Annotated in this window: 56 protein-coding genes; 25 read left to right on the top strand and 31 right to left on the bottom strand. The window is 67.0% G+C overall.

Going from position 1 to position 52,997, the window contains the following annotated elements; translation table 11 throughout:
• Window positions 1-27: 27 nt before the first annotated feature.
• From AAIL68_RS12710 to AAIL68_RS12700, 3 genes are all read right to left on the bottom strand, one after another.
• Window positions 28-942 carry a LysR family transcriptional regulator gene (locus AAIL68_RS12710; RefSeq protein ID WP_347140153.1) on the bottom strand — a complete coding sequence of 305 codons (915 nt, stop codon included), beginning with the start codon at window positions 940-942 and terminating at the stop codon, window positions 28-30.
• Between the two features lie 66 nt (window positions 943-1,008).
• Window positions 1,009-1,260: a hypothetical protein gene (locus tag AAIL68_RS12705; protein WP_347140152.1), complete on the bottom strand. Its 252-nt coding sequence runs from the start codon at window positions 1,258-1,260 to the stop codon at window positions 1,009-1,011.
• Between the two features lie 156 nt (window positions 1,261-1,416).
• A complete protein-coding gene (locus AAIL68_RS12700; RefSeq protein ID WP_347140151.1) occupies window positions 1,417-2,382 on the bottom strand; it encodes a threonine-phosphate decarboxylase in 966 nt (321 codons plus the stop codon).
• A 199-nt stretch (window positions 2,383-2,581) separates the two neighbouring features.
• Here AAIL68_RS12700 and AAIL68_RS12695 point away from each other — a divergent pair, with 199 nt between their 5' ends.
• The 7 genes from AAIL68_RS12695 to AAIL68_RS12665 all read left to right on the top strand — a co-directional run bounded on the left by AAIL68_RS12695 (window position 2,582) and on the right by AAIL68_RS12665 (window position 7,696).
• Entirely contained in the window at window positions 2,582-3,085 is a 504-nt protein-coding gene (locus AAIL68_RS12695; RefSeq protein WP_347140150.1) for a YbjN domain-containing protein, read from the top strand.
• Between the two features lie 31 nt (window positions 3,086-3,116).
• On the top strand, window positions 3,117-3,929 hold the full coding sequence (gene proC, locus AAIL68_RS12690; protein WP_347140149.1) for a pyrroline-5-carboxylate reductase: 813 nt from the start codon (window positions 3,117-3,119) through the stop codon (window positions 3,927-3,929).
• Window positions 3,926-4,258: a tRNA-binding protein gene (locus tag AAIL68_RS12685; RefSeq protein WP_347140148.1), complete on the top strand. Its 333-nt coding sequence runs from the start codon at window positions 3,926-3,928 to the stop codon at window positions 4,256-4,258. The genes proC and AAIL68_RS12685 overlap by 4 nt, the downstream gene beginning before the upstream one ends.
• On the top strand, window positions 4,258-5,202 hold the full coding sequence (locus tag AAIL68_RS12680) for a D-glycerate dehydrogenase (RefSeq protein ID WP_347140147.1): 945 nt from the start codon (window positions 4,258-4,260) through the stop codon (window positions 5,200-5,202). The genes AAIL68_RS12685 and AAIL68_RS12680 overlap by 1 nt, the downstream gene beginning before the upstream one ends.
• 72 nt (window positions 5,203-5,274) lie before the next feature.
• Complete coding sequence (locus tag AAIL68_RS12675) at window positions 5,275-5,478, top strand: CsbD family protein (RefSeq protein ID WP_347140146.1); 204 nt, start codon at window positions 5,275-5,277, stop codon at window positions 5,476-5,478.
• 105 nt (window positions 5,479-5,583) lie between these two features.
• Complete coding sequence (locus AAIL68_RS12670) at window positions 5,584-6,546, top strand: magnesium transporter CorA family protein (protein ID WP_347140145.1); 963 nt, start codon at window positions 5,584-5,586, stop codon at window positions 6,544-6,546.
• Between the two features lie 91 nt (window positions 6,547-6,637).
• Window positions 6,638-7,696 carry a DUF475 domain-containing protein gene (locus tag AAIL68_RS12665; protein ID WP_347140144.1) on the top strand — a complete coding sequence of 353 codons (1,059 nt, stop codon included), beginning with the start codon at window positions 6,638-6,640 and terminating at the stop codon, window positions 7,694-7,696.
• 118 nt (window positions 7,697-7,814) lie between these two features.
• Here the strand turns inward: AAIL68_RS12665 and AAIL68_RS12660 are convergent, their stop codons facing one another.
• From AAIL68_RS12660 to AAIL68_RS12615, 10 genes are all read right to left on the bottom strand, one after another.
• Entirely contained in the window at window positions 7,815-8,096 is a 282-nt protein-coding gene (locus AAIL68_RS12660) for a protealysin inhibitor emfourin (protein WP_347140143.1), read from the bottom strand.
• Window positions 8,097-8,134: 38 nt separating this feature from the next.
• Window positions 8,135-9,235, bottom strand: coding sequence for a M4 family metallopeptidase (locus tag AAIL68_RS12655; RefSeq protein WP_347140142.1), 1,101 nt, complete (start codon window positions 9,233-9,235; stop codon window positions 8,135-8,137).
• 67 nt (window positions 9,236-9,302) lie between these two features.
• A complete protein-coding gene (locus tag AAIL68_RS12650) occupies window positions 9,303-10,292 on the bottom strand; it encodes a DUF808 domain-containing protein (protein WP_347140141.1) in 990 nt (329 codons plus the stop codon).
• A gap of 100 nt (window positions 10,293-10,392) precedes the next feature.
• Window positions 10,393-11,355: a tripartite tricarboxylate transporter substrate binding protein gene (locus tag AAIL68_RS12645; protein WP_347140140.1), complete on the bottom strand. Its 963-nt coding sequence runs from the start codon at window positions 11,353-11,355 to the stop codon at window positions 10,393-10,395.
• 15 nt (window positions 11,356-11,370) lie between these two features.
• Window positions 11,371-12,879, bottom strand: coding sequence for a tripartite tricarboxylate transporter permease (locus tag AAIL68_RS12640; protein WP_347140139.1), 1,509 nt, complete (start codon window positions 12,877-12,879; stop codon window positions 11,371-11,373).
• 9 nt (window positions 12,880-12,888) lie between these two features.
• A complete protein-coding gene (locus tag AAIL68_RS12635; protein WP_347140138.1) occupies window positions 12,889-13,353 on the bottom strand; it encodes a tripartite tricarboxylate transporter TctB family protein in 465 nt (154 codons plus the stop codon).
• Between the two features lie 54 nt (window positions 13,354-13,407).
• Window positions 13,408-14,382, bottom strand: coding sequence for a tripartite tricarboxylate transporter substrate-binding protein (locus tag AAIL68_RS12630; RefSeq protein WP_347140137.1), 975 nt, complete (start codon window positions 14,380-14,382; stop codon window positions 13,408-13,410).
• Between the two features lie 116 nt (window positions 14,383-14,498).
• Window positions 14,499-16,442, bottom strand: a complete 1,944-nt coding sequence (locus tag AAIL68_RS12625) for a MacB family efflux pump subunit (RefSeq protein ID WP_347140136.1) — start codon at window positions 16,440-16,442, stop codon at window positions 14,499-14,501.
• Between the two features lie 3 nt (window positions 16,443-16,445).
• Window positions 16,446-17,660: an efflux RND transporter periplasmic adaptor subunit gene (locus AAIL68_RS12620; RefSeq protein WP_347140135.1), complete on the bottom strand. Its 1,215-nt coding sequence runs from the start codon at window positions 17,658-17,660 to the stop codon at window positions 16,446-16,448.
• Between the two features lie 24 nt (window positions 17,661-17,684).
• The gene (locus tag AAIL68_RS12615; RefSeq protein ID WP_347140134.1) at window positions 17,685-18,095 is read right to left on the bottom strand and encodes an RcnB family protein; all 411 of its coding nucleotides are present in this window, start codon (window positions 18,093-18,095) and stop codon (window positions 17,685-17,687) included.
• A gap of 212 nt (window positions 18,096-18,307) precedes the next feature.
• On the opposite strand from AAIL68_RS12615, the gene AAIL68_RS12610 reads away from it, so the two are divergent.
• Together AAIL68_RS12610 and AAIL68_RS12605 are read left to right on the top strand one after the other, a co-directional pair.
• Window positions 18,308-19,033 (top strand): response regulator transcription factor, encoded by a 726-nt coding sequence (locus AAIL68_RS12610; protein WP_347140154.1) that lies wholly within the window; start codon window positions 18,308-18,310, stop codon window positions 19,031-19,033.
• Window positions 19,030-20,280: an ATP-binding protein gene (locus tag AAIL68_RS12605; protein ID WP_347140133.1), complete on the top strand. Its 1,251-nt coding sequence runs from the start codon at window positions 19,030-19,032 to the stop codon at window positions 20,278-20,280. The genes AAIL68_RS12610 and AAIL68_RS12605 overlap by 4 nt, the downstream gene beginning before the upstream one ends.
• Before the next feature lie 298 nt (window positions 20,281-20,578).
• On the opposite strand, the gene xylB is transcribed toward AAIL68_RS12605, so the two are convergent.
• Together xylB and AAIL68_RS12595 are read right to left on the bottom strand one after the other, a co-directional pair.
• Window positions 20,579-22,030, bottom strand: a complete 1,452-nt coding sequence (gene xylB / locus AAIL68_RS12600; protein WP_347140132.1) for a xylulokinase — start codon at window positions 22,028-22,030, stop codon at window positions 20,579-20,581.
• A gap of 52 nt (window positions 22,031-22,082) precedes the next feature.
• Window positions 22,083-22,778, bottom strand: coding sequence for an HAD family phosphatase (locus AAIL68_RS12595; RefSeq protein ID WP_347140131.1), 696 nt, complete (start codon window positions 22,776-22,778; stop codon window positions 22,083-22,085).
• Between the two features lie 89 nt (window positions 22,779-22,867).
• Here AAIL68_RS12595 and AAIL68_RS12590 point away from each other — a divergent pair, with 89 nt between their 5' ends.
• On the top strand, window positions 22,868-23,632 hold the full coding sequence (locus AAIL68_RS12590) for a transcription antiterminator BlgG (protein ID WP_347140130.1): 765 nt from the start codon (window positions 22,868-22,870) through the stop codon (window positions 23,630-23,632).
• Window positions 23,633-23,672: 40 nt separating this feature from the next.
• On the top strand, window positions 23,673-25,130 hold the full coding sequence (locus AAIL68_RS12585; RefSeq protein WP_347140129.1) for an MFS transporter: 1,458 nt from the start codon (window positions 23,673-23,675) through the stop codon (window positions 25,128-25,130).
• On the opposite strand, the gene AAIL68_RS12580 is transcribed toward AAIL68_RS12585, so the two are convergent.
• Window positions 25,117-25,344: a DUF1150 family protein gene (locus AAIL68_RS12580; protein ID WP_347140128.1), complete on the bottom strand. Its 228-nt coding sequence runs from the start codon at window positions 25,342-25,344 to the stop codon at window positions 25,117-25,119. The two genes, AAIL68_RS12585 and AAIL68_RS12580, sit on opposite strands and share 14 nt — an antisense overlap.
• Window positions 25,345-25,354: 10 nt before the next feature.
• Window positions 25,355-25,765, bottom strand: coding sequence for an Hsp20 family protein (locus tag AAIL68_RS12575; protein ID WP_347140127.1), 411 nt, complete (start codon window positions 25,763-25,765; stop codon window positions 25,355-25,357).
• A gap of 205 nt (window positions 25,766-25,970) precedes the next feature.
• On the opposite strand from AAIL68_RS12575, the gene AAIL68_RS12570 reads away from it, so the two are divergent.
• The 4 genes from AAIL68_RS12570 to AAIL68_RS12555 all read left to right on the top strand — a co-directional run bounded on the left by AAIL68_RS12570 (window position 25,971) and on the right by AAIL68_RS12555 (window position 28,204).
• Window positions 25,971-26,189: a DUF465 domain-containing protein gene (locus tag AAIL68_RS12570; RefSeq protein WP_347140126.1), complete on the top strand. Its 219-nt coding sequence runs from the start codon at window positions 25,971-25,973 to the stop codon at window positions 26,187-26,189.
• 62 nt (window positions 26,190-26,251) lie between these two features.
• On the top strand, window positions 26,252-26,740 hold the full coding sequence (purE, locus tag AAIL68_RS12565) for a 5-(carboxyamino)imidazole ribonucleotide mutase (protein ID WP_347140125.1): 489 nt from the start codon (window positions 26,252-26,254) through the stop codon (window positions 26,738-26,740).
• Window positions 26,733-27,767: a 5-(carboxyamino)imidazole ribonucleotide synthase gene (locus tag AAIL68_RS12560; protein ID WP_347140124.1), complete on the top strand. Its 1,035-nt coding sequence runs from the start codon at window positions 26,733-26,735 to the stop codon at window positions 27,765-27,767. The genes purE and AAIL68_RS12560 overlap by 8 nt, the downstream gene beginning before the upstream one ends.
• Window positions 27,764-28,204, top strand: a complete 441-nt coding sequence (locus tag AAIL68_RS12555) for an NUDIX hydrolase (protein ID WP_347140123.1) — start codon at window positions 27,764-27,766, stop codon at window positions 28,202-28,204. Before AAIL68_RS12560 ends, AAIL68_RS12555 begins: the two co-directional genes overlap by 4 nt.
• 115 nt (window positions 28,205-28,319) lie before the next feature.
• On the opposite strand, the gene purF is transcribed toward AAIL68_RS12555, so the two are convergent.
• From purF to radA, 3 genes are all read right to left on the bottom strand, one after another.
• On the bottom strand, window positions 28,320-29,810 hold the full coding sequence (gene purF, locus AAIL68_RS12550; RefSeq protein WP_347140122.1) for an amidophosphoribosyltransferase: 1,491 nt from the start codon (window positions 29,808-29,810) through the stop codon (window positions 28,320-28,322).
• A gap of 136 nt (window positions 29,811-29,946) precedes the next feature.
• A complete protein-coding gene (locus tag AAIL68_RS12545; RefSeq protein WP_234853526.1) occupies window positions 29,947-30,543 on the bottom strand; it encodes a CvpA family protein in 597 nt (198 codons plus the stop codon).
• 42 nt (window positions 30,544-30,585) lie between these two features.
• Window positions 30,586-31,950 (bottom strand): DNA repair protein RadA, encoded by a 1,365-nt coding sequence (radA, locus tag AAIL68_RS12540; RefSeq protein WP_347140121.1) that lies wholly within the window; start codon window positions 31,948-31,950, stop codon window positions 30,586-30,588.
• 125 nt (window positions 31,951-32,075) lie between these two features.
• Here radA and AAIL68_RS12535 point away from each other — a divergent pair, with 125 nt between their 5' ends.
• The 3 genes from AAIL68_RS12535 to AAIL68_RS12525 are packed head-to-tail and all read left to right on the top strand — an operon-like array spanning window position 32,076 to window position 34,516.
• Window positions 32,076-33,377 carry a lipoprotein-releasing ABC transporter permease subunit gene (locus AAIL68_RS12535; RefSeq protein WP_347140120.1) on the top strand — a complete coding sequence of 434 codons (1,302 nt, stop codon included), beginning with the start codon at window positions 32,076-32,078 and terminating at the stop codon, window positions 33,375-33,377.
• Entirely contained in the window at window positions 33,370-34,029 is a 660-nt protein-coding gene (locus AAIL68_RS12530; RefSeq protein ID WP_347140119.1) for an ABC transporter ATP-binding protein, read from the top strand. Before AAIL68_RS12535 ends, AAIL68_RS12530 begins: the two co-directional genes overlap by 8 nt.
• Window positions 34,022-34,516 carry a phosphatase PAP2 family protein gene (locus AAIL68_RS12525; RefSeq protein WP_347140118.1) on the top strand — a complete coding sequence of 165 codons (495 nt, stop codon included), beginning with the start codon at window positions 34,022-34,024 and terminating at the stop codon, window positions 34,514-34,516. The genes AAIL68_RS12530 and AAIL68_RS12525 overlap by 8 nt, the downstream gene beginning before the upstream one ends.
• On the opposite strand, the gene AAIL68_RS12520 is transcribed toward AAIL68_RS12525, so the two are convergent.
• The 4 genes from AAIL68_RS12520 to fabA form a co-directional block, all read right to left on the bottom strand.
• Window positions 34,513-35,340 (bottom strand): alpha/beta hydrolase, encoded by an 828-nt coding sequence (locus AAIL68_RS12520; RefSeq protein WP_347140117.1) that lies wholly within the window; start codon window positions 35,338-35,340, stop codon window positions 34,513-34,515. The genes AAIL68_RS12525 and AAIL68_RS12520 overlap by 4 nt on opposite strands.
• 62 nt (window positions 35,341-35,402) lie before the next feature.
• Complete coding sequence (locus tag AAIL68_RS12515; protein ID WP_347140116.1) at window positions 35,403-36,191, bottom strand: SDR family oxidoreductase; 789 nt, start codon at window positions 36,189-36,191, stop codon at window positions 35,403-35,405.
• Window positions 36,192-36,204: 13 nt separating this feature from the next.
• Window positions 36,205-37,434, bottom strand: a complete 1,230-nt coding sequence (gene fabB, locus AAIL68_RS12510) for a beta-ketoacyl-ACP synthase I (RefSeq protein WP_347140115.1) — start codon at window positions 37,432-37,434, stop codon at window positions 36,205-36,207.
• 32 nt (window positions 37,435-37,466) lie between these two features.
• On the bottom strand, window positions 37,467-37,976 hold the full coding sequence (gene fabA / locus AAIL68_RS12505) for a bifunctional 3-hydroxydecanoyl-ACP dehydratase/trans-2-decenoyl-ACP isomerase (protein WP_347140114.1): 510 nt from the start codon (window positions 37,974-37,976) through the stop codon (window positions 37,467-37,469).
• A gap of 168 nt (window positions 37,977-38,144) precedes the next feature.
• Between fabA and gshB the strand changes: the two genes are divergently transcribed.
• On the top strand, window positions 38,145-39,092 hold the full coding sequence (gene gshB / locus AAIL68_RS12500; protein ID WP_347140113.1) for a glutathione synthase: 948 nt from the start codon (window positions 38,145-38,147) through the stop codon (window positions 39,090-39,092).
• Window positions 39,093-39,439: 347 nt separating this feature from the next.
• Here the strand turns inward: gshB and AAIL68_RS12495 are convergent, their stop codons facing one another.
• Entirely contained in the window at window positions 39,440-39,940 is a 501-nt protein-coding gene (locus AAIL68_RS12495) for an Lrp/AsnC family transcriptional regulator (RefSeq protein ID WP_347140112.1), read from the bottom strand.
• A 118-nt stretch (window positions 39,941-40,058) separates the two neighbouring features.
• Between AAIL68_RS12495 and trxB the strand changes: the two genes are divergently transcribed.
• Window positions 40,059-41,081: a thioredoxin-disulfide reductase gene (gene trxB, locus AAIL68_RS12490; RefSeq protein ID WP_347140111.1), complete on the top strand. Its 1,023-nt coding sequence runs from the start codon at window positions 40,059-40,061 to the stop codon at window positions 41,079-41,081.
• A gap of 267 nt (window positions 41,082-41,348) precedes the next feature.
• On the opposite strand, the gene AAIL68_RS12485 is transcribed toward trxB, so the two are convergent.
• The 5 genes from AAIL68_RS12485 to AAIL68_RS12465 form a co-directional block, all read right to left on the bottom strand.
• Window positions 41,349-41,732: a heavy metal-binding domain-containing protein gene (locus AAIL68_RS12485; protein WP_347140110.1), complete on the bottom strand. Its 384-nt coding sequence runs from the start codon at window positions 41,730-41,732 to the stop codon at window positions 41,349-41,351.
• A gap of 205 nt (window positions 41,733-41,937) precedes the next feature.
• Window positions 41,938-42,885, bottom strand: a complete 948-nt coding sequence (locus AAIL68_RS12480) for a D-ribose ABC transporter substrate-binding protein (RefSeq protein ID WP_347140109.1) — start codon at window positions 42,883-42,885, stop codon at window positions 41,938-41,940.
• A gap of 90 nt (window positions 42,886-42,975) precedes the next feature.
• Window positions 42,976-44,007 (bottom strand): ABC transporter permease, encoded by a 1,032-nt coding sequence (locus tag AAIL68_RS12475; protein ID WP_347140108.1) that lies wholly within the window; start codon window positions 44,005-44,007, stop codon window positions 42,976-42,978.
• Window positions 44,008-44,031: 24 nt separating this feature from the next.
• The gene (locus AAIL68_RS12470; RefSeq protein WP_347140107.1) at window positions 44,032-45,564 is read right to left on the bottom strand and encodes a sugar ABC transporter ATP-binding protein; all 1,533 of its coding nucleotides are present in this window, start codon (window positions 45,562-45,564) and stop codon (window positions 44,032-44,034) included.
• A gap of 8 nt (window positions 45,565-45,572) precedes the next feature.
• Window positions 45,573-46,238, bottom strand: coding sequence for a DUF2291 domain-containing protein (locus AAIL68_RS12465; protein WP_347140106.1), 666 nt, complete (start codon window positions 46,236-46,238; stop codon window positions 45,573-45,575).
• Window positions 46,239-46,605: 367 nt separating this feature from the next.
• On the opposite strand from AAIL68_RS12465, the gene AAIL68_RS12460 reads away from it, so the two are divergent.
• The 5 genes from AAIL68_RS12460 to AAIL68_RS12440 are packed head-to-tail and all read left to right on the top strand — an operon-like array spanning window position 46,606 to window position 52,755.
• Complete coding sequence (locus tag AAIL68_RS12460) at window positions 46,606-48,168, top strand: FGGY-family carbohydrate kinase (protein ID WP_347140105.1); 1,563 nt, start codon at window positions 46,606-46,608, stop codon at window positions 48,166-48,168.
• A 1-nt stretch (window position 48,169) separates the two neighbouring features.
• Window positions 48,170-49,690 (top strand): glycerol-3-phosphate dehydrogenase, encoded by a 1,521-nt coding sequence (locus tag AAIL68_RS12455; RefSeq protein ID WP_347140104.1) that lies wholly within the window; start codon window positions 48,170-48,172, stop codon window positions 49,688-49,690.
• A gap of 5 nt (window positions 49,691-49,695) precedes the next feature.
• Window positions 49,696-50,628, top strand: a complete 933-nt coding sequence (locus AAIL68_RS12450) for a TIM barrel protein (protein WP_347140103.1) — start codon at window positions 49,696-49,698, stop codon at window positions 50,626-50,628.
• A 1-nt stretch (window position 50,629) separates the two neighbouring features.
• Entirely contained in the window at window positions 50,630-51,805 is a 1,176-nt protein-coding gene (locus tag AAIL68_RS12445) for an iron-containing alcohol dehydrogenase (RefSeq protein ID WP_347140102.1), read from the top strand.
• Complete coding sequence (locus AAIL68_RS12440; RefSeq protein ID WP_347140101.1) at window positions 51,805-52,755, top strand: sugar-binding transcriptional regulator; 951 nt, start codon at window positions 51,805-51,807, stop codon at window positions 52,753-52,755. Before AAIL68_RS12445 ends, AAIL68_RS12440 begins: the two co-directional genes overlap by 1 nt.
• Before the next feature lie 43 nt (window positions 52,756-52,798).
• Here AAIL68_RS12440 and AAIL68_RS12435 read toward each other — a convergent pair.
• The coding region (locus tag AAIL68_RS12435) for a hypothetical protein (RefSeq protein ID WP_347140100.1) at window positions 52,799-52,997 on the bottom strand (199 nt) is incomplete at its 5' end.

Genomic DNA, 52,997 nt, shown 5'->3' with positions numbered 1-52,997 from the left:
GTAAAAAGGCGTTTTGACGAGGCCGCTTTACTGCGGCAGCCGCAGGGCGGCGGCGAAGTCCAGAAAGCTGCGCATCGCCCCCGTCAGCAGCTTGCCCGAGGGATAGACCAGGTTCACGGGCAGGTCGGGCAGGGTGTATTCCGTCATCAGCACCTCCAGCCTGCCCGTCGCGACATCGTCGCGCACGATGAATTCCGGCAGCAGCGCCAGCCCCCGGCCGTTCACCGCCATCGAATGCAGCAGTTCGGTGTTGTTCGACGAAAAGCTGGGCCGGACCGGCTGGCGGATCGTGCGGCTGCCCCGGCGCAGGGGCCAGGTCAGGTTGCCGGGCAGGTTGGTGTAATGCAGGCAGTCGTGGCGCAAGAGGTCGGCGGGGCGTTCCGGGCGGCCGCTCCGCGCCAGATAATCGGGCGAGGCGACCAGCAGGATTCGCGCGGAATGGATCCGGCGGGCGTGCAGCGAGGAATCGGACAGGTTGCCGATGCGGATCACGGCGTCGAAGCCTTCGCCCACGATGTCGCTGGTGCCGTCGTCCAGCAGCACCTGCAACCGGATGTCGCGGTATCGCTCCATGAAATCCAGCAGGTGCGGTTGCAGCACCTTCAGCGTGTAGAAGATCGGGCTGCCGATCTTCAGCGCGCCCGCCGGGCTGGTGGTGGCCTTGGCCGTCTCGGTCGCGGCGTCCAGGCGGGCCAGGATGTCGCGCAGATCCCGGCTGTAGGAAAGGCCCGTGGGCGTCGGCGTCACCTTGCGCGTGGTGCGCACCAGCAGCCTGACGCCCAGGTCAGCCTCCAGATCCGCGACATGCTTGCTGCACAGGCTGCGGGAAATACCCATGCGCCCGGCGGCGGCGGCAAAGCTGCCCTCGTCCACGACGGCGACAAAGGTGCGAAGGACGCTGATATCCATGAAGCCCCGGTATTCGGTCAAGGGCGCCACCATGCACCGGCGCGCGGAAAAGGAAAACCGCCCCGGAAGGGGGCGGCGTCCGGGGGCCGGTTGGCGCGATCAGCGGGTATAGGTCGAACGCGGGCCGGGGGCGGTGAAGTCGCTGACGGTCAGTTCCGCGTCGGCGGAAAGGCCGCGGCGGGCAAGTTCGCTGGTGGACAGCACAGCGCCCGCCTTCACCTGAACCGGATTCTGCGCGGTCACGGGGGCGGTCGGCATGTCGTTGTGCCGGTTCGTTACGTTCAGGCCCGAGGCTTGCGCGGCCCCGGCTGCCAGAACCACTGCGCCAACAAGGGTTGCAAGGGTTTTCATCGGTCCGTTCCTTCTGTGTCGTTTCGGTGACAGAGAGATAAGCCGATGAATTGCCAGGGATTAGTCTGTCGATGCTGGCTTCAGTGTTCAATGATGCTGCACAATGGGCCACTGGTCCTGGGAAGCGGAACCCGGCTGCGAGGGCACGGGCTTCGCCTAGATCTTGCGCAGGGTATCCGCCAGCCGGTCCCATTCGACGTGATTGCGCGGGATGCCCAGGCGCAGCCATGTCGCGGACCATGGAAAGCGCCGCGACCGGACATGCGCCCGCGCCAGCCGGTCCTGCGCGGCCACCGCGTCGCCCGTGTCATACAGCCGGAACAGATGCGTGCCCCCCGCCGGGCGCCAGCCTGCGGCTGTGGCAAGCAGGTCCAGGCGCAAGGCGGCCTCGGCGTGATAGATCACCGTGGCGTCGGCCCAGGCGCGGTCCGCCATTGCCTGCGCGCCGATCTGCAGCGCGGGGCCGCCGACCGCCCTCGGATCGGCCTCCGACAGCCGAGGCAGCAGCGCAGGATCCGCCAGCACGAAGCCAAGCCGCAGCCCCGCCAGTCCCCAGAACGGACTGACGCTGCGCAGGACCAGGGCGTTCAGGGGCAGGGCCGGGGCCAGCGACAGGTCGGGGCGGGCGTCGGCAAGGCTTTCGTCCACCACCAGATGCCCCACGCGGCGGGCCAGACGGGCCAGCACCTCGGGGCGCCATTCGCGGCCATCGGGGTTGTTGGGGTTCATCACCACGGCCAGGTCGGCGTCCGCCATCTGCTCGACCGATGCGACCGGCGTCACCTGCCAACCCGCCGCCCGCAGGCTGGCCGCGTGTTCATGACAACTGGGCGAGATCACCGCCGCGCGGCCGGGTGGTAGCAGGCGCGGGATCAACCGGATCGCGGCGGATGTGTCCGCCACGGGCAGGATCTGCGCGGGCTTGCAGCCGAACCAGTCGGCGGCGGTCTGGACCAGGCGCTCCGTTGCAGTCGCCGTGGGCAGGGCGTGCCAAACGTCAGACGGCAGGTCGCCCATGGGCCAGGGGCGGCGGTTGATCGCCACGGACAGGTCGATCCAGTCGCCCGCGCCGAACCGCGCCGCCGCGCTGTCGATGTCGTCCCCCTGGTCGCGCGTCACCATCCGCCTGCACCTGCCGCATCCTGCGTGGCTTCGCATATCATCAGGAGGGTTTTCCACAATCTTTTCGGGGATTTCCCTTTACAGAAAGGCGTTTCGCCCCCACGATGCCGCCGGAACATTCGGGCGACAGTGCCGGGCTGCTCCGCAAACAAGGGCAAGCGGCGACAGAATCGCTGCCCGTTCGAGGCAGGATGCAACGATGGCACTGACGGAAGCGGTGATTCCGACCGATGAGATTCATCCCATCGACATTGTCGAGGCGGTGGCAGCCCATCACGACTGGGACTTCGACCGCCTGACCGATGACCAGATCGCCATGGTGGTGGACGGGCAGTGGCGCAGCTATTCCCTGACGCTGGCCTGGGCGCCGCGCGAATCCGTGCTGCGGCTGATCTGCAGCTTCGACCTGGATCCGCCCGCCGACCGGCTGCCCGCCCTTTACGAAACGCTGAACCTTGCCAACGACCAGGTCTGGGACGGCGGTTTCACCTTCTGGTCCCGGCAGCGGCTGATGGTCTGGCGCTATGGGCTGGTGCTGGCGGGCGAAGCGATGGCTTCGGCCGAACAGGTGGACCGGATGATCGGCAACGCGCTGATCGCATCCGAACGGTTCTATCCGTCGTTCCAGCTTGTCGCCTGGGGCAACAGCAGCCCCGCCGCCGCGCTGGACATCGCCTTGGGCGAGGCCTACGGACGGGCATAGGGGCGCAGGTTCTGTCACGGAGGGGGGCCGGATGGGCGATTTCAACGACATCAATGCACGCGGGCTGGTTCTGGTCGGCTGCGGCCGGATGGGCGGCGCGATGCTGCGGGGCTGGCTGGCGCGGGGGCTGGAACCCGGCGCGGTCACGGTGATCGACCCGCATCTGGCGCCCGAATGGCAGGACAAGGGGCTGTGGGTGAACGCCGCCTTGCCCGACGATCCCGCCGTGCTGGTGTTGGCCGTCAAGCCGCAGATGATGGCCGAGGCGCTTGGCGGCGTGCCGCGCCTCTCCGACACGCTGGTGCTGTCGGTCGCGGCGGGCACCACTATCGCCACATTCGAAGCCGCCTTCCCCGGCGCGCCCGTCGTCCGCGTCATGCCGAACACGCCCGCCGCCATCGGGCAGGGCATCAGCGCCATGATCGGCAACAGCCGTGCGACGGCGGCGCATCTGGATCTGGCTGAAACGCTGATGGCCGCCGTGGGACGCGTGGTGCGGCTGGAGTCCGAGGACCAGATGGACGCCGTCACCGGCCTGTCGGGCAGCGGTCCAGCCTATGTCTTCCACCTGATCGAGGCGATGGCCAAGGCGGGCGAGGCGCAGGGCCTGCCCGCTGCGCTGTCGCTGGAACTGGCGCGCATGACCGTGGCCGGGGCAGGGGCGCTGGCCATCGATGCGGATCAGGATCCGGCGATCTTGCGCGAAAACGTCACCTCGCCCGGCGGGACGACCGCTGCGGGGCTCAAGGTGCTGATGGACCCGGACACCGGCCTGCCGCCGCTGATGGCGCGCACGGTCGCCGCCGCCACCGAACGCGGGCGCGAACTGGGACGGGCGCAATGACCATCGGCTTCGACGATTTCCTGAAGGTGGACATTCGCGTGGCCACCATCACCCGCGCCGAACCTTTCCCCGAGGCGCGAAAGCCCGCGATCAAGCTGTGGCTGGACCTGGGTGATCTGGGGGAACGCAAGTCCTCGGCCCAGATCACGCGGCATTACGATCCCGCAGCCCTCGTTGGCAAGCAGGTGCTGTGCGTCGTGAACTTTCCGCCCCGCCAGATCGGCCCCGTCCGGTCCGAGGTTCTGGTCCTGGGCGTTCCCGACCCGGACGGAGAGGTCGTGCTGATCCGCCCCGACAAGGACGTGCCGAACGGAGGAAGGCTTTACTGATGAAGCTGCTTGTCACCCGCCTGATGACGGACCGCGCCACCCAGGCGATCCGCGACCGTTTCGATGCGACCTTCGACGACACCCCGCTTGAGCCCGAAAAGGCCGCGCAGGCCCTGGCCGATTACGACGCGATCATGCCGACCCTGGGCGACGCCTTTCCCGCCGCTGCCTTTGTCGGCAAGCCGCGCTGCCGCATCATCGCCAATTTCGGCGCGGGCTATAACCATATCGACGTGAAGGCGGCGGCGGGGGCGGGTGTGGTCGTCACCAACACCCCCGATGTCGTGACCGACGCCACCGCCGACATCGCCCTGACCCTGATCCTGATGACGATGCGCCGCGCCAGCGAAGGCGAACGGATCCTGCGGCGTGGGGAATGGACCGGCTGGAAGCCCACGCAGTTCCTGGGCGCGCAGGTCACGGGCCACAGGGTCGGGATCGTCGGCATGGGCCGCATCGGCCGCGCCATTGCCCGGCGCTGCCATTTCGGCTTCGGCATGGAGGTCGTGTTCTTCAACCGATCCGCCGTCAACGACCTGGACTTTCCGGCCCGCCAGATCCCCGACCTGAACGGGATGCTGGAACAGGCGGATGTGGCGGTCGTGGCCGTTCCGGGCGGTGCCGCCACGCGCCACCTGATCGGGGCGGACCAGATGGCGGCGCTTGGACCCCAAGGCTATCTGGTCAATATCGCGCGCGGCGACGTGGTGGACGAGGCCGCGCTGATCGAGGCGCTGACCAGCCGCCGCATCGCGGGGGCCGGACTGGATGTCTATGAACGCGAACCGCATGTGCCCCAGGCCCTGCTGGATGCGCCGAACGCCACCCTGCTGCCGCATCTGGGCACCGCAACCGACGATGTGCGCACCGACATGGGGCTCCGCGCGCTGGACAACCTGATCGCCTTTGCGGAAGGGCGCGAGCCTCACGATCGGGTGAATTGATAGGGACGGCCGGAACCCTGCAAGCTGCCAAATGTTAACTCTCCACAAGGCAGTTTCGAAAGGAGACAGCACATGAACTGGGATATTATCCAGGGTAAGTGGAAGCAAGTTCAAGGCTCTGTCAAGGAAAAATGGGGCGACCTGACCGATGACGAACTGACCCAGATCGACGGCAACAAGGACCGTCTGGCGGGCAAGCTGCAGGAAAAATACGGCTGGACCAAGAACGACGCCGAACGCGAAATCGACGACTATTTCCGCGACCGCACGTTCTGACGCGGCCTGCCGACTGAAGGGAATGGGGTGCCATCAGGGCACCCTTTTTCTTTGCCCCCCGGCACGCTACCAAAGGCCCAGGGTCAAGGGCCGGGGATTGCTTCCATGATGTATTCCTATGTCATCCGCCAAGGGCGCATCACCCGCCAGGAAAAGGGCGCGCCGCTGGCGGACGCGATCTGGATCGACCTGATCGCCCCCGACCGGGACGAGACCGCCCGGCTGCGCGACCTGGGCGTGGACGTTCCCACCCTGGCCGACATGGAAGAGATCGAGATCTCGAACCGCCTGTATCGAGAGGTGGGCGTGGACTACATGACCGCCGTGCTGCCGGGCGAACGCGGCGACGGCAACCGCGTGGCGATGCCCGTCAGCTTCATCCTGTCGCCGCAGCGGCTGGTGACGGTGCGCCACCATTCGCCCCGGCCCTTCCTGACCTATCCCGAACGGGGCGAACGATCCACGCTGGGCTGCTCCACCCCGCACCGCCTGTTCATCGGCCTGGTCGAGGAAATCGTCGCCCGCATGGCCGACATCCTGGAAGGATCGGGGCGGCTTCTGGACGACACCACGCTGATGATCTTCGAAACGCAAAGCAGGCGCGGCCAGAGCGAACGCCTGCAGGCCGCGCTGCGCCAGGTCGGCCACGAGGCCGAGGCCATGGCCCGCATCCGCTTGTGCCTGCTGACGGTGGAACGGATGCTGGCCTTCTATATCGCCACCATCGACGAACAGCCCGAATCCCCGCGCCTGCGCCCGGTCATCAAGGGCCAATTGCGCGACGTGCAGGCGCTGGAGGTCCATGCCGATTTCCTGGCATCGCGCGTCAGCCTGGCCGTGGACACGACGCTGGGCATGATCAACCTGGAACAGAACAACACCGTGCGCATCCTGTCTGTGGTGGCGGCCCTGTTCCTGCCGCCCACGCTGATCGCCAGCATCTATGGCATGAACTTCGACGTGATGCCCGAACTGCACAAGGCATGGGGCTATCCGATGGCGCTGGCGTTGATGGCCGCGACCGCCGCGGGGACATGGCTGGTGCTGCGCTGGAAACGCTGGCTTTAGCACGTTCCGTGGCGGGCCATGGCGGCGCGAACGCACTTGTCGGCCAAGGGCCATCCGCCTATTGGAACCGCACCGGAACAGGAGAAACCTTATGCGCTCGTCCTTGTCCTATCTGCGATGGCCGCTGATCGTCACGGTCCTGGGGGTCGTTCTGGCGGCGTGGCTGGGCTATTACTTTACCGGGACCACGGCAGGGGCGCTGTCCTTCCTGATGATCGCGGGCGTGCTGGCGGTCCTTGAAATCTCGCTGTCCTTCGACAACGCCATCGTCAACGCCAACAAGCTCAAGGACATGACGCCGAAATGGCAGCGGCGCTTCCTGACCTGGGGCATCGTGATCGCGGTCTTCGGGATGCGGGTGATCTTTCCCCTGCTGATCGTGGTGATCGCCGCGCAGATCGGCCCCGTTGCGGCGATCCGGCTGGCCGCGCAGAATCCCGATGAATATTCCCGCCTGATCGGCGCGGCGCATCTGCCCATCGCGGCCTTTGGCGGATCCTTCCTGATGCTGGTCGCGCTGACCTTCTTCTTCGACCAGTCGAAAGAGGTGGACTGGATCGCCAAGGTCGAACGCGCGCTGCGTGCCTTTGGATCGGTCCGCGGGATGGAGGTCGGCTTCGTGCTGATCATCATCCTGGTCTTCGTCTGGCTGCTGCCCGTCCGGGACGAGCGCCTGTTCATGTTCAGCGCCATGTGGGGGATCGTGACCTTTCTGGCGGTCGATGCGCTTGGCCATGTGCTGGACCGCTGGGGGCAGGCACAGGACGCCGCGCGCGGCACCGCGCAGGTCGGGCTTGGCGGCTTCCTGTACCTTGAGGTTCTGGACGCCTCCTTCAGCTTTGACGGCGTGATCGGCGCCTTCGCCCTGACCCAGAACCTGTTCCTGATCGCCATCGGCCTGGGGATCGGCGCCATGTATGTGCGGTCGATGACCGTGATGCTGGTCGAACGCGGCACCCTGGCCGAGTTCCGCTATCTGGAACACGGCGCCTTCTGGTCGATCCTGATCCTGTCGATCATCATGTTCGGCCAGACCATGTGGCACCTGCCCGAGGTCGTGACCGGCCTTCTGGGCGCGGTCTTCATCGCCACGGCCTTCGTCAATTCGATCATGTGGAACCGCCGCCACAAGGACGAGGCGCAGGACTGACGGCAGCCGCCGAGGGCGCTTCGCCCCCCGGTTCGGGCTTGCCGGCCCCTTTTCCGGGCGCTTCGAAGCCCCCGAGGATATTCAGGCAAAGGTGAAGGGCGGCTTCGGTCGCGCCTTTCTACATCTGGTCGATCAGGTCCAGCATGTCGGGCGGGATCTGCTGTTCCTGCAGGGTGAAGCTGCGGGTCTGGCGATCCTCGGTCACGGTGATGCGATAGGTCAGCCGGTCGGCATGGTCCCCGCAGGGCCTGCGGGACAGGCGCGCAAGCTCGTCCGGCTCGAAGGCCTCGCACAGTTCCTGCCGCATCTGTTCCGGCTGGTCGGACACGTCGATGGTCTTGCGCAGATGTGCGGCGGCAATGCCGCCAAAGCCGCCCTGCGCCGCGATTTCGATGATCATGGCGTTCGATCCCCCTGCTTGTTGGGGGGAATCTAGGCCTAGATCGCGATTCCGACAAGTTTCCAGGCGCGGCGCAGCATCACCGTTTCGATGCTGCCGCGGCTGGTCAGTTCGATGGCCGCGTCCATGGTCTGGTCCGCCCAGTCCGAAAAGCTGGCCATCGGGTTGTTCAGCGTCTGCAGCGCCCGATACCAGACCCGGCCCGGAAGCTCCCAGGCCCGCCCGCCCAGATAGGCGCAGAACAGGTAGAAGGCGTGGTTGGGGATCCCCGAATTGATATGCACCCCGCCATTGTCGTCGCTGGTCGCCACGAACTGGTCCATGTGCCAGGGCTGCGGATCCTGGCCCAGCAGGTCGTCGGAATAGGCGGTGCCCGGCGCCTTCATACTGCGCAGGGCCACGCCATTGATGCCGGGCCCAAGGATGCCCTTGCCCAGCAGCCAGTCGGCCTGATGCACCTCTTGTCCCAGGGCCCGTTGCAGCGCCAGGCTGCCGAAGACATCGGCGATGCTTTCGTTCAGCGCGCCCGACTGGTTTTCATAGATCAGCCCGCCGGAATGCTGGATAACGCCATGGGCCATTTCATGCCCGATCACCGACAGTTCCAGGAAGGTGCGGAAGATCCTGCCGTCGCCGGTGCCATAGGCCATCTGCGTGCCGTTCCAGAAGGCGTTGTTGTAATCCTTGCGGTGGTGGACGGTCGCGACCAGCGGCATCCCCTGGCCGTCCAGGGAATTGCGGCCATATTCCTCGGCGAACAGGGAAAACACCTGGCCCGCCGCGTCATAGGCGGTGTCGGCGTCGGGGATGCCGGTCGGCTCCCCGCCTTCGGACCGGATCAGCCTGCCGGGCAGGGCGGCTTTGTGGCCCCCGTCATGGATGCGCCGGTCGGGGCAGCACAGCCCCTGGACCGGGGCGACGGCGGCGGTCGCATAGGCGCCGCTGAAGGGCTCGGACGGGGGCAGGCCCGCGCGGTTCAGTTCGGCGCGTTCGTCGCGCAGTTTTTCGGTCTGCTTCAGAAGGGTCCGCGCCATCTCGGCCGTCTGGGGATCGCCGCGCAGGGCCAGCACCCGCAACATATAGGGCGGCACGATGCAGGCAGTGGGGTGATGGCGAGAGCAGGAGAGCGAAAAGCACATGAGGCGAATCCCGGTCTGGAAACTCGCCCCATGTTAGCATGTGTCGATCAAGAACGAAACGGGAACATCAGCTTTCGGCACCGCGCAGCCGCGCCATCAGCGGCACGATCGTCGCCTGCATCAGCGGGTTGATGATGTAATGGGCGATGGGGATCAGGATCAGGCCCAGCACCAGCCCGAAGATGCCGTCGAAGAAGGCGGTCACCATCCAGGCGACAAGGCCCGGCGCCTGCGGAACGGCATGGGCTGCGGCCTCGGCCCGGTGGTGGACCCAGTCATAGGGAGCGTGCCAGCCCAGTTCGGCAATGCCGTGCAGCACGATCTGGCCGCCGACCCAGATCATCGCGGCGGTGCCCACGATCATCAGCAGCTTCATGAAGCCCGGCATGACCTTGACGATGCCGCGCCCCAGTCCGGCGACCGCCCCGCGCCGCTGCGTCGCCAGATGCACGCCCACGTCGTCGGCCTTCACGATCAGCGCGACGAAGCCATAGACGGCGACGGTGATGCCCACGCCCACCACGGCCAGGATCAGCGCCTTCATCCAGAGCGTGTCGTCGCCGGGAATCGTGGACAGGGCGATGGTCATGATCTCGGCCGACAGGATGAAGTCGGTCTTGATCGCGCCCGCCACGCGCTGTTCCTCCAGCGCGGGGCCGTCGGATCGGGGATGGGTATGTTCCTCGCTGTCGTGGGTGTTGCCGTAGCCCAGGGCGTGAACGACCTTTTCGGCGCCCTCATAGCACAGATAGGCCCCGCCCAGCATCAGCAGCGGAGAGATCGCCCAGGGCGCAAAGGCCGATAGCAGCAGCGCCACGGGCAGCAGGATCACCAGCTTGTTGAACAGCGACCCGCGCGCGATCTTCCAGACGATGGGGATTTCGCGGCTGGCATCGAACCCATGGACGTATTTCGGCGTCACCGCCGCGTCGTCGATCACCGCGCCCGCCGCCTTGGCCCCGGCCTTGGCGGCCTGTCCCGCCACGTCGTCGATGGACGCCGCAGCGACCTTTGAAATGGAGGCCACATCGTCCAGAAGTGCCAGAAGTCCGCTCATCCGATCCTCGTTCCTGCGGCGGGCCTGCCGGGCACCCGCTGTCTGGCGCGATCTTTCGCAAAGACCGCGCCGGATTGAAACCCCTGCGGGTCCGGTTGGTTCAATCCATGCTGACGTTGGCGTCGCGGACCACCGGCTCCCATTTCGCCATCTCGGCCTTCACATGTTCGGCCAGTTCCGAAGGCGTGGAGGCGACGATGGTTGCCGAGAACTCGCCCATCCGTTCGGCGACCGCCGGGTCGGCCATGGTGGCCTGGGCAGCTTTGGCAAGCGCCTCGATGGCCTCGGGCGGGGTGCCTGCGGGGGCGAAAAGGGCGTTCCAGCTGTAGGTTTCGTATCCCGGCAGGGTTTCCGCGATGGTCGGGATGTCGGGGAAGCTGGGCGCGCGTTCCGCCGTGGTCACGCCAAGCGCGCGCAGCTTGCCGCTGCTGATATGCCCGGATGCGGATGGCAGGTTGTCGAAGATGATCGGCACCTGGTTGCCCAGCACGTCGGTCAGCGCGGGGCCGGATCCCTTGTAGGGGATATGGTCGATCTCGATCCCCGCCATGGACTTGAACAACTCGCCCGACAGGTGCAGCGGCGTGCCGTTGCCGGAGGACGCATAGGCCAGCGGTTCCTTTTTCGCGAGGTCGATCAGTTCCTGCACCGTGTTGACCGGCAGTTCCGGGTTCACCGCCAGCACGTTCGGCACCAGCACCAGCAGCGACACGGGCGCAAAATCCGCCACCGGATCATAGGGCTTCTGCTTCAGGATCAGGGGGTTCAGCGCATGGGTGGCGACCGTGCCCATCAGGATCGTGTAGCCGTCCGGGTCAGCCTCGGCCACCTGGCCCGCGCCCAGCGAACCGCCCGCGCCGCCGACGTTCTGGACGACGACCTGCTGGCCCAGTTCCTGGCCCATCCGTTCGGCGACGATGCGGCCCACGACATCGGTGGACCCCCCGGCGGCGAAGGGGATCACCAGGGTGATGGGGCGGTCGGGAAATTCGGCTGCGGCAGCCCCGGCAAGGCCGATGGCAAGGGTCGAGGCCAGCAGGATGCGGCGGGTTATGGACGGCATGGTTCCTCCTTGGGTTCAGGCATCGCTTTCGGTGAAGACCTCGTCGCGGCGCTTGCGGATCTGGGGCAGGAAGACCAGCACCAGGATCGCCAGCGACAGGACCAGCAGGCCCGCGCTGATGGGCCGTGTCACGAAGGTGGTGGGATCGCCGCGCGACAGGATCATGGCCCGGCGCAGGTTCTCCTCCAGCAGCGGACCCAGGACGAAGCCCAGCAGCAATGGCGCGGGCTCGCAGCGCAGCTTGGACATGACATAGCCCAGCAGCCCGAAGCCCGCGACGGCAAACAGGTCATAGGTGTTCGAGTTGACCGAATAGACCCCGATCGAGCACATCGCCATGATGATCGGGAACAGCACGTAATAGGGCACGGTCAGCAGCCTGACCCACAGCCCGATCAAGGGCAGGTTCAGCACCACCAGCATCAGGTTGCCGATCCACATGCTGGCGATGATGCCCCAGAACAGCGCGGGCTGTTCGGTCACGACGTTCGGCCCTGGCACGATGCCCTGGATGATCATCGCCCCGATCATCAGCGCCATCACCGGATTGGCCGGGATGCCCAGCGTCAGCAGCGGGATGAAGCTGGTCTGCGCGCCCGCGTTGTTGGCGCTTTCCGGTCCGGCGACACCGGCAAGCGCGCCCTTGCCGAACTCCTCGGGGTGTTTCGACAGCTTCTTTTCGACCGTGTAGCTGGCGAAGGCCGCCAGGATCGCGCCGCCGCCGGGCAGGATGCCCAGGACGGATCCGACGCCCGTGCCGCGCAGGACGGGGCCGATCATCTGGCGGAACTCGTCCGCCGTGGGGAACAGGCGGGTGATGTTGCGGGTCATCACCTCGCGGTCGTGTTCGTCCTCCAGGTTGCGCAGGATCTCGGCGATGCCGAAGACACCCACGGCCACGGCCACGAAGTTCAGCCCGTCCGCGAATTGCGTGATGCCCAGCGTGAAGCGCGGCGCGCCGGTATAGACATCGGTGCCGACCATGCCCAGCAGCAGGCCCAGCACCACCATGGCAAGCGCCTTCAGGACCGATCCATGGGCCAGCGCCACCGACATCACGAGGCCTATGACCATCAGGCTGAAATACTCGGCCGCGCCGAATTTCAGGGCGATGGTCGTCAGCGGCGGGGCGAAGATCGCCACCAGGAAGGTCGCGACCGTGCCCGCGAAGAACGACCCCAGGGCCGCGACAGCCAGCGCCGTGCCCGCCCGCCCCTTGCGCGCCATCTGGTAGCCGTCGATGGCGGTGACGGCGGACGAGCTTTCGCCCGGCATGTTGATCAGGATCGCCGTGGTCGAGCCGCCATATTGCGCGCCGTAGTAGATCCCGGCCAGCATGATCAGCGAGGACACGGGTTCCAACTGGAAGGTGATGGGCAGCAGCATGGCGATGGTGGCGGTCGCGCCGATGCCGGGCAGCACGCCGATCAGCGTGCCCAGCAGCACCCCGATCAGGCAGAAGGCCAGGTTCGCCAGCGAGGAAGCAACGCTGAAGCCAAGCGCGAGGTTGGAAAGCAGGTCCATGCGCGCCCCTTACAGTGGCAGCCAGGGGCCGAAGCGCCGGAAGGGCAGCCCCAGGCCATAGGAGAAGATCAGCGTGGACAGGATCGTCACCGCCACCGCAAGGATCAGCGCCGCCAGGGGCCGCATCCGCACCGAGGCCTGCGCGGCGATCAGCGTGGTGATGAACAGGGCGGGCACGAAGCCCAGGCCGCGCACGGTCAGGCCGAAGAAGATCGGCGCGGGCAGGATGAACAGGATGCCCCGCCAGGCGACGGTTCCGAAGGGCTCGTCATCCGCGCGCCCGAAGGCCTTGAACAGGATCACCGCGCCCAGCAGGAACAGGATGCCCGACAGGACCATCGGGAAATAGCCCGGCCCCATCCGGGTCGAGGTGCCCATCTCCAGCCCCAGGGCCTGCCAGCCGAAGAAGGCCGCTGCCGCCATCAGCAGCAGCCCGGCGACGATGTCGGTTTCGTCCTTGGGTTTCGTGGACATGATTCCCCCTTTGTGTCGTATGCCCGCCGCCATGGCAGGCGGCGGGCGCATGGATCAGTCGGCGTAGACGCCTGCGGCCTCGATCACCGGCTTCCAGCGGGCGATTTCCGACTCCAGCTTGGCCTTCAGCGCCTCGGGCGTGGCTTCCTCGGCACTGGAGGGCGCGGTGCCCAGGTCTGCCATGGCCTTGACGACCCCTTCGTCGGCAAGCGCCTTTTGCAGCGATTCCGACAGGCGCTGGTTCACGTCGGCGGGCGTGCCCTTGGGGGTATAGATGCCGTGCCAGATGCCGAACTGCATGGATTCAAGCCCGGATTCGGCGGCGGTCGGCAGGTCGGGGAACAGGTCCAGCCGCTCGGGCGTGGTCACGGCATAGGCCTTGATCGTGCCGCCCTTGATCTGCTGGGTGGTGTTGGTGGTCTGGTCGCACATGATGTCCACCTGGCCGCCCAGAAGGTCGGTCATCGCCGGGCCGGTGCCCTTGTACGGCACCGTGACCAGTGGCGCCTCCAACGCCTGCATCAGCAGCATCCCGCACAGATGGCTGGCGGCCCCGATCCCGGCATTGGCCAGCGTCAGCGAATCGGCGTTCGCCTTGACGTAGTCGATGAAGGCCGGGAAATCCGCAGGTTCGAAATCCTGCCGGGCGGTCACGACCATCGGCACCTCGGTGACAAGGCCCACATATTCGAAGGCGTTCAGCGTGTCATAGGCCAGGTTGCGATAGAGCGTCGCGGATGTCGCCATGCCGATATGGTGCAGCAGCACCGTGTATCCGTCGGGCTCGGCCTTGGCGACCTGGCCCGCGCCCAGCGTGCCGCCCGCGCCACCCACGTTCTCCACGACGATCTGCTGGCCCAGATCCTCGGACATGCGCTCGGCGACAAGGCGGGCTACGGTGTCGGTCGGGCCGCCGGCCGAGAAGGGCACAACCATGGTGATCTGGCGTTCGGGATAGTCCTGGGCCAAGGCAGGCGCGGTCAGGGTGGCGGCCGCGAAAAGCCCGGCCATCAACTTGGATAGGGTCATGTGTCCTCCCAGACTGGTTATGCGGCGCCTCCCTTGCGCCGTCATGCTGGGACCAAATTGCGTCAGTGAAAGGACATCAGACAAATCCTTTTTTGCCTAAGCGGTTATCTTTTTCATCATCCCTTCGACAATGCCGCGACAGGGTCCATCCGGGCGGCGTTGCGCGCGGGCAGGAAGCCGAAGGTGATGCCGATCAGGGTGGAACTGACCAGGGCCGCGATCATGGCAGCCGGCGACTGGATCATGGTGAAGCTGGTGCTGAAGTGGTCGAACAGCACACCAAAGCCAAGCGCCGCCCCGATCCCCAGGATGCCGCCGATCAGGCAGACCAGCACGGCCTCGATCAGGAACTGTTGCAGGATGTCGCCGCGCCGGGCGCCCACCGCGATGCGCAGCCCGATCTCGCCCACGCGTTCGGTGACGGAAACCAGCATGATGTTCATCACCCCGATACCCCCCACAACCAGCGAGATCACCGCGATGGCCGAGATCAGCAGTGTCAGCGTGCCGGTGGTGCTGGTGATGGTCTGGCGGATCTCGTCGGTGTTGACGATGAAGAAGTCCTGCGTGCCGTGGCGCTGCGTCAGGAACTCCGTCACCGCCGACTGCGCGGCACCCATGTCGGCGTCGTCCGCGATGCGCAGCGTCAGGCTGGACAGCGTGCCGGTGCCCAGGAACCGCGCCTGCACCGTGGTATAGGGCGCGTAAAGCCGCAGGTTCTGGCTGCCTCCCGGCCCGCGCGAGGCGACTTGGGCCACGCCCACGACGCGCAGCATGGCGTTTCCGGCATAGATCACCTGGCCCACGCCACTATCCGCGCGGCCCGCGAACAGGCTGTCGCGCATGTTGGTGTCGATCACCACGTCCTGCGCCATGGTCTGGATCGCCGCCCCGTCAAAACTGCGTCCCGCGATGATCGTGGATCCGGTGACGGTGAAGTAATCCGCGCCCACGCCGCTGATCTGGGCATTGGCCTCGGTCCCGCCGAAGCGGATCGTGGCAGAGGCCGACGTGCTGGGTGTCGCCGCCGCGACAAAGGGCAGGCGGGCCAGCGCCTCGGCGTCGGAGGCCACCAGCGTCTTGATCCGGCCCGACCGCATATCGCCGAAATCGCGGCCTGGAAAGACCTCCAGCGTGTTGGTCCCGAGCGACGAAATGTTGGCCAGCACCTGCTGGCGCGAGCCTTCGCCAAGCGCCACCACTGACACGACCGAGGCGATGCCGATGATGATGCCCAGCATGGTGAGAAAACTGCGCAGCTTGTGCGCGCGCATCGACACGACCGCCATGCGCAGCGCCTCGAAGAAGGCCGAGCCGGGCAGGGCGGATGCTTCCTTCCCCGCCTTGTCGCGCCGCACGGGGGTGGTGGCGGGCTGGTTCTGGCGGTCGGCGATGATGCGGCCGTCGCTGATCTCGATGATGCGGCGGGCGCGGGCGGCGACCTTGGGGTCGTGGGTGACGATGATGATCGTGCGCCCGTCCGCGTTCAGTTCGGACAGGATCGACAGCACCTCCTCGCCGCTGTGGCTGTCCAGAGCGCCGGTGGGTTCGTCGGCCAGGATCACGCTTGCGTCGTTGATCAGCGCGCGGGCGATCGACACGCGCTGCTGCTGGCCCCCGGACAGGGCCGAGGGGCGATGGTCCAGCCGCGTGCCAAGGCCCAGCCGGTCCAGAAGCCGCGCCGCCCGCGCGCGGCGCGCGGACACCGCCTCGCCGCGATAGACTGCCGGGATTTCCACATTGCCAAGCGCGGTCAGTTCCGGCAGCAGATGATACCGCTGGAAGATGAAGCCGAAGCGTTCGCGCCGCAGCGCCGCCAGATCGGCGTTGCCCAGCCCGCCGATGTCCTGGCCCGCAAAACGGTATGTGCCGGTGCTTGGCCGGTCCAGGCAGCCCAGGATGTTCATCAGCGTGGTCTTGCCCGACCCCGACGCGCCGATGATCGCCACGAATTCGCCCTGGTTGATGGTCAGGTCCACGTCGCGCAGGACGGTCAGGCTGCCTTCGCCCGACGGATAGCTGCGCCCGATGCCGGAAAGCTGGATGATCGGCTGGTCCATGGATCAGCCCCGCATCCCGCGCATCCCCGTCAGCGGGTTGCGGGCCGCGGGGCCCGACCCGCCGGCATTGCCGCTGCCGGTCACGATCTTCTCGCCCTCGGCCAGACCCTCGGTGATCTCGGCCATGACCTTGTCGTTCAGGCCCACGCTGACCCTGCGGTCCTCCAGCGTGCCGTCGCGGCCCTGCACCTGCAGGCGATAGCGCCCCTGGTCATCGGGCGTGCCAAGCGCCATGGACGGCACCGTCAGCACGTCCTGGGCGGATCCCATGACGATATGGACCTCGGCCGTCATGTAGGTGCGAAGGCGGCCATCGGGGTTCGGCACCGTGAAGCGGCCGTTGTAATAGATCGCTTCCGACGTGGCGCTGTTCGTCGAACTGCTGCCGCTGATGCTGCTGTCGTTGACGATGCTTTCGGGGGCGGGGGCCACGGCCTCCAGCACCGCGTCATAGCGGCGGTCAGGTGCGCCAAGGGTGGTGAACCAGACCTTCTGGCCGGGCTCGACCCGCCCGATATCGGCTTCCGAGATTTCGGCGAAGACCTCCATCTGCGTAAGATCCCCCAGAACCACGATGGTGGGCGCCGATTGCGTGGCGTTCACCGTCTGTCCCTGCTGGGCGGTGATCGCCAGCACGGTGCCGTCGCCGGGCGCGGTGATGCGGGTATAGGACAGGTTCGCCTGCGCGGTCTCGATGGCAACCTCGGCCTGGGCGATCTGGGCGTCAAGCGCCTCGATCTGGGCCTTGGCGACGGCCACGTCCGACACCGCCGTGTCGTATTCGGCCTGCAGGGACAGGTTGCTGCGCTGCAGCTTCGCCAGCCGGTCCAGCGTGCGTTCGGCCAGATCCAGCGTGGCTTCCCGTTCCACCCGCTGCGCGCGCGCGACGGCCAGATCCGATTGCGCGGATTTCAGCGCGTTCTGCTGGTTGACCGAGTCGATCTCGGCGATCAGGTCGCCCTTCTTCACCGCCTGACCCAGTTCCACCGCGATGTTGGTGATCCGGCCCGAGGCCTGCGCGCCCACCGCCACCAGGTTCTTCGGCTTGAGCGTGCCCTGCGCCAGCACCGTCACCTCGATATCGCCGCGGGTGACGGGGGTGGTGATCACCTGCGCGGCGCTGTCCGTTGGCTGGCCCACGCCCAACGCCGCAGCCCCGACCGCCAGCGCGCCGCAAAGCGCAAGCCCGATCAACCCGTGACGAAATCCGATCCGCATCCGACTGTCCCTGCCTTCCTGTTCTCAGCGCAGCGCGTGCCGCATGACCGACCGGATGATCCCGCCGCCGTCCGTCACCAGAAGATAGCGATCGCCTTCCCGGATCCAATGCTGGCCGCGCGCGGGCGCGGGCGGATCGGCGCGGCGGTGGTCGATACGCTGGCCCTTGCCGCGATAGGTGTCGCCCGGCCGCCAGTCCCGGCGGGGTTGGGCGCGGCGTTCTTCCTGCGGGGCCTGATGCGCGGCGGCGCGGCGGCTGTCGTGCCGGCCGCGATCCGTCTGGTGACGGTCGGCCTTCAGCCGCGCCGGGCAGTTCGGGCGGCGGTCCTGGCGCAGGGCGCCCAGACGATCTGCCGGACGTTCGCAGCGGGGCGCCTCCCTTGCCTCGGCAAAGGCGGGCACGGCGGTCAGGGTCGAGAGCAGAAGCCGTTTCATGAGAGCATAACCTTTCCCTGCGAATGCAATGGAAGCACGGTTAGGCCCTTACCTTGTCGCGCATTGGTCCGGGTAGTATCGAAAGGTTTCCGTGCGCGGCATTTTTGTAAACGAAGGTTTCCAGGCGCGTCATGGCAACATTCCGTTGCAAAATTGGCCGTCTGGGCCACGCCCCGGACGCTATATGTCGCAGGACCAGCAGCAGAACCATGATGACCGGCAGCCCGCATATCCTTGTCGTCGATGACGACGCCGAAATCCGCAGCCTGCTTGCGCGCTATCTGGGCGGGCAGGGGTTCCGCGTGACCACCGCGCAGGACCGGCGCGACTGCCTGGCCCGCGTGGCCGATGCGCGCCCCGACCTGATCGTTCTGGACGTGATGCTGCCCGACGGCACCGGGCTGGAGATCTGCCGCAGCCTTCAGGATCAGCGCCCGCGCGTCCCCGTGATCCTGCTGACCGCGCTGAAGGAGGACGTGGACCGCATCGTGGGGTTGGAGATCGGCGCCGACGACTACCTGGGCAAGCCCTTCAACCCGCGCGAACTGACCGCCCGGATCCGCGCCGTCCTGCGCCGCAGCGGCTCCGAGGACGTGGCCCCCGTGGACGCCGCCCGCAGCTATCGCTTCGCCGGCTTCCACGCGATCCCCGACCAGCGGCGCGTGGTGGCGGGCGGCACCGAGATCGACCTGACGGGGGCCGAATTCGACCTGCTGATGGCCTTCCTGGACCGGCCGGGCCGCGTGCTGTCGCGCGACCTGCTGCTGGACCTGACCCAGGGGCGCGACCGCGATCCGCTGGACCGCTCCATCGACGTGCTGATGAGCCGCCTTCGCCGCAAGCTGGTCACCGACGCCGTGCCCGCGATCTTCAAGACGGTGCGCAATGGCGGCTATCAACTGGCGGTGCCGGTGCAGGTGGAAGTGCCGCAGCCATGACCTCGCTTCGCAACCGCATCGCGGGCTTCATGATCCTGGCCATCGCCACGGTGATCGTGCTGGCAAGCCTGGTCGCCATGCAGATGATGCAGCGCCCCCTGCCGGAAACCGCGACCATTCCCGTGGCGCGGCAGATCGCCTGGAACGTCCGCTTTGCCGAAGCCGCCCCCGAGGCGGCGCGGGCGGCGGGCATCGTCTTTGCCGATGCGCCGGCGGCTGGCCTGCCCGAGGATCGGTCCACCCGGCGATGGACCCGCATCCTGGGGCGGCAGGAAATGACGCATCCGCTGACTGTCACCGCCGATCCTGCGGGAACGACGCTGCGCATCTCGGTCGATCTGGGAGGGCAGTGGCTGGTCCTGCCGCTGCCCGACCTGCGCCCTCCGCGCGGGGGGTGGCGGATCTTCTCGGCCTGGATGGCGCTGATCGTGATCGGGGCCACGGCGGTGTCGCTGATCGCGGCGACGCGGATCACCGGGCCGCTGCGGATCCTGGAAAGCGCCGTGGACCGCATCGGCCGCGACGGCGTGCTGGTGCCCATCCCGGAAACCGGGCTGCCGGAAACCCAGGCCACGGCGCGGGCGCTGAACCACCTGTCCGCGCGGCTGAAATCGGCAATGGAAAGCCGGATGCGGCTGGTGGCGGCGGCGGGCCACGACCTGCGCACGCCCATGACCCGGATGCGCCTGCGCGCCGAATTCGTCGAAGACGACGCCGAGCGCGGGAAATGGCTGGCCGACCTGGCCGAGCTGGACGCCATCGCCGACAGCGCGATCCGCCTGGTCCGGGACGAGGTGTCGCAGGGCGACGCCCAGGATCTGCGCCTGGACCGGCTGGTCGCCGATGTGGCGGGGGAACTGGCGGCGATGGGCCATGCGGTGACGGTCCGGCCGCTGGCCCCGGTGACGGTCACGGCGGATCCGCTGTCCTTGAAGCGCGCGGTGCGCAACCTGGTCATCAACGCCGCGACCCATGGCAAGGCGGCGCGGGTCGGCCTGACGCAGGAGGGCGCGCGGGCCGAACTGGTGATCGAGGACGAAGGCCCCGGTATTCCCGGACCCCTGATGGAACGCGCCTTCGAGCCCTTCTTCCGCGTGGACGAAGCCCGCCGCAAGGCCCTGCCCGGCGCGGGGCTGGGCATGGCGATCGCGCGGCAGATCATCGACCAGTTGGGAGGGGAGATCACGCTGGCGAACATGCAGCCGAAGGGGCTGCGGCAGAGGGTTGTGTTGCCGGTGCGGGACTAGACTGGCGAAGGCCACCGCCTTCGCGACGCGTTGCCGATGCCGCAAACGCCGACGGCCCCAAAGGCCGTAGGGTGGGGTGAAACCCCACCCTACAAGCTACTGCCGTGCGATAATGGGTACCGGGCGGGTGCCGTCAGAAACGGTCCCACACCGCGACCCCGAGAGGCCAGCGCCCGACCCGATGGGCGAGAAGCGCCCGCCGGGGACGGGGCGGGCGCTGGCCGGGCTTTTGAAGCCCGGCGGCGTGGGTGGATATGTTGCGACTTGGCGAAGGCGATGGCCTTCGCCAGTCAGGCGATCACTGCACCCCCCGGATCGCCGGATAAGCCGCCCGGAACGCCTGATAACCCGCATCGAACCGATCGCGCAGGGCGGCGTCCGGGGCGATCTCCTCGACCACCTCCGGCGCCGTCATGATGTCTGTCACGCTGCCCGCGCCTGCCGCGACCATGCCCAGACGCGCCGCGCCAAGGGCCGCGCCGAACTCTCCATCGGCGGGCAGGGTCAGCGTCACGTCCAGGGTGGTGGCGATGACCTTCAGCCAGTATCGCGACCGCGCGCCGCCGCCGATGGCCATCATCCGGTCCAGCCGCGCGCCGGTGGCCTTCAGCGCCTCGTGGCTGTCGCGCAACCCGAAGGCCACGCCTTCCAGCACGGCGCGGGTCAGGTCGTCGCGCGTCGTCCCCGAGCCAAGCCCCATGAAGGCCCCGCGAATGACCGCGTCGTTATGCGGCGTCCGTTCGCCCGACAGATAGGGCAGGAAGCGCACCGCGCCCGGTGCCAGCAGGTCATCGCCCAGGCCCGCCGTCAATTCCGCAGGCCGCGCGCCGGTGATCTGCGACAGCCAGTTGAGGCTGTCGGTCGCCGACAGCATCACCCCCATCTGGTACCAGGTGCCGGGCACCGCGTGGCAAAACGTGTGCAGCGCCGTTTCGGGTGCCGGATGATACCCGTCCCGCGCCGCCAGCAGCACGCCCGAGGTTCCCAGCGACACGAAGCCCTGGCCTTCCCCCATCGCGCCGATCCCGCAGGCCGCAGCCGCATTGTCGCCCGCGCCGCCCGCGACGACGACCGGATGCGACAGCCCCCAGGACCGCGCCAGGTCCGCGCGCAACTGCCCGGCGGGGGCTGATCCTTCGACCAACTTCGGCATCTGGTCGCGGCGCATATGGCCCGCTTCCAGCAGCGCGTCGGACCAGTCGCGCGCGCCCGTATCCAGCCATGACGTGCCCGCTGCATCTGACATGTCGGACACATGATCGCCCGTCAGGTACAGATTCAGGAAGGCCGCGGGCAGCAGCACGCGGGCGATGCGGGCGTGGTTTTCGGGTTCATGCTCGCGCACCCATTCCAGCTTGGGCGCGGTGAAGCCCGGGAAGACGATGTTACCCGACAACTCGCGCAGGCCGGGGGTAGCGTCCAGCCGAGCGGCCTGCGCGTGGCTGCGGGTGTCGTTCCACAGGATGCAGGGGCGGATCACCTGGTCGTGCGCGTCCAGCAGCGTTGCGCCGTGCATGTGGCCCGCGACGCCGATGCCGCGCAGGGCCGAAAACTCGGGGTGGCGGGCGCGCAACTCGGCCACCGCGCCCTCAAGCGCCGCGATCCAGTCGGCGGGATCCTGTTCCGACCAGCCGGAATGGGGATGGCTGACGGAATAATGCCGCTCGGTCGAGCCGATGGGCCTGCCGCCGCTGTCCACCAGCAGCGCCCGCAGGCCCGAGGTGCCAAGGTCGATTCCCAGAAAACTCATCAATGTCCCCTTTGGTCTTGTTGCCTTTTCTTGGCCGAAAGACCGGGATGCGTCAAACGCCCGTCACCTGCCGGACCAGCAGCGCGTCCAGCATCCCGTGCAGGTCGGGCAGCACGGTCGCCGCCCCGGCATCGCGCAGGCGCCGCGCGTGGTCGTCGCGCATCCCCTCCAGATGCGTGCCGCCGGTAAAGCCCACGGCGCGCATCCCGGCCGCCATCGCGCCCGCGATGCCGTGGGGGGAATCCTCCATCACCGCGCAGGCTTCGGGCGCGATGCCCAGCCGTTCGGCGGCCAGCAGGAACAGGTCGGGCGCGGGCTTGCCGCGCTTGACCTGGTCGGCACTGAAGATGCGGTCGCCGAAACGGTCCGCCAGACCGGCCACGTCCAGCGTGATGCCAAGCCGGCGCACGGAACTGCCCGTCGCGATCGCTACCGCGATGCCGCGCGCCGCCAGATCGTCCAGCAGGGCCGGGATGCCGGGGATCACGCGCAGCTCGGTGGGATAGCGCGCCAGCAGCCGTTCCTCGAAGTCGCGGGCGAAGTCAGGCAGGTCGGGACGGTCCAGCGCCTCGGCGATCTGGCGGACGATGGCCTGGATCGACATGCCCAGGAATTTCTTGCGCAATTCGTCGGGGGTGGCGTGCAGCCCCTCGGCCGCCATCAGCTCGGCCAGGGTTTCCAGCGACATCGGCTCGCTGTCCACAAGGCAGCCGTCCATGTCGAAGATCACGGCGCGGATTTCGGTCATCTGCGGTTCCCCTGATGGCGTTAACACCGTCACCCCTACACGCATCGGCCATGGATGACAAACCGTGGCGCCTGCGATAGGCAGGAACCATGACCCAGCCCCATCACATTCCGCTGCGAGAGCTTTACGTGTCCGACGCCGCCGCCAGTGCCCTGGCCGCCGAGGCGGAAAAGCTGCCCGGCTGGACGCTGGATGCAGTTCAGGCGGGCGAACTGACGCTGCTGATGACCGGCGGTTTCGCGCCCCTGCGCGGCTACATGTCTGAATCGGACTGGCGCGCGGTCCAGGACGGCGCGGTCCAGCCCTGGCCGGTGCCGCTGGCGCTGAACGTGGGCGCGGACTTCCCCGACAACGTGCAGCCCGGCGACGACATCGCGCTGCGCGACAAGGAAGGCGAGGTGCTGGCGGTGATGTCAGTGACGGACAGGTGGCTGGCCGATGGCGAGGTCCGGCTTGGCGGCAAGGTCAAGGGCCTGCGCCGCCCGGCGGGCGAGACGCCGAACAGCCTGCGCGCCCTGTCCCGCGACCGTGGCTGCGAGCGTGTTCTGGCCGTGCAGCCGGGCCACGCCGATCAGATAGCCGCCGCCGCCCGCCTTGCGCGACAGATGGAGGCGGCGCTGCTGGTCCAGCCGCTGCCGGGTGTCGCCGTCGAAGCGCCCCCGGAGGCGATCATTGCCCCCTTGCCCGTGGTTCCGCCCCACGGCCCGCGTGCCCTGTTGTGGCAGGGCCTGGTCGCAAGGAACCATGGGGCAACGCATGTCGTTCTGGGGGGCGATGCGGCGGCACAGGATCTGTACCGCCGGCATCAGGACGAAATCGGGGCGCGGATGGTGGTCCCGGACGGAATCCTCTAACCGGGTCCGGTATCCTCACGTTCTGCAGGAGGGCAGGCCCATGACCCCGATCGGCACCGGCGATCCCGGCTTCAATCCCTGGCTGGCAACCGTGCTGCTGCTTCTGGGCAACTTCATGAACCTGATCGATGTCAGCATCGTGAACGTGGCGCTGCCCTCGATCCAGGAAAACCTGCACGCCACCGCCGCGCAGATCGAGTGGGTGTCCGCCGCCTATGTGCTGGCTTTTGCTGCGGGGCTGCTGCCCTTCGGCCGCTTCGGGGACAAATTCGGGCGCAAGCGGCTGTTCCTGTGGGGCATCGGGTTGTTCACGCTGGCATCCGCGCTGTGCGGATTTGCGCTGGACATGCCCATGCTGATCTGGTCGCGCGCCCTGCAAGGCGTTGGCGGCGCGATGATGGTGCCGCAGGTCATGGCGATCATGCATGTGATGTTTCCGCCCGAACAGAAGGCGCGGGCCTTTGCCTTGGCGGGGGTCGTCGCCAGCCTTGGCGCGGTGACGGGGCCGCTGCTGGGCGGCGTGCTGATCACCGGGAACATCGCGGGTCTGGACTGGAGGCCGATCTTCCTGGTCAACCTGCCCATCGGCATCTTCGTGATCGCCGCCGGGCTGCGCTGGATCCCCAAGCTGTCCTCGGACCGGCGGATGCGGATCGACTGGATCGGCATCGCGCTGTTCTCGGTCGCCGTGCTGCTGATCGTCCTGCCGGTGATCGAGGGCGCGCTGCTGGGTTGGCCCTGGTGGTGCGTCGCCATGCTGGTCGCCGCCCTGCCGGCGGCGGCGCTGTTCGTCTGGCGGCAGGCGTCGCTGTCGCGGCAAGGCAAGGCGCAACTGCTGCCGGTCGCGCTGATGCGCAACGGCAGCTTCCTGTCCGGCGTGGCGATGGTGATGCTGCATTTCTCGGCCATACCGGGGATGTTCCTGGTGCTGGCGATCTATCTGCAGACGGGGTTCGGCCTCGACCCGCTGCAATCGGGCCTCGCCACCGCGCCCTTCCCGCTGGGCATCATGCTGGGCAGCTATGTCACCGGGCGCTTTGGCACCCGCTGGCTGTCCCCGCGCATGGCCGTCGGTGTGACGATCATGCTGGCGGGGATGGTCTTCCTGCGCCATGTCGCGGGCCATCCCCCGCAGGCCCTTGCCACCACGACGCTGGCCGCGCCGCTGGCGATCTGCGGCTTCGGGATGGGGCTGACCATATCGCCGCTGTTCCAGTCGGTGCTGAAGGCGGTGCCCGCCCATGACGCGGGCGCGGGATCGGGGGCGATGCAGGCCTTCCAGCAGGTCGGCGCGGCGACAGGCATCGCGGTGGTGTCCAGCCTGTTCTTCGTGCATCTGCGCGGGCAGGGCGGGGGCGACCATGCCGCCGCCATGTCCCACGCGTTGATCTATCAGATCTGCGCCTTTTCGGCGATCCTGACGATCCTTGCGGTCCGGGGACTGGTGCGCGGCAGGGCGGAACAGCCGCCCCGCCGCCAGGCGGTCAGTGGACGCTGAAGGGCGTCAGTTCGTTCTGCCGGGCCAGCATGAAGGCCAGCGAGCGTTCCTTCACAAGCGCCAGCCTTTCACCGTCCGCGTCATGGACGGCATACATGCTGTCGATGCCTTCCAGTTGCTGGCGGATTTCCTGGGGCAGGGTGCTGGTTTCCACCTGGCGGATGTAAACGATTTTCTCGGCGTCGATGCCGCCGAAGTCGAATTTGGTATCCATGATGATCCCCTTACTTGCGGCTGATCGGAATGGTCTGGACGACCTGCTGGGGCTGGATGCGCTTCAGATCGACATGCAGCAGGCCGTTCTCGATTGCTGCGCCCTTGACCTCGACCCCGTCCGCCAGCACGAAGCTGCGCTGGAAGGCGCGGGCCGCGATGCCCCGGTGCAAAAAGACGCGGTCGCCCTCGGGTTCGGCCAGACGGCCGCGGATGACAAGCTGCCGGTCCTCGGTCGTGACGGAGAGGTCGGCCTCGGAAAAGCCGGCCACGGCCAGCGTGATCCGAAATCCGTCGGGCGCGATATGTTCGATGTTATAGGGGGGATAGCCCTCGGCGCCCTTGGCGGCCCGTTCGGCCAGGCGTTCAAGCTGGTCGAAGCCCAGCAGGTAGGGATGCGCCCCCAGCGAAATCTTGGTCATCTCAGCCCTCGAACCCTTAAGCGACTGCGTGGCGGGCCCCGATCGGCAACCCGTTCGCTGATTATATGTGGCGCGGTCCCGCCCGGCGCAAGATGCGGCGCGGCCACAGCCCGGCCCGTTAACCACGCCTGCCTGTTAACAGCACGCGCAAGACGCGTTATGATGCTGGAAAACAAGGGTCAAACGTCCAGCCGGGCAAAGCCAGATGAACATGCACCACGAGATGTCCCATGACGAAATCGCCCGCGCGCGGCTTGAGGCCCTGCGGTGCGAGCATCGCGACCTGGACGAGGCGATCGCCGCCTTGTCGGCGCAGCAACTGACATCCTCGCTGGCGCTGCAACGGCTGAAAAAGCAGAAGCTCTTGCTCAAGGACAAGATCGCCCGGCTTGAGGACGAGATCACCCCCGACATCATCGCCTGATTGCGGGTCCGCGCCCTGCACGCTATTGCGGGCGCAGGTAATCGGGGCCGGGATCGGGACGAATGACGGACAAGCCTGTCGGGATCATCATGGGAAGCCAGTCGGACTGGCCCACGATGAAGGAAGCCGCAACCATCCTGGACGAACTGGGCATCGCCTACGAGGCCCGCATCGTCAGCGCCCATCGCACCCCCGACCGGCTGTGGGACTATGGCAAGGCGGCGGTGGAGCGCGGGTTGAAGGTCATCATCGCAGGGGCAGGGGGCGCGGCCCATCTGCCGGGTATGATGGCATCCAAGACCCGCGTGCCGGTGATCGGCGTGCCGGTCCAGACCAAGGCGCTGTCGGGGGTCGATTCGCTTTATTCCATCCTGCAGATGCCCAAGGGCTATCCGGTCGCCACCATGGCCATCGGCGCGGCGGGCGCCGCCAATGCCGGGCTGATGGCGGCGGGCATCCTGGCCCTGTCCGATCCAGCCCTGGCGCAGAGGCTGGACGCCTGGCGCCAGGCCCTTTCCGATTCCATCCCCGAGGAGCCGCGCGATGAGTGACGTTCGAACCATCGGCATCCTGGGCGGCGGCCAGTTGGGCCGGATGCTGTCCGTCGCCGCCAGCCGCCTTGGCCTGCGCTGCCACATCTATGAACCGGGTGCCGCGCCTGCGGGCGACGTGGCATGGCAGGTGACGACCGCCCCCTATGAGGATCAGGCCGCCCTGCGCGCCTTTGCCGAAAGCGTGGATGTCATCACCTACGAATTCGAGAACGTCCCGACCTCGGCCCTGGACCTGCTGGAAAGCATCCGCCCGATCCGCCCGAACCGCCGTGCCCTGGCGGTCTCGCAGGACCGCCTGTCTGAGAAGACCTTCCTGAACGAGATCGGCCTGGCGACCGCGCCCTTTGCCGATGTGCCCACCGAAGCTGACCTGGACGCGGCCATCGATCGCATCGGGCGCCCCTCGATCCTGAAGACCCGCCGCCTGGGCTATGACGGCAAGGGGCAGGTGCGCATTGGCGACGGCCCGGCCGAATGGACCGGCGCGCCCTCGGTCCTGGAAGGCTTCGTCGATTTCAGCGCCGAGATCAGCGTCATCATCGCCCGTGGCGCCGATGGGCAGGTCGCGGCCTTCGACCCCGGCCTGAACGTCCATCGCGAAGGCATCCTGCGCACGACCACCGTGCCCTGCGGCCTGCCCGGCAAGGTCACGACCGACGCGGTGCTGATCGCCGCGCGCATCGCCAATGCGCTGGATTACATCGGCGTCATGGGGGTCGAGCTGTTCGTGACCCCGCAGGGCCTGATCGTGAACGAGATCGCGCCGCGCGTTCACAATTCCGGCCATTGGACCCAAGCGGGCTGCGCGGTGGACCAGTTCGAGCAGCATATCCGCGCGGTGGCAGGTCTGCCGCTGGGCGACGGCAAGCGCTATGCGGATGTGGTGATGGAAAACCTGATCGGCGACGATCTGGGCAGGGTGCCTGACCTGCTGAAGACGCCGAACACCCAAGTCCACCTGTACGGCAAGGGCGCGCCGCGTCCCGGCCGCAAGATGGGGCATGTCAACCGGATCACCGGATGAGACCGCCCCGGCTGGCCGTCCGCGCGGCGATCCTGCGGGACGACCGGCTGCTGATGGTCAACGCCTATCCGGGGCAACAGTCCGACCTCTGGTGCCTGCCCGGCGGCGGAGTGGAACCCGGCCAGTCGCTGCCTGAAAACCTGATCCGCGAAGTGGCCGAGGAAACCGGCCTTGCCATCACCGTCAGCGCCCCGATCCTGGTCAACGAGTTCCACGATCCCGAACGCGGCTTCCACCAGGTCGAGATCATCTTCCGCGCCTCGCTGAACGGCGATGCCGGGATCATCCTTGAAGACCCCGAAAAGGTGGTCAACCGCTTCACTTGGGCCACGCGCGCCGACCTTCGCATCCTGCGGCACAAGCCGGGGATGCTGGCCCGCGCGGTCTGGAACCAGCACGCCGCCTGGTACGACCCGCTGGAACGGATCGTCCGTTAGGCATCTTCTGTGCAAAAATATCGTCGGGGCTTCCGAGCGCCCGGAAAAAGGTCCAGTGGACCTTTTTCAGCGAGGAAGGGGCCGGCAGGCCCGAGCGGGGGTGCAAAACCCCCAGCTACTCCGCCGCCTCGTTGACCGCCGTCTCGGACCCGGCCTTCATGCGGAACCCACGCTCAAGCTGATCGAAGGGCGCCACCGGATAATCGCCCGAGAAGCAGGCGTCGCAATATTGCGGGCAGGCCTTGTTGCGGCCCTCGGCCTCGCCCACGGCACGGTAAAGGCCATCCAGCGACACGAAGGCCAGCGAATCGACGCCGATCCAGTCGCGCATCTCCTCGGGCGTCATGTTCGCGGCCAGCAGTTTGTCGCGGTCGGGCGTGTCCACGCCATAGAAGCAGGGCCAGGCGGTCGGGGGGGATGCGATGCGGAAGTGAACCTCGGCCGCGCCGGCGTCAAGGATCATGTCCTTGATCTTGCGCGACGTGGTGCCGCGCACCACGCTGTCGTCCACCAACACCACCCGCTTGCCCGCGATCAGCGAGCGGTTCACGTTCAGCTTCAGCCGCACGCCCATGTTGCGGATCTGCTCGGTCGGCTCGATGAAGGTGCGGCCCATGTACTGGTTGCGGATGATCCCCAACCCATAGGGAATGCCCGATTCCTGCGCAAAGCCTATGGCCGCCGGCGTGCCGCTGTCGGGCACCCCGCAGACCAGGTCGGCCTCGACCGGGGCCTCGCGCGCCAGTTCCACGCCGATCTGGCGGCGGGTTTCATAGACCGAGCGCCCGCCGATGATCGAATCGGGACGCGAGAAATAGACATGCTCGAAGATGCAGAACCGGCCCTTGGAGGGCCCGAAGGGACGCGAGGATTCGATCTCGCCCTTCGAGATCACGACCATCTCGCCCGGTTCGATCTCTCGGATGAACTCGGCCCCGATGATGTCCAGCGCGCAGGTTTCCGATGCCAGCACGAAGGCGTCGTCGCCCAGCCTGCCCATGACCAGCGGGCGCACGCCCAGCGGGTCGCGGACGCCGATCAGCTTGGTCCGGGTCATGGCGATGACCGAAAACGCGCCTTCGATCCGGCGCAGCGCGTCCTTCATCCGCTCCGGGATGTTGCGCTGAATGGATCGCGCCATCAGGTGGATGATGCATTCGCTGTCCGATGAGGACTGGAAGATCGACCCGCGCTCGATCAGTTCGCGGCGCAGGGCGGCGGCGTTGGTGATGTTGCCGTTATGGGCGATGGCGCAGCCGCCCATGTGGAATTCGCCGAAGAAGGGCTGCACGTCGCGGATGGCGGTCGCGGCCTTGGTGCCTGCGGTGGAATAGCGCACATGCCCGATGGCCAGCGACCCCGGCAGGGTCGCCATGACATCGGCCTTGGTGAAGTTGTCGCGGACATAGCCGAAACGGTGGGCGCTGTTGAAACCGCTTTCCGGGTGATAGGCGACGATGCCGCCCGCTTCCTGCCCGCGATGCTGCAACGCGTGCAGCCCCAGGGCCACGAAGCTGGAGGCCTCGGCCACGCCGATGGCGCCGAAAATGCCGCATTCTTCATGCAGGCGGTCCGAATCGAACGGATGTGCCAGAAATGGTTGCATCGCGGCGGTCCTGAATGGCTTTGGGCTGTCCCGCCCCATGTAGTGCGGGTGCGTCCGAAAGTCACGCCCCCGCGCGGCGGCGGGGGCGGTTTTTCGTCACGGAAGCGTCATCGGGGTCAGTCCTGCGGCTGGCCCATCAGTTCGCGGCAGGCGGCGTTTCCTGCGCCGAAGGCGTTGCCGTGGCCGTGCAGCCCGCCACCATCTGCTCATAGCGGCTGACGATCCAGCCCGGCGCGTCGTCGGGAACCTGACTGTCCAGCTGGCCGCGCATCCGTTCGAAGACCTGCGCGGACCGGCTGTTTTCGACCACCGCGACCTGCTGGCTGGTCATCACGCGGTCATAGACGATGAAGGCGATGGCGACCAGCAGGATGCCGCGCGCGACGCCGAACAGGAAGCCCATGCCCTGGTCCACCCCGCCAAGCGCGGACCGCTGCACGACGGACGAAAACAGCGGCGTGATGATGGAAAAAACCACAAGCGCCAGCGCGAAGACCACGGCGAACCCGGCGATGGTGGCCAATTCGCAACTGTCCCCCAGGAAACGGTCCAGCACGGGAAGCTGCGCGATCAGCGGGCGCATGGCGGCGGCGAAGATGAAGGCCAGGATGGCCGCGCCGATCCAGCCCAGGATCGCCAGCGATTCGCGCACGAAGCCGCGCGACCAGGCCAGGATGGCCGAAAGGATGATGACCGCAGCCACCACCGCGTCGATGATCGTGAAACCGTCCATGGATCTGCCCCTCGCGCCGGTTATGTTTTCAAGTCAAGCACTTCAGCCGGCGCCGAAGACCTCGCCCACAAATCCTGTCAGGTCGGCAATGCGGTTGACCCCCATGCCTCCTGCGCCCTCGACCTTCTGGCTGTCGGGCAAAATCGCCTGTGAAAAACCAAGTTTCTGCGCTTCTTTCAACCTGTTTTCCGCCTGCGCCACGGGACGCAGCGCGCCGGACAGGCTGATTTCGCCGAACAGCACCGCTTCGGGGGGCAGGGCGCTGTCTTCGCGCGCCGACAGAAGCGCGCCCGCGATGGCCAGATCCGCCGCCGGTTCGTTGACCCGCATCCCGCCCGCGACGTTCAGGAACACGTCGAGACCCGCAAAGGGAATGCCGCAGCGCGCCTCAAGGACGGCAAGGATCGTGCTGACCCGCCCGCTGTCGAGGCCCACGACTGTGCGGCGGGGACTGGCAAGGGTGGACGGCGCGACAAGCGCCTGCACTTCGGTCAGGACGGGGCGCGTGCCCTCGATCCCGGCAAAGACGGCGCTGCCGGGCACCGGCTGGCCGCGTTCGGACAAAAACAGGGCGGATGGGTTGGCGACCTCGGCCAGGCCGCTGCCGGTCATCTCGAAGACGCCGATCTCGTCGGCGGGGCCGAAGCGGTTCTTGACGGACCGCAGGATGCGGAACTGGTGGCCGCGTTCGCCTTCGAAATAGATCACGGTATCGACCATGTGTTCGACAACGCGGGGACCGGCGATCTGGCCTTCCTTGGTCACATGGCCCACTAGGAAGATCGCCACGCCCTTGCGCTTGGCGAAGGTCACAAGCTCATGCGCGGCGGCGCGGACCTGGGCCACGCTGCCGGGTGCTGCCTCGACCTGGTCGGACCAGAGCGTCTGGATGGAATCGATGATCGCCAGATTCGGGCGTTCATTGTCCAGCGTGGTCAGGATGTCGCGCAGGTTAGTTTCCGCCCCCAGCCGGACCGGCGCATCCGCCAGACCCAGACGCTGCGCGCGCATCCGCACCTGGGCGCTGGCTTCCTCGCCGCTGATATAGACGGCGTTCGCACCGCGCCGGGCAAAGGCTGCAGCCCCCTGCAGCAGCAGCGTGGACTTGCCGATGCCCGGATCGCCGCCGACGAGGATCGCGCTGCCGGGCACCAAGCCGCCGCCCAGGACGCGGTCCAGTTCCTCCATCCCCGACAGGCTGCGCGGGGGCGGGGCCTCGGTCGTGGCAAGGCTGGACAGCGGCACGGCGCGGCCCTTGTGGGCCCCAAGGCCGCGGCCCGGACCCTGGGACAGGGGCGCTTCCTCGACAATGGTGTTCCAGGCCCCGCAGGCGTCGCAGCGCCCGGCCCATTTCTTGTGGGAGGCACCGCAGGCGGTGCAGGTGAAAGCATTGGTGGATTTTGCCATGCCGGTGATGTGGCATCTGCGGACAGCCGCCGCAAGTTCCGTATTCGTTCAAAGTCACGCCATTGTCGGCTTGATCTTTGCGGGCGGCGCGGTCAGGGTCCGCGCGCAAATCCAAGGCGTTCCGCATGGCCAGTCCCCGACCGTTTTCCCGCTATGAATTCATGATCGCCTGGCGATACCTGCGCGCGCGCCGGGCCGAGGGCGGGGTCAGCGTGATGACCTGGATCAGCCTGATCGGCATCGCGCTTGGCGTCATGGCGCTGATCGCGACATTGGCCGTGCGGGCGGGCTTTCGTGCGGAATTCGTGGACACGATCCTGGGCGCCAATGCCCATACGACCGTCTACATGGCGCCGCAGCGGATCACCAACGAGTTCACCGAGGATGTTTATGTCGTCCCCGGCCGGATCCCCGATTACGACACCATGGCCACCAAGCTGGCGCAGGTGCCGGGCGTCACGCGCACCGCGCCGGTCATTCGCGGGCAAGTCATGGCGACCGCCAATGACAGCTCGAATGTGGCTGAGGTTTTCGGGGTAAGCATCGACGATCTCAAGGCAATGCCGCGGATCGTGGATCCCGAGACATCGGTCGGCAACCTTGAGGATTTCGACCGCGGCATCGCCATCGGGTCCGGCATCGCCCGCGAACTGGCCGTGGGTCTGGGCGACCGCATCCGCCTGATCGCCCCCGAGGGCGCGCGCACCGCCATCGGCACCACGCCGCGCGTCAAGGCCTATGAGATCACCTATATCTTCAGCGCCGGCCGATACGACATCGACCGCACCCGCATCTACATGCCCATGGCCGAGGCGCAGTCCTATTTCAACCGCGAGGGCGTGGCGGACGAGATCGAGGTCTTCGTCACCGACCCCGAGAAGGTGGACGACTGGACCCTGCCGCTGCTGCAGGCGGCAGGCGAGGGGGCGCAGGTCTGGAACTGGCGCGACTCCTCGGGGTCTTTCCTGGCGGCGCTTGATATGGAGGATGACGTGATGTTCGTCATCCTGTCGGTGCTGGTGCTGATCGCGTCCATGAACATCACCAGCGGCCTCATCATGCTGGTCAAGAACAAGGGGCGCGACATCGGCATCCTGCGCACCATGGGCCTGACCGAGGGCGCGGTGCTGCGCGTCTTCTTCCTCTGCGGCGCCTTCACCGGAGTGATCGGCACCATCGCGGGAGTGATCCTGGGCGTGCTTCTGGCGCTGAACGTGGACAATATCATGGCCGCACTGAACGCCCTGACCGGCGGCGGCGCCTGGCAGCCCGAGGTGCGGGGCATCTATCGCCTGCCCGCCGAACTGCGCGCCTGGGACATCTTCCGCGCGGTGGCGCTGTCGCTGTTCCTGTCCTTCGTCGTCACCATCTTCCCCGCGCGCCGCGCCGCGCGCATGAACCCGGTCGAGGCGCTGCGCTATGAATGACGTGTTGCGCCTGGAAGCAGTCGGCAAGACCTATGGCAAGGACGGCCCCGCCCCGGTCGAGGTCCTGCGCGGCATCGACCTGACCGTCGCAAGGGGCGAGGTCGTGGCGCTTGTCGCGCCATCGGGCGCGGGCAAATCGACGCTGCTGCATATCGCCGGGCTGCTGGACACGCCCGACACCGGCCGCGTGATCCTGAACGGGCGTGACATGACCGGCCTGCCCGACAAGCCCCGGACCGAGGCGCGCCGGGCCGAGCTTGGCTTCGTCTATCAGTTCCACCACCTGCTGCCCGAATTCAGCGCGGCGGAAAACATCATCCTGCCGCAGCTTGCCAATGGCGTTTCGCCGCGCGCCGCCGCCGCCCGCGCCTCCGACCTTTTGTCCCGCGTGGGCCTGACGGCGCGCGCCCATCACCGCCCGGCGGCACTGTCGGGGGGCGAACAGCAGCGGGTGGCCTTCTGCCGCGCGCTTGCGAATGCGCCCTCGCTGCTGCTGGCGGACGAGCCGACCGGGAACCTGGATCCTGAAACCTCGGACCGGGTGTTCGACATGCTGATGGGGCTTGTGCGCGATACCGGCCTGTCCGCGCTGATCGCCACGCATAACCACGACCTCGCGGCGCGCATGGACCGGGTGATCGGCCTTGCGTAGCCTTGCCCTTGTCGCAGCCCTTGCGGCAACGCCCGCCGCCGCCGACCCGTTCGAGGATTTCGGCACCGCGATGAAATACGGCCTGCCGCTGGCCGCCGCCGTCTGTGCCGCCCGCGACGACCGGCTGGAGGATTTCGCCCTGCGCGGTGCCCTGCAGGCGGCCGTGGTCTGGGGGCTGAAGTCGTGGCTCGACGGCACGCCGATCTCGGTCCGCCCCAGCGGGGAAGGCAAGGGCTTTCCCTCGGGCCATTCCGCCGCCGCAGCCTTTGGCGCGGCGGATCTGGCGGGCAAGTGCTTCCCCGATGACCGCGCGGCAGGCATCGGCCTTTACGGCGCGGCGGGCCTGACGGCGGCCAGCCGCGTCCATGCGGGCGAACATACGATGCAGCAGGCGCTGACCGGCGCCCTGATCGGCTTTTCGTTTGGCGCCGCCGATTTCGGCATCGGCACCGAGGGGGCCAGCTTCAGCGTCGGGATGCGCTTTTAACGCCCGCAGCGATCCAGCCAGGCATTGATCGCGGCCAGCGACTCTGGCTCATCCAGCCAGGGGACATGGGCGCGGCCCGGCACCTCGGCAAAGATCGTGTCGGGGCGACGGCGCAGCATCTCGGCGGCAACGCCAGCCGACAGCAGGTCGGAATTCGCCCCCCGGATCAGCGCGACCGGCAACCCCGCTGTCGCATCCCAAAGCGGCCACAGGTCGGGCGTCTCGCCCTCGAACGCGGCAAGGAAAGCCTCGCGCAGGGCAGGATCGTACCTGATCCGCAGCCCGTCGGGCGTTTCGTCATAGTGGCGCTGCGCGTCCGCCAGCCAGCGGCCCTCGGGCACATCGGCAAAGCCCGGCATCGCCGCAGGCAGCCGCTCGGCCAAGGCCCCATGTGTCCGCGCCGCCGGATTGCGCCCGACATAATCGAAGATCCGCTCCAGCCCTACCTTCTCGACCACTGGCCCGACATCGTTCAGGCACAGCCCCAGCAGCCGGTCATGCGCCACGGCTGCGAGCAGCAACCCGATCAGCCCGCCGCGCGACGTGCCCAGCACCGCCGCCCGTTCAATCCCCAGATGATCCAGCAGCGCCAAGGCATCCTTGCCTTCCTGCGGCACGGTATAGGTGGCGGCACCCGTCCAGTCCGACTGCGCCCGCCCGCGGTAATCCATGCGGATCAGCCGCACGCCCGACAGATGCGGCGCGACATAGTCGAAATCGCCCATGTTCCGCGTCAGCCCGGCCAGGCACAGGACCGGCAGCCCCTCGCCCTCATCGGAATAGGCCAGCCGCGCCCCGTCATTCGCCGTAAAGAACTCGACCATGCGTGCTTTGGACCTCAAATATCCCACAGGGGGTCCGGGGGACGTGAAGTCCCCCGGCGACCTCACAAATTCTCGCTCTGCGGCATTCCCAGGACGTGATAGCCGCCATCCACCAGCACGGTTTCGCCCGTTGTGCAGGCGCCCCAGTCCGACAGCAGCCAGACGGCGGTGCCGCCGATCGCCTCCAGCGTGGCGTTGGCGCGCAGGGGGGCGTTGGCCTCGGTATGGCGGAAGGTCTTGCGCGCGCCGCCGATGGCCGCCCCCGCCAGCGTCTTCATCGGTCCGGGGCTGATCGCGTTCACGCGGATCCCGTCGGGGCCAAGGTCATTGGCCAGATAGCGTACGGCGGATTCCAGCGCCGCCTTGGCGACGCCCATGACGTTGTAGAAGGGCGTCACTCGGTTCGACCCGCCATAGGTCAGCGTGATCAGCGAGCCGCCATCCGCCATCAGCGGATGAGCGCGCCGCGCCACCTCGATCAGCGAATAGCAGGAAATTTCCAGGCTGTGCTTGAAGTTCGCCCGGCTGGTGTTCACGAACCGGCCGGTCAGTTCGTTCTTGTTGGAAAAGGCGATGGCGTGGATCACGAAGTCCAGCTTGCCCCAGCGTTCCGTGATCGCCGCGAAGGCTGCATCCAGCGAGGCGTCGTCGGTCACGTCCACGTCCAGCAGGAAGTCCGACCCGACCGAGGCCGCCAGGGGCTGCACCCGCTTGCCGAAAGCCTCGCCCTGATAGGAAAACGCAAGTTCCGCCCCCTGGTCCGCCACCGCCCTGGCAATGCCCCAGGCGATGGAATGGTCATTGGCGACCCCCATCACAAGCCCGCGCTTGCCCTTCAGAAGATCGCCCATGTCCTGACCCCGCTTATTCCTGATACTTCGACATCAGCAGGGTGGCGTTGGTGCCCCCGAACCCGAAGCTGTTCGACAGCACCGAGTCGAGACCGGCATTGTCCACCCGGCTGGTGGCAATCTCGCCCGGCTGGATTTCGGGGTCCAGTGTCGTCACGTTTGCAGAAGCTGCAATGAAGTCATTTTGCAACATCAGCAGGCTGTAGATCGCCTCGTGCACGCCGGTTGCGCCCAGCGAATGCCCGGTCAGCGACTTGGTGGAACTGACCGGCGGCGTGCTGCCTTCGCCGAAGACGCGGCGGATCGCCTTGATCTCGCCCACGTCGCCCACCGGGGTCGAGGTGCCATGCGCGTTGATATAGCTGACACGCCGCCCCTCGGGCAGGCTCGCCAAGGCCAGCCGCATCGACCGTTCGCCACCCTCGCCCGAAGGGGCCACCATGTCATAGCCGTCGCTGGTCGCGCCATAGCCGGTCACTTCGGCATAGATCTTGGCGCCCCGCGCAAGGGCGTGTTCCAGTTCCTCCAGCACGACGACGCCGCCGCCGCCCGCGATGACGAAGCCGTCGCGGGTCGCGTCATAGGGGCGCGACGCGGTCTGCGGGGTATCGTTGTATTTCGACGACATGGCGCCCATGGCGTCGAACAGGCAGGAGAGCGTCCAGTCCAGTTCCTCGCCCCCGCCGGCGAAGACGATGTCCTGCTTGCCAAGCTGGATCTGCTCCACCCCGTTGCCGATGCAATGCGCCGATGTCGAGCAGGCCGAGGTGATGGAATAGTTCACGCCCTTGATCTTGAAGGGCGTGGCCAGCGTGGCCGAGTTGGTGGACGACATGCAGCGCGTCACCATGAAGGGGCCCATGCGCTTGGGCGAACCCTTCTCGATGACGGTCTGGTGCGCCTCGAAGAAGTTGGAGGTCGAGGGCCCGCCCGATCCCATGATGAGGCCGGTGCGCGGGTTCGACACATCGCTTTCCTCAAGCCCCGAATCCTTGATCGCCTGTTCCATGGCGATGAAGTTGTAGGCCGCGCCCGGACCCATGAAGCGCAGGTTGCGCTTGTCGATATGGTCCTCCAGCGTGATCTGGGGCATGCCGTGGACCTGGCTGCGGAAGCCGTGTTCGGCATATTCCGGCGCGAAAACAATGCCCGAACGGCCTTGCTTCAGGCTTTCCGTGACCTCGTCCGCATTGTTGCCGATGGGCGAGACGATGCCAAGCCCGGTGATGACGACGCGTCGCATGGGCCTTCTCCTTGTTGCTCAGTTGGCCGCCATCAGCTCGACGACAGCGCGACCTTCATGTCCTTGACCTGGTAGATGGTCTCGCCATCCGCCTCGACGCGGCCATCGGCCACGCCCATGGTCAGGCGCCGCGTCTGCACGGCCTTGGTGAAATCGACGTGATAGCGCAGCAGCTTGCGGTCGGGGCGGACCATGCCGGTCAGCTTGACCTCGCCCACGCCCAGGGCATAGCCGCGTCCCTGCCAGCCGCGCCAGCCCAGGTTGAAGCCGGTCAGCTGCCACAGCCCGTCCAGGCCCAGGCAGCCCGGCATGATCGGGTTGCCGGGGAAATGGCAGGCGAAGAACCACAGGTCGGGGGTGATGTCGAATTCGGCCACCACATGGCCCTTGTCATGTTCGCCGCCGTCTTCGGAAATCTCGGTGATGCGGTCCATCATCAGCATCGGCGGTTCGGGCAGTTGCGCATTGCCGGGGCCGAACAGCTCGCCCCGCGCGCAGGCCAGAAGGTCGTCGCGGTCGAAGCTGGTTTTCTCCATCGCCATGCGGTCTTGCCTTTCCTGCGGGATCGCGCCCGCCTTGTCCAAGTTGACGCGCTGTCTATCACTTGGGGCGACGCGCGTGCAAGTCAATGCGACCGACGCGGCGACGGCGCCTTGCATCCCGCCAAACGGCGCGCGACAACCGTCCCCAGCCCGCGCAAGGAGAACCGCATGAGCCTGTATGTCGCCCTGCAGATGGACCCCATCGAGCATGTCTCGATCACCGCAGACAGCACCTTCCGCATCGGGCTGGAGGCCGAGGCCCGCGGCCACCGGTTGTTCCAGTACACCGTGGACCAGCTTCGCTATGACGAAGGCCGGGTGATCGCGCGCGGCCGCCCCGTCACCCTGCGCCGCGAACAGGGCAACCACGTCACCTTCGGCGACTGGGTCGAGGTGGACCTGTCCGATTTCGACGTGGTATGGCTGCGCCAGGATCCGCCCTTCGACATGGGTTATGTCACCTCGACCCATCTTCTGGACCGGGTGCATCCGAAGACGCTGGTGGTCAACGACCCGTTCTGGGTCAGGAACTGCCCCGAAAAGCTGATGGTGCTGGATTTCCCCGACCTGACGCCGCCCACCATGATCGCCCGCGATCCAGCCGCGATCCGCGCCTTCCGCGACCGGCACGGCGACATCATCGTGAAGCCCCTTTACGGCAATGGCGGGGCAGGGGTGTTCCACCTGGACCCCGACGACCGCAACCTGTCGGCGCTTCTGGAACTGTTCGCGGGCATCAACCGCGAACCGATGATCGCGCAGAAATACATCCATGCCGTAAGCCAAGGCGACAAGCGCATTATCCTGGTCGATGGCGAACCCGTCGGCGCCATCAACCGCGTGCCGCAAACGGGCGAGGCGCGGTCGAACATGCATGTGGGCGGACGGGCCGAGAAGATCGGCCTGACCGAACGCGAATACGAGATCTGCCGGAGGATCGGGCCAGTGTTGCGCGAAAAGGGCCTGATCTTCACCGGCATCGACGTGATCGACGGCTGGCTGACGGAAATCAACGTGACCTCGCCCACGGGGATTCAGGAACTGGAGCGGTTCGACGGCATCAACGCGGCCGAGAAGATTTGGGAGGCGATTGAGCAGCGCCGCGCCGCTGGCTGACCTGTGGGGTGGGGTTTTACGCCATCGTCGCGCCGCTGAAGGTGGGGTGAAACCCCACCCTACATTTGCTGGTGAAGGCCATCGCCTTCGCCACGTGTTGCCGGTGCCACAAGTGTCGCCGGGCCTCAAAGGCCCGGCCAGCGCCCCTCCGCCACCGGCGGGCGCTTACACGCCCACCGGGTCGGGCGCTGGCCTACCGGGGTCGCGATATGGAGACGTTTCTGGTGAAACCTGCTCAAGCGGGCGGGGGAAGCGCATGCGTTTCCTAGTCCCGCCCGTGCTGCTGGTAGTCCGCCAAAAGTGGGGTGAAACCCCGCCCTCAAATATCCCGAGGGTGCGGGTGCTGGTCACCCCGCCTCGCGCACCCGTTCCTCCACCACCTCGAACGGCACCCCCGGCTGGTCCTTCGCCGCCCGGATCACCAGCGAGGTCTTGACGCTGGCGACGTTCGGCGCGGCCGTCAGCGATTGCGTCAGGAACCGCTGGAAGGTGGAGAGATCCGGCGAGACGCATTTCAGGATGAAGTCGATCTCTCCGTTCAGCATGTGGCATTCGCGGACCAGAGGCCAGCCCTGCACCAGCGCCTCGAAGGCCGACAGGTCGCGCTCCGATTGCTGGGCCAGGCGCACCATGGCGAAGACCTGCACCTCGAAGCCCAGTTCGCGGGCGTCGATGTCGGCGTGATAGCCGCGGATGAAGCCCGTTTCCTCCAGCGCGCGGACGCGGCGCAGGCAGGGGGGCGCCGAGATGCCCACCCGGCGGGCCAGTTCGACATTCGTCATCCGGCCGTCGGCCTGAAGCTCGGCCAGGATCTTGCGGTCGATGTCGTCCAGTTTCGCGCCGGCCATGCTGCTCTTTCTTGATCGGGTCTTGTGGGTTGCCGGAAACTACAATGCGGGCACAAGGCGCGCAACATTCTTTCTGGGCGCGTCCTGCGTTGCAGAGTCCGATGGGAAGGACTACCTCATGCACAAACACCGGATGGGACGCAAGATGACCGAACGCACGCATGTCAAACTTCTGATCGTCGGCTCGGGACCGGCGGGTTATACCGCCGCCGTCTATGCCGCGCGCGCCATGCTGAAGCCCATGCTGATCCAGGGGATGCAGCCCGGCGGTCAGCTGACCATCACCACCGAGGTCGAGAACTGGCCGGGCGAGACCGAGATCCAGGGCCCCGAACTGATGGTCAAGATGGAGGAACATGCCCGCGCCATGGGGGCCGAGATCGTGGTGGACATGGTGACGACGCTTGATTTGCAGCGGCGGCCCTTTGTCGCAACCTGCGACAGCGGGCGCGTGGTGACGGCTGACGCGGTGATCCTGGCGACCGGCGCGCAGGCCCGCTGGCTGGGCCTGCCGTCCGAGGAGAAGTTCAAGGGCTTCGGCGTCAGCGCCTGCGCCACCTGCGACGGCTTCTTCTATCGGGGCCGCGAGGTTCTGGTGATCGGCGGCGGCAACACGGCGGTCGAGGAAGCGCTGTTCCTGACCAAGTTCGCCAGCAAGGTGACGCTGGTCCACCGCCGCGACAGCCTGCGGGCCGAGAAGATCCTGCAGCAGCGCCTGTTCAGGAACCCCAAGGTCGAGGTGATCTGGGACCATGCCCTGACCGAAGTCACGGGCGTGGACACGCCGATGGGCGTGACGGGCGCGGTGCTGACCTCGACCAAGGACGGCAGCACGCGCACGGTCCCGGCGGACGGCGTGTTCATCGCCATCGGCCATGCGCCCGCCAGCGAACTGGTGCGCGACCAGCTGGAGTTGCACAACGGCGGCTATGTGAAGGTCGAGCCTGGCAGCACCCGCACCTCGATCCCAGGCGTCTTCGCGGCGGGGGATCTGACCGACCATGTCTATCGCCAGGCGGTGACAAGCGCGGGCATGGGCTGCATGGCGGCGCTGGATGCGGAAAACTGGCTGGCTGAACATGACGATGCGGGCCAACCCGACCCCGACCACGCTTGGCGGGAAGACGAGATGGCGGGCTGAGCCGCCGTCAGGCGGTGATGTCTTCGATACCTACGCCAGTTTGTAGGGTGGGGTTTCACCCCACCATTCCGCGGCTCGTTGCCTCAGGCAGGATGGGGTAGAGCCCACCTTACGCCTCGCGGGAAGATGAGATGGCGGGCTAACAAGGTAAGCAGAGTACATTGCACCTGCTATGGGACGGCTTCAGGGTCACAGCCGTTCCCACTGCGCCAACTATTGCCACGGCGCCGCGACCGACAAACTCGCTTGTAGAAACCGATACTCCCACTACAGCATCCGCACCGACCAAAGCTGCCTATCGAGCAAGCTATCAAGTGCCGCTGCTCTTGCATCAGCAAGCGCGTTTTCAATTGTCTTGCTTCGACCACCCACTTCAACGAAAAGATTTTTAAAGGCATGCAGTCCAAAAGCACAATCGGCGGCAATGACACCAAGCCGTCGTTCAAGAGGCAGGCCAGTTACATCTTCAGTGGTTAAGAAAATGCTCGGGCGGTGTTCCAAGATTTTTGCCTGATCGGCAGCATCTTTTTCAGCGCGAGCTGACGCAACTGCTTCGCGTTTGGCAGATGCACAAGCTTCACATAGACCAGTGGAGTTGACCCGCCACAAAAGTTTTCCACATTCTTCGCAAATCGGACTTCCACGTCGCATTAATACCGCCTTTGCTGTAGATTGAAGAAAACCTTAAAGTCTTATTCGCTCAAGTCCGTAGGGTGGGGTTTCACCCCACCACTGTGCGGTCCGTGGCGTCAGGCAAGGTGGGGTGAAACCCCACCCTACGATTAATCCTCTCCACCATGTCTCGCCAAAGCAAAAGGGCGCGGATCACCGCGCCCCTTCGCCTTCCCGTCTGCCCTTACTGGGTCAGCGTGAACGGCGCCGTCATCTGGTCCACGTTGTCCTTGTTGATCAGGATGCAGTCGAACAGCTGCTTCTCCTGATCCACGCCGGTCGAGCCGTTCTTGATGAAGTTGTCGGCCTGGCGCACGGCCGCCTCGGCAAAGACGGCGACGGGCTGCAGGACGGTGTATTGCAACTCGCCTGCCTTGACCGCCTCGACCGCGTCGGGGGATCCGTCGAAGCCGCCGACCTTGACCTGCTCCAGCTTGCCTGCCTCCTTCAGCGCGGCGATGGCGCCAAGCGCCATCTCGTCATTGCCCGAGATCACGCCGATGATGTCGGGGTTGGCCTGGAGCAGCGACTGCATCTTCTGATAGCCCTGGGTGCGGTCCCAGTTGGCGACCTCCTGGCCGACCTTTACCAGGTCGGGATACTGGGTCAGCACCGTTTCAAACCCGTTTGAGCGGGTCTGGGCGTTGTTGTCGGATGGGGCGCCGAACAGTTCGACATAGTTGCCCGCATCGCCCACGGCCTCCACCCAGGCCTGCGCGCCAAGGGCCGCGCCTTGCGCGTTGTTCGACACCAGCTGCGCCTTGGCCAGGCCCTCCTGGTTGATCTCGGCATTGACCAGGAAGACGGGGATGCCCGCGTCAACGGCCTTCTGCACCGCGCCCACGGACCCGTCGGCATTGGCCGGATCCAGGATCAGCGCGACCGACTTGTTGGTGATCGCGGTGTCGACCAGGGTGCTTTCGGTGTTGGTGTCGCCCCGGTGCGCGGCCACGTTGGCGGTATAGCCCAGCTCCTCGGCGGTCTTCTTGGCGACCTCGCCTTCCGTGAACCAATAGGGGTTCGCGGGGTCGTTGACGATGATGCTGATCAGCCCCTCGGCCGAAGCAGCGGCCGCCATCAGCGGCAGCGAGGCGGCGGCGGCAAGCAGCGCGCGGCGGGTCATCTTGAACATGGTCTCTCTCCCTTGGGGTTGGTTAAAGCTGCCGCGATGTGGCAGGGTTGCCGCCCGGACCCCCGGCCCGGACGGGAAGGCTTGGGCTTGTCAGGACTTGCGCCCGCCGCGCCCGTATTGGATCGAGTTCATCAGCACCGCCAGCACGATCACCGCGCCGGTGAAGACCGTCTGCCAGTAGGAGCTGACGCCGATGATCACCAGGCCCGCCGACAAAAAGCCGATCACGAAGGCGCCCAGCATCGTGCCCCGCACGCCGCCGCGCCCGCCGGTCAGCGCCGCGCCGCCGATCACCACCGCCGCGATGGCCGTCAGTTCGTAGGTCGTGCCCGCAGTCGGCCCCGCCGAGGTCAGCTGCGAGGACAGCACCAGCCCCGCGATCGCCGCCAGCGCGCCCGAGATGGTATAGACCGTGATCTTGACCAGCCGCACCGGCACGCCCGACAGTTCCGCCGCGCGCTCGTTCCCGCCTGACGCGTAAAGCCAGCGCCCGAAGGCCGACCGCGACAGCATCAGCCCGGCCAGGATCGCCACCACGGCCAGCACGATCACGCTGATTGGGATGCCGCCCAGCCGGTTGAAGCCCAGCCAGTTGAAGCCGGTATTGCCCAGCGCCTCGGACCCACGCAGGTTGTTGTAGGTCAGCCCGTTCGTCATCAGCAGCGCGACGCCGCGCGCGACATACATGACGCCCAGCGTGGCGACAAAGGGCGGCACCTTGAAGAAGGCCACCAGCACTCCGTTCAGCGCGCCGACCAGGGCGCCCACGGCGATGGTCAGCACCACCACGGCCCAGACCGGCGGATAGAGGATCACGCCTGCGAAATCCAGCGTGACGCCCTGCATCATCGCACCCGCGCAGACGCCGCAGAGCGCGAGGATGGACCCGACCGACAGGTCGATCCCGCCGTTCAGGATCACCAGCAACATCCCCACCGACAGGATCCCATAGATCGCCACCTGCGACGACATGATGAGGAGGTTCGAGACGGTAAAGTAGTTCGGCGACAGGAAGGAAAAGACCGCGATGATGGCGATCAGCGCGAAAAAGGCGCGGCCTTCCAGCAGCAGGCGCCCGATGCTGAAGCCGTCCTGTTTGGGCGCGGTGGTGGTTGCAGACATTGGTTTTCCTCGCTCAACGGCCCATCAGGCAGCCACGGACTCGCCCGAGGCGGCCATGATCTTTTCCTTGGAAACGGTGGAATCGAATTCGGCCGAAATCCGGCCCTTGTGCATGACGATGATCCGATGCGCGATGGACAGGCATTCGCTGACCTCGGACGTGGAATAAAGGACGGCAAGGCCCTGGCGCGCGCCTTCGGCCAGCAGGCGGAAGACCTCGGCCTTGGCGCCGATGTCGATGCCGCGCGAAGGCTCGTCCAGCATGATGACGCGGGGGTTGGTGGCCAGCATCTTGCCGATCACCACCTTCTGCTGGTTGCCCCCCGACAGCGACCCGATGGGCGCGCCCCCGCCGGATGTCTTCACCGTCACGTTGCGGATGCTGTCGTCGATCAGCTGCCGCTCCGCGCGGGTGCTGGTGAACAGCCCGCGCGTGAAGTTGCGGATCGAGGCCAGCGACAGGTTCTGCCCGACGCTCATGGTCTGGACCAGGCCGTCGCGCTGCCGGTCCTCGGGGACCAGGGCCAGGCCGCGTGCGATTCGTTCGCCGATCGGCAGGTGGGATATTTCCTGGCCTTCCAGCACGATTTCCCCGCCGCTGGCGCGCAGGCGTCCCGCGCAGCTTTCCAAGAGTTCCGTCCGCCCCGCGCCCATCAGGCCGTAGATGCAGACGATCTCGCCCGCCTTCACGTCCAGCGACAGGTTGCGGACCAGATCCTTTCCGGTCGAATCGGGCACCGACAGGTTGCGGATCGACAGGGCGACCTCTCGCTTGTCGCTGTCGGGGGGGCTGCCCAGGTCATAGTTCTCGCCCACCATGTTGCGGACGATCCAGTCGAGGTCGATCTCCGAACGCGGCGCATAGGCGGTCATCGTCCCGTCGCGCAGCACCACCGCGTGGTCGGTGATCGTCAGCGCCTCCTCCAGGTGGTGAGAGATATAGACGATGGAAACGCCCTTGGCGGTCAGGTCGCGGATGACCTTGAACAGCACCTCGACCTCGGACGCGGACAGCGCACTGGTCGGCTCGTCCATGATCAGGATGCGGCTGTCCACGGACAGGGCGCGGGCGATCTCGACGATCTGCTGCTGGCCCAGGCGCAGTTCCTCGACGGGGGTGAGGGGGTCGATCTCCTCCTCCAGCTCCTCCATCAAGCGGCGGACCTGGCGTTCTTCCTCGGCGAAATCGACGCCCATCGGGCCGCGCAGTTCTCGCCCCATGAAGATGTTGTCGCGCACCGACAGGTTCGGGGCGAGGCTCAGTTCCTGGTGGATGATCGAGATGCCGCGGTCGCGCGCCTCGTTCGCGTTGGCGAAGCTGACCGGCTGGCCGTCCAGGATGATCTCGCCCGTGGTGGGCTGGATCACGCCGGACAGGATCTTCATCAGCGTGGACTTGCCCGCGCCGTTCTCGCCGAAGAGCGTCGTGACCTGCCCGCGATGGATGTCGAAGTTCACGCCCTTCAGCGCATGAACCTGACCATAGGACTTGGCGACGTTGCGCGCGGCCAGGACCACTTCGCGCGCGTCGGGGTTGCCTTGGGTCTGCCGCGTCATTGGCCCGCTCATTGGACCGCGACCTCGACCGGGGTGATCATCCAGTTCTTCGGGTTGATCAGGCGGAAGGCGCCGGTGACGGTGACGGTCTTGCCGGTCAGGTTCGACGTGTCGATCCCGTCCAGGACGGCGACCTTCATGGCGCGGTTGATGCCCGAACCCGCGTCCTGGTATTCGATCTGGTTCTTGAAGCCGCCGAAGGCGATGTCGCCCGGCGCATCGCGCAGGTCGGTGCCGTTGATGGCGGGGCCGGTCTGGACGCGGACGGTGATGTCTTCCGGCACGCCCTGGGCCTGAAGCGGATAGACGCCCGACTTCGCCTCTCCGGCAACGCCGGTCACGGTCACGAACATGATCGCGCCGGTGGAGGACGCCGTGCCGTATTTCGTGGCGGCCGCGTTCTTGTCGGCCAGAACCTCGGGCGCGAGCGTCGCGGCATCCACGGCCTTTTCCTTCACGAAGGCCTGGATGCGCGGGAATTCCGTCTGGCCATAGGTATCGGGCGAGAATGCCTGCGCACGCACGTCCGATTCCGATCCGATCTGGACCACCGTGGTATCGAAGGCGATGGCGCCGGCCAGCAGAACGGCAATTGCGACGCCGATCAGCAGCCCGCGCCGCGACGGGGCAGGGGCCTTGGGCGCGGGAGTGGTCGAGGCGATGCTTTGCGTCATGGATGAAGGCCCTGGCAGAGGTGAAGGGGGTTGGCGCATGTCAGGCTGCCGCATGGAACCTTGCACCATCGCCACGCATTGGCGGCTTGCTTGTCCGGCATGGCTGATCCCCCCGTTACGTTCCTGTCGCCCGGCTTGCAAGCCTTGGCCTGCGGCGCCCGGCGGGCAGGGTGCCTCCTCTGACAATCCCTGCTCTGGAATCCGACCTTAGCTGAAATTAATTTCTATGTCTGCAAAAAAATGCATTCACGATGCCTGTCCTTTCGTGTATGGATTTCCAGACGGGGCGTGGTCCTGCCGCGACCGCGCAGGAGGATATGGAAGATGACTGCCGACATATTCGGTCCGGATCGCGGGGGCCCTGGCCATGTCCAGCCGTGACATCCTGATCGGCATCGACGCGGGCACCTCGGTCATCAAGGCGGTGGCCTTCGACCTGGGTGGCCGGCAGATCGCGGCGTCCTCGGTGCCGAATCGCTATCAGTCGGGCGCGAATGGCGTGGCCACGCAATCGCTGGCGCAAACCTGGGACGATTGCGCGGCGGCGCTGCGCGGGCTTGGCGCCAAGGTCGATGGCCTTGCCGCGCGCACGGCGGCGCTGTCTGTGACGGCGCAGGGGGACGGAACCTGGCTGGTGGGCCGCGACGGTCCGGTGGGGGACGCCTGGCTGTGGCTGGACGCCCGCGCCGCGCCGACCGTTGCGCGGCTGGCGGCGGGTGGCGCGAACCGCGCGCGGTTCGAGGCGACCGGCACCGGGCTGAATACCTGCCAGCAGGGCAGCCAGATGGCGCATATGGACGCCCACACGGACCTGCTGGACCGGGCCGAGGTCGCGCTGCATTGCAAGGACTGGCTGTACCTGAACCTGACCGGCGTGCGGGCGACCGACCCGTCGGAAGCCAGCTTCACCTTCGGCAATTTCCGCACCCGCCAATACGATGACGCGGTGATCGACGCGCTTGGCCTGACGCATCGCCGCGATCTGCTGCCCCCCATCATCGACGGCACCCAGGTCACTCATCCGCTGACGGCCGAGGCCGCGCGCCAGACCGGGCTGCTGGCGGGAACGCCGGTCGCTTTGGGCTATGTGGACATGGTGATGACCGCGCTTGGCGCGGGCGTCTATGGCGGGGCGGCGGGCGACGTGGCCTGTTCGACCGTGGGGTCCACGGGCGTCCATCTGCGGGCCGTGCGCGCGGAAAACGTGCATCTGAACGACGAAGGCACGGGATATGTCATCTGCCTGCCGATCCCCGGCATCGTCACGCAGGTCCAGACCAACATGGCCGCGACGCTGAACCTGGACTGGATTCTGGGGATCGCCGCCGGGATCATGTCCGACATGGGCCATGCCGTGACGCATCGCGACCTGGTCGCCCATATCGAGGGCTGGCTGGCGCAGTCGCAGCCCGGCCAGATCGTCTATCACCCCTATATCTCGGACGCGGGCGAACGCGGGCCATTCGTCAATGCCGACGCGCGGGCGGGACTCATTGGCCTGTCGGCAGGCCACCGATACCCCGACCTGATCCGCGCCGTGGCCGAGGGCTTGGGCATGGCCATGCGCGACTGCTATGCCGCCATGGGTCCGCTGCCGTCCGAACTGCGCCTGACCGGCGGCGCGGCGCGGTCGCGCAGCCTACGCGGGATCCTGTCGGCCAGCCTGAACGCCCCCGTGCGCGTGTCGGACCGCGACGAGGCCGGGGCTGCCGGTGCCGCCATGATGGCCGCCGTCGCCATCGGCGCCTATCCCGACATGGAAGCCTGCATCGCCGAATGGGTGACGCCGCTGCTGGGTCAGGCCGAACAACCCGACCCCGCGCTTGTTGCGGCCTATGACGCGCTTTTCCCCGCATTCACCGCTTCGCGCCGGGCCCTGCCGCCCGCATGGGACGCGCTTGCCGCGGCCCGATCCCTGAAAGGACACTGACATGACCCCTGATCCCGACATGATCGACCTTTTCGTCATCGGCGGCGGCATCAACGGCGCGGGCGTGGCCCGCGACGCAGCCGGGCGGGGGCTGAAGGTCGTGCTCTGCGAAAAGGACGACCTGGCGCAGGGCACATCATCCCGGTCGGGCAAGCTGGTCCATGGCGGTCTGCGCTATCTCGAATACTACGAATTCCGCCTGGTGCGCGAGGCGCTGATCGAACGCGAGGTGCTGCTCAACGCCGCCCCGCACATCATCTGGCCGATGCGCTTCGTGCTGCCCCACAGCCCGCAGGACCGCCCCGCCTGGCTGGTCCGCCTGGGCCTGTTCCTCTACGACCACCTGGGAGGCCGGAAGAAGCTGCCCGGCACCCGCACGCTGGATCTGCGCCGCGACCCCGAAGGCGCGCCGCTGCTGAACCAATATCACAAGGGCTTCGAATACAGCGACTGCTGGGTGGACGACGCCCGCCTTGTCGTGCTGAACGCCGTGGGCGCGGCGGAAAAAGGGGCCGAAGTCCTGACTCGCAGCCCCTGCATTTCCGCCCGGCGCGAGAACGGCGCCTGGACCGTCCAGACCCGCAGCGAGGCCACCGGCGAGATCCGCAGCTTCCGCGCGCGCTGCATCGTCAACTGCGCGGGACCGTGGGTCAGCGATGTCATCAACAATGTCGCGGGCGCCAATTCCAGCCGCAAGGTCCGGCTGGTCAAGGGCAGCCATATCATCGTGCCGAAATGGTGGTCGGGAAGCCAGGCCTATCTGGTCCAGAACCACGACAAGCGCGTGATCTTCATCAACCCCTATGAGGGCGACAAGGCGCTGATCGGCACCACCGACATCCCGTGGGAGGACCGGGCCGAGGACGTGGCGATCTCGGAAGGCGAGATCGACTATCTGCTGGCCGCCGTGAACCGTTACTTCAAGGAAAAGCTGCGCCGCTCCGATGTGCTGCACGCCTTTTCCGGCGTGCGCCCGCTGTTCGACGACGGCAAGGGCAACCCTTCCGCCGTGACGCGGGACTATGTCTTCGACCTGGACACGACCGGCGGCGCGCCGCTGCTCAATGTGTTCGGCGGCAAGATCACCACCTTCCGCGAACTGGCGGAACGCGGGATGCACAAGCTGCGCGACATCTTCCCGAAGATGGGGCCCGACTGGACCGAAACCGCCCCCCTGCCGGGCGGCGAGATCGCCAATGCCGATTTCGAATCCTTCCTGGAACTGCAACGCGAGTTGAACCCCTGGATGCCGCGCCCGCTGATCGTCCATTACGCCCGCCTTTACGGCGCGCGGACCAAGGACGTGGTCGCGGGCGCCATGGGCATGGAGAGCCTGGGTCGTCACTTCGGCGGCAATCTGTATGAGGCCGAGGTCCGCTATCTGGTCGCCAGGGAATGGGCGCAGACGCCCGAAGACATCCTGTGGCGGCGCACCAAGCATTATCTGCACCTGACCGAAGATGAACGCAAAGCCTTTGCCGACTGGTTCAACCAGTCCGGCCTGGCGCAGGAGGCCGCGTGACCGCCATGAGCCTTTCGCTTTCGCTGAACACCAATCCGCTGGTCAACCGCTTTGCCGACCCGGACGACCTGATCGACACGGTCGCGCGCGACCTGCGCATCCGCGACCTGCAGCTGACGCATGAATTCATCAACCCAAGCTGGCCCGCCCCGGTGATCCGCCGCCTGACGCGACAGATGGGGGCTGCGCTGGACCGCACCGGCGTGCGCGTCACCAGCGGCATGACCGGGCCTTACGGGCGGCTCAACCACTTCGGCCATCCCGACCGCGACGTGCGGCGATACTACGTCAATTGGTTCAAGACCTTCGCCGACATCATCGGCGATCTGGGCGGCACCTCGGTCGGCACGCAATTCGCGATCTTCACTTATCGCGACTATGACGATCCGCAGCGGCGCGAGGATCTGATCCAGACCGCCATCGACTGCTGGGCCGAGGTCGCGGACCACGCCAAGGCCGCCGGGCTGTCCTATGTCTTCTGGGAGCCGATGAGCATCGGTCGCGAATTCGGCGAGACCATCGCGGCCTGCATGGACCTCCAGGACCGGCTGACGGCGGCAAACATGGCCGTGCCGATGTGGATGATGGCCGATATCGACCATGGCGACGTGACCAGCCCGAACCCGGACGACACGGACCCCTATGCCTGGGCGCGCGCGGTGCCCAAGGTTTCGCCCATCATCCATATCAAGCAGTCGATGATGGACAAGTCGGGCCACCGCCCCTTCACCGCCGAATACAACGCCAAGGGAGCCATCCAGCCCGAACCGCTGCTGGCGGCCTTTGCCGAAGGCGGGGCGGTGGACAATGAAATCTGCCTGGAACTGTCCTTCAAGGAGCGAGAGCCGAACGACCGGCAGGTCATCGCCCAGATCGCCGAGAGCGTGGCTTTCTGGGCGCCGCATATCGACAGCGGCGCCGGCGACCTGAGGGTCTGACATGATCGCGTCCTTCGCCTTCGCCACGGCCACCGAGATCCTGTTCGGCAGGGGCCAGGCAGGCGTGGCGGCGGCGCGGGTGACGGGTCTGGGGCAGCGGGTGCTGCTGGTCCATGGCCGCGACACGCGCCGCGCCGCCTGGCTGGTGGACGAACTGAAGGGGCGGGGCTGCGAGGTCACGGACTTCGCCGTCCCGCGCGAACCGGATGTGGATCTGGTCCAGGACGGGATCGCGGCGGCTGCGGGCGCCGATGTGGTCGTGGCCCTTGGCGGCGGCGCGGTGATCGACGCGGGCAAGGCCATCGCCGCCCTTCAACCCGCGACACGCCCGATGCTGGATCACCTTGAGGTCGTGGGGCAGGGGCTGGCCCTGGACCATCCGCCGCTGCCCTTCGTCGCCATTCCCACCACGGCGGGCACGGGGGCCGAGGTCACGCGCAACGCCGTGATCGGTGTGCCGGACCACCGCCGCAAGGTCAGCCTGCGCGACGCCCGGATGCTGCCGCGCCTTGCCATCGTCGATCCCGCGCTGACGGCGGGGTGCCCGCGCGCAGTGACGCTGGCCTCGGGCCTGGACGCCATCACGCAGGTGATCGAGCCCTTCGTCTGCACCCGCGCGAACCCGCTGACGGATGCGCTGTGCCGCGACGCGATCCCGCGCGGTCTGGCCGCGATCCGGCGGCTGATGGAGGGGGAAGGCGGGGCGGAACCCCACCCCGCCACCGACCCCGATGCCCGCGACGACATGGCTTGGGTTTCCCTTTCCGGCGGACTGGCGCTTGCCAATGCCGGTCTTGGCGCGGTCCACGGCCTTGCCGGTCCGCTGGGCGGGCTGACCGGCGCGCCGCATGGAGCGATCTGCGGGACGCTGCTGCCGCATGTGCTGGCGGCAAACCGCCGCGCGGCGACCGATCCCGCCATCATTGCACGTCTGGATCAGGTCGCCCATTGGATTGGCGCCGCTTTTGGCCAACGCCATGCCTCGATGGCGGAAGCGGCCCGCATCCTGGCCGACTGGTCGCACCGCGCGGGCCTTCCCGCCCTGTCCGCCCTGGGCATCGGGCCCGAGGCGCAATCCGCCGCCGCCGAGGCAGCAGCCACGTCGTCATCCATGAAGGCCAACCCCGCCGCGCTGACCGCCAGCGACCTGCGCCGCATCATGGAGGAGGCAGGCTGATGGCGCGGCATGGCGGGATCGACCCGGAACAAAGCCTCGCCACGCGCGCGGCCTGGCTGCATTACGCGGGCGGGATGACCCAGGCGGCGGTCGCCAAGCGGCTGGGCGTCACCGGCGTCAAGGCGCACCGCCTGATCGCACGGGCCGTGGCCGAGGGCGTCGTCAAGGTCAGCATCGACGGCGCCATCGTCGAATGTGCGGTCTTGGAGGACCTGCTGTGCCAGCAATACGGCTTGGCCTTTTGCGAGGTTGCCCCCGACCTGGGCGAGGAGGGGATGCCCCTGCGCGCCCTTGGCCTTGCCGGGGCCAGCTTCCTGCGGCGAGAGATCGATCGCGGGGAACACAAGGTCATCGGCCTGGGCCATGGCCGCACCCTGGCGGCGGCGGTCGGGGAACTGCCGCGTTTCGACGCGAACGGCACGCGGTTTGTCTCGCTGCTGGGCGGGCTGACGCGCAACTATTCCGCCAACCGCCATGACGTGATGCACCGGCTGGCCGAAAAGACCGGCGCGCAGGCCTATGTGATGCCGGTGCCGTTCTTCGCCAATTCCGAATCCGACCGCGCGGTGCTGCTGGCCCAGCCGGGCGTAGCCGAGATCTTCGACCTGGCCAATGGCGCGAGGCTGAAATTCGTGGGCATGGGCACGGTCGATCCGGGCGCGCAGCTTGTCGCATCCGGCATGATCGAGCCGCGGGAGATCGACGAGATCCGCGCGGCGGGCGGCGTGGGCGAGATGATGGGCCATTTCTTCGACGCGAATGGCCGGGTGCTGCACACCACCCTGACCGCGCGGACGCTGTCGGCATCGCTGGACGATCCGGGGGAAAGCCGCACCGTGCTGATCGCGGGCGGCGCCGACAAGGTCGAGGCGATCCGCGCGGCCCTGCGCAGCGGGCGGCTGCAAGGGCTGATTACCGATGAGGCGACGGCGGGGACCTTGGCGGGGTGAAAACCCACCCTACAAGGCAAATTTCTTGATCACTTTTTGATTTTTATAAATAAAATTTTTGTGCTGTAGTATAGAACTGCAAGCAATAATGGCGCCAAGTAATACTTCCACCCGGAAATATAATAAATACAAAAAGTAGAATGGCTGACGTAATTGTTTGCAGGGCGGTCTTTTTTAGATTCTCGGGCTTGAATTGATCGTCAATTACCTTTTTTCTATATGGATTAACAGCATGTTCCCTA

The organism is Paracoccus sp. SSK6 (assembly GCF_039770665.1).
In the GTDB taxonomy this organism is placed as follows: Bacteria; Pseudomonadota; Alphaproteobacteria; order Rhodobacterales; family Rhodobacteraceae; genus Paracoccus.
This window is presented reverse-complemented; position numbering and strand designations above follow the sequence as displayed.

Coding starts and splice junctions, on each gene's coding strand:
- AAIL68_RS12615 (WP_347140134.1), bottom strand. CDS start 18,095: ATGAAACGGCTTCTGCTCTCGACCCTGACCGCCGTGCCCGCCTTTGCC.
- AAIL68_RS12645 (WP_347140140.1), bottom strand. CDS start 11,355: ATGCCGTCCATAACCCGCCGCATCCTGCTGGCCTCGACCCTTGCCATC.
- AAIL68_RS12515 (WP_347140116.1), bottom strand. CDS start 36,191: ATGGGCGATCTTCTGAAGGGCAAGCGCGGGCTTGTGATGGGGGTCGCC.
- AAIL68_RS12590 (WP_347140130.1), top strand. CDS start 22,868: ATGACCCAGCCCCATCACATTCCGCTGCGAGAGCTTTACGTGTCCGAC.
- AAIL68_RS12580 (WP_347140128.1), bottom strand. CDS start 25,344: ATGGATACCAAATTCGACTTCGGCGGCATCGACGCCGAGAAAATCGTT.
- AAIL68_RS12440 (WP_347140101.1), top strand. CDS start 51,805: ATGGCGCGGCATGGCGGGATCGACCCGGAACAAAGCCTCGCCACGCGC.
- trxB (WP_347140111.1), top strand. CDS start 40,059: ATGCACAAACACCGGATGGGACGCAAGATGACCGAACGCACGCATGTC.
- AAIL68_RS12695 (WP_347140150.1), top strand. CDS start 2,582: ATGGCACTGACGGAAGCGGTGATTCCGACCGATGAGATTCATCCCATC.
- AAIL68_RS12575 (WP_347140127.1), bottom strand. CDS start 25,765: ATGACCAAGATTTCGCTGGGGGCGCATCCCTACCTGCTGGGCTTCGAC.
- AAIL68_RS12655 (WP_347140142.1), bottom strand. CDS start 9,235: ATGTGCTTTTCGCTCTCCTGCTCTCGCCATCACCCCACTGCCTGCATC.
- AAIL68_RS12495 (WP_347140112.1), bottom strand. CDS start 39,940: ATGGCCGGCGCGAAACTGGACGACATCGACCGCAAGATCCTGGCCGAG.
- AAIL68_RS12520 (WP_347140117.1), bottom strand. CDS start 35,340: ATGGTCGAGTTCTTTACGGCGAATGACGGGGCGCGGCTGGCCTATTCC.
- AAIL68_RS12535 (WP_347140120.1), top strand. CDS start 32,076: ATGGCCAGTCCCCGACCGTTTTCCCGCTATGAATTCATGATCGCCTGG.
- AAIL68_RS12705 (WP_347140152.1), bottom strand. CDS start 1,260: ATGAAAACCCTTGCAACCCTTGTTGGCGCAGTGGTTCTGGCAGCCGGG.
- AAIL68_RS12465 (WP_347140106.1), bottom strand. CDS start 46,238: ATGACGCAAAGCATCGCCTCGACCACTCCCGCGCCCAAGGCCCCTGCC.
- AAIL68_RS12675 (WP_347140146.1), top strand. CDS start 5,275: ATGAACTGGGATATTATCCAGGGTAAGTGGAAGCAAGTTCAAGGCTCT.
- AAIL68_RS12480 (WP_347140109.1), bottom strand. CDS start 42,885: ATGTTCAAGATGACCCGCCGCGCGCTGCTTGCCGCCGCCGCCTCGCTG.
- AAIL68_RS12685 (WP_347140148.1), top strand. CDS start 3,926: ATGACCATCGGCTTCGACGATTTCCTGAAGGTGGACATTCGCGTGGCC.
- AAIL68_RS12700 (WP_347140151.1), bottom strand. CDS start 2,382: ATGGTGACGCGCGACCAGGGGGACGACATCGACAGCGCGGCGGCGCGG.
- AAIL68_RS12640 (WP_347140139.1), bottom strand. CDS start 12,879: ATGGACCTGCTTTCCAACCTCGCGCTTGGCTTCAGCGTTGCTTCCTCG.
- AAIL68_RS12545 (WP_234853526.1), bottom strand. CDS start 30,543: ATGGACGGTTTCACGATCATCGACGCGGTGGTGGCTGCGGTCATCATC.
- AAIL68_RS12625 (WP_347140136.1), bottom strand. CDS start 16,442: ATGGACCAGCCGATCATCCAGCTTTCCGGCATCGGGCGCAGCTATCCG.
- AAIL68_RS12650 (WP_347140141.1), bottom strand. CDS start 10,292: ATGAGCGGACTTCTGGCACTTCTGGACGATGTGGCCTCCATTTCAAAG.
- AAIL68_RS12660 (WP_347140143.1), bottom strand. CDS start 8,096: ATGATCATCGAAATCGCGGCGCAGGGCGGCTTTGGCGGCATTGCCGCC.
- AAIL68_RS12620 (WP_347140135.1), bottom strand. CDS start 17,660: ATGCGGATCGGATTTCGTCACGGGTTGATCGGGCTTGCGCTTTGCGGC.
- radA (WP_347140121.1), bottom strand. CDS start 31,950: ATGGCAAAATCCACCAATGCTTTCACCTGCACCGCCTGCGGTGCCTCC.
- AAIL68_RS12570 (WP_347140126.1), top strand. CDS start 25,971: ATGAACATGCACCACGAGATGTCCCATGACGAAATCGCCCGCGCGCGG.
- xylB (WP_347140132.1), bottom strand. CDS start 22,030: ATGAGTTTTCTGGGAATCGACCTTGGCACCTCGGGCCTGCGGGCGCTG.
- AAIL68_RS12630 (WP_347140137.1), bottom strand. CDS start 14,382: ATGACCCTATCCAAGTTGATGGCCGGGCTTTTCGCGGCCGCCACCCTG.
- AAIL68_RS12555 (WP_347140123.1), top strand. CDS start 27,764: ATGAGACCGCCCCGGCTGGCCGTCCGCGCGGCGATCCTGCGGGACGAC.
- AAIL68_RS12460 (WP_347140105.1), top strand. CDS start 46,606: ATGTCCAGCCGTGACATCCTGATCGGCATCGACGCGGGCACCTCGGTC.
- AAIL68_RS12595 (WP_347140131.1), bottom strand. CDS start 22,778: ATGACCGAAATCCGCGCCGTGATCTTCGACATGGACGGCTGCCTTGTG.
- AAIL68_RS12605 (WP_347140133.1), top strand. CDS start 19,030: ATGACCTCGCTTCGCAACCGCATCGCGGGCTTCATGATCCTGGCCATC.
- AAIL68_RS12455 (WP_347140104.1), top strand. CDS start 48,170: ATGACCCCTGATCCCGACATGATCGACCTTTTCGTCATCGGCGGCGGC.
- AAIL68_RS12710 (WP_347140153.1), bottom strand. CDS start 942: ATGGTGGCGCCCTTGACCGAATACCGGGGCTTCATGGATATCAGCGTC.
- AAIL68_RS12475 (WP_347140108.1), bottom strand. CDS start 44,007: ATGTCTGCAACCACCACCGCGCCCAAACAGGACGGCTTCAGCATCGGG.
- AAIL68_RS12610 (WP_347140154.1), top strand. CDS start 18,308: ATGACCGGCAGCCCGCATATCCTTGTCGTCGATGACGACGCCGAAATC.
- AAIL68_RS12530 (WP_347140119.1), top strand. CDS start 33,370: ATGAATGACGTGTTGCGCCTGGAAGCAGTCGGCAAGACCTATGGCAAG.
- AAIL68_RS12665 (WP_347140144.1), top strand. CDS start 6,638: ATGCGCTCGTCCTTGTCCTATCTGCGATGGCCGCTGATCGTCACGGTC.
- AAIL68_RS12560 (WP_347140124.1), top strand. CDS start 26,733: ATGAGTGACGTTCGAACCATCGGCATCCTGGGCGGCGGCCAGTTGGGC.
- purF (WP_347140122.1), bottom strand. CDS start 29,810: ATGCAACCATTTCTGGCACATCCGTTCGATTCGGACCGCCTGCATGAA.
- gshB (WP_347140113.1), top strand. CDS start 38,145: ATGAGCCTGTATGTCGCCCTGCAGATGGACCCCATCGAGCATGTCTCG.
- fabB (WP_347140115.1), bottom strand. CDS start 37,434: ATGCGACGCGTCGTCATCACCGGGCTTGGCATCGTCTCGCCCATCGGC.
- AAIL68_RS12585 (WP_347140129.1), top strand. CDS start 23,673: ATGACCCCGATCGGCACCGGCGATCCCGGCTTCAATCCCTGGCTGGCA.
- AAIL68_RS12670 (WP_347140145.1), top strand. CDS start 5,584: ATGATGTATTCCTATGTCATCCGCCAAGGGCGCATCACCCGCCAGGAA.
- AAIL68_RS12470 (WP_347140107.1), bottom strand. CDS start 45,564: ATGACGCGGCAGACCCAAGGCAACCCCGACGCGCGCGAAGTGGTCCTG.
- AAIL68_RS12445 (WP_347140102.1), top strand. CDS start 50,630: ATGATCGCGTCCTTCGCCTTCGCCACGGCCACCGAGATCCTGTTCGGC.
- fabA (WP_347140114.1), bottom strand. CDS start 37,976: ATGGCGATGGAGAAAACCAGCTTCGACCGCGACGACCTTCTGGCCTGC.
- AAIL68_RS12635 (WP_347140138.1), bottom strand. CDS start 13,353: ATGTCCACGAAACCCAAGGACGAAACCGACATCGTCGCCGGGCTGCTG.
- proC (WP_347140149.1), top strand. CDS start 3,117: ATGGGCGATTTCAACGACATCAATGCACGCGGGCTGGTTCTGGTCGGC.
- AAIL68_RS12450 (WP_347140103.1), top strand. CDS start 49,696: ATGAGCCTTTCGCTTTCGCTGAACACCAATCCGCTGGTCAACCGCTTT.
- AAIL68_RS12485 (WP_347140110.1), bottom strand. CDS start 41,732: ATGCGACGTGGAAGTCCGATTTGCGAAGAATGTGGAAAACTTTTGTGG.
- purE (WP_347140125.1), top strand. CDS start 26,252: ATGACGGACAAGCCTGTCGGGATCATCATGGGAAGCCAGTCGGACTGG.
- AAIL68_RS12680 (WP_347140147.1), top strand. CDS start 4,258: ATGAAGCTGCTTGTCACCCGCCTGATGACGGACCGCGCCACCCAGGCG.